We start from the raw sequence: 56,526 nt of genomic DNA, 5'->3' as shown, positions 1-56,526 counted from the left end.
GGGCCCCAATGGAGGCAGAGATGGACCGAAGTCCTCAGTCCGAGCAGCCGGTGAGCGACGAAGACCTTGACACTGACCTCGAGTTCGAGGAGATCGACCTTGCCGGAGCGGAGAAGGCGGCCAACCAGTTCCTCACCGCGCTCGGCATGCGAACCGACACCGAAGCACTGAGTGACACGCCGGGGCGTATGACCCGTGCGTACGCGGAGCTGTTCAGCCCGAGGCCGTTCCACCTGACGACTTTTCCGAACGACGAGGGATACGACCAACTGGTACTCGCCCGGTCCATCACACTGCGCTCCGTGTGCGAGCACCACGTGCTGCCCTTAGTTGGGTACGCCCATGTGGGCTACCTGCCAGGCGCCCGCATCTTGGGTATTTCCAAACTGGCCCGAGTGGTCGAGCACTTCGCCTGCCGGCCCCAGGTACAGGAGCGACTCACCATGCAGATCGCTCAATGGTTGCAGGAACAGTTGCAGCCGAAGGGCGTCGGTGTGGTCATCGAGGCCGAGCACACCTGTATGACGCTGCGCGGCGTGCAGTCGGCCGGGAGCAGCACCGTCACCTCCGCCCTGCTCGGGGAGATCCGTGACAACGGTCGCACGCGCAGCGAGTTCCTGTCCTTCGCCAGCATCTCGAGGTGAGCCATGAAGCAAGACCTGTCCGCCCCCGCCGTCGCGACGCACGTCGAAACCCCTGCCGCGGACCCGGTCGTGGCACCGCCGTGGTCGCCGGACAACCGGCTCCGTATCCAGCGTGCGATGAACGCAGTCCTGCGGGAGGCGGCGGACGTCGTACTCCGTCGTACCAGCGGGGGGCAGTGGTGGCCGCCCGCCGAGACGGAAGCCGGCGACGTGTCCGGCCTGATCCTCACCGCGCGACATCTGGTACTCGCTCCGTTGGAGGAAGTCCTGAAAGACGCCAGGGCCACGCTCGACGATGTCGAGCGACAGGTCAGGGAGTACCGTGGCCTCAGCCGACCGGATGAACGCGGTGAGCCGTGATCGGGTGGTCGGACGAACTCCAAGGTCAACGCACCGCACCGGCACCGGCCGGTTGAGCGGGACCGCTGCGCCCAGGCGCCCGGTTGCTTCCGCTGCTGAAGGTCGCGGTCACTCTTTGAGGTGTTCTTCTCCACTGCGTCCTTGACACGGAGATCCCGCCACCGAGACAGGCGTTCCGGCACACCGCCGCTCATCAGCGAGGTGATGCCGTAGTTGAGGGCACGGTCCGATGAGGTCCACCCGAGATTGCGCAAAGCTCCGAGCCGGCTGAGGAAGCCGCTGGCCGACTCGGCGATTTTCAGCGTCCCGACTGCATACACCGGTCCCAGACCGGTGCTCTGCTCCGCGTCCATGCTGCCAGGACCGGGTTCGGCACGCTTACGCCGACCGACCTGACGGCGCGCGCCCGGGACGCCGGGGCCCCCGCGACGCTCCTGGTCATGGGTCGCCCATGCGCCGAACGGGAGTCGCGTCGGACACCGTGGACGGTTCTACGCGCGTCGGAATCGGCGTCGGCATATCGGAAGACACCAGTCGCAACCAACGTAGTTGGAGCAATGGCCACAACCATTGAACAGGGGGCGCAATACGCCCTGCGTCAGGAGAGAATTCCGGCCGTACTGTCCAAAAAGAATCAAGAGGAACATCGTGCGACCAAGACTCTTCGGCGCGACCGCCTCCGTGGCCGCACTCGGACTGCTGGGCTCCCTCGTCACCGCCTGCGGCTTGTCCGGGAGCGGCGGCGGCAAGACGACGCTGCGCCTGGTGGCCGCCGAGTACGGCACCAGCCCCGCGACAAGCTCCCAGGCGTACTGGGACAAACTGACCGTCGCGTTCACCGCCGCCCACCCCGGCAAGAAGGTCGAGGTGACGCTCTACCCGTGGGCGAGCGTCGACCGCGAGGTCACCCGCATGGTCAAGGAGGGCAACGCCCCGGACGTGGCCCTGATGGGCGCGTACTCCGACTTCGCCGCGCAGGGCCGCCTCTACGCCGCAAACGAGCTCCTGTCGATCAGGACGGCGGCGAACTTCCTGCCGCCGCTCGTGGAGGCGGGTACGGTGGACAACACCCTGTACGGCTTGCCCTTCGTGGCCAGCAGCCGGCTGCTCTTCTACAACGAGGAGCTGTTCGACAAGGCCGCAGCGGAGCCGCCGAAGACGTGGTCGGACCTGAAGAATGCGGCCGAGGCGCTGGAGGAGGTGGGCGTGCTCTACCCGTACGCCCTGCCGCTCGGTCCCGAGGAGGCGCACGCAGAAGCCCTGATCTGGGAACTGAGCAACGGTGGCGGGTACGCAGACAGCAGCGGCGGGTACAGCATCGCGTCCGAGCAGAACACGCAGACGTTCCGCTGGATCAAGAACAATCTGGTCGCGCCCGGCCTGACCGGCCCGGTTTCGCCGGCCGAGCTCGACCGGCAGGACGCCTTCGACGCCTTCCTGCGCGGCGAGGTCGGCATGGTCAACGGCTACCCCTCGCTCCTCCACGAGGCGAGGGCGAAGGGCATGAAGGTCGGCACCCTCAGCATGCCGGTGTCGGACACGCTGGACGACGGGAAGGTCCCGCCGTCGGCGGGCGTCGCCGACTGGATGATGGCTTTCAAGCATGAAGACAACCGCGAACTGGTCGGCTCGTTCCTGGAGTTCGTCTACGAGGACAAGAACCTCAGCGAGTTCGCCGGGCGCTACCACCTGTTGCCCTCGACGGTGTCCGCGACCGAGGCATCCAAGGACGCGGCGGCGGACCCCAGCGGCGAGCAGTTCCTGAACGCACTGCACGGTGCCGAGCTCTACCCGGTCAACGAACCGTCCTGGCTACAGGTCAGCAACACCATCAAGCGGAACATCGGCAAGGCCGTCGCGCCGTCCGCCGACCCGGAGGTGGTGCTGAAGGACATTGCCCGACAGGCCCGGGACATAGCGGAGCAGAGGTAGGTGGTCCTCGGGATCCGTGTGCGGGTGCACAGCGGTCCGGCCACTTCTCGGTGCTTCAGCACATGGCGTAAGCGGTCGCCCGTACGGGACAGGGCTCAGCCACGATGGTCAGGCGATGTGCCGCTGCGGCAGCGGACGTACGACGATGCAATCGCCGTCCGCGTTGAAGTGGGTGTGCGCGCCTGCCGCGTGTTGGTCGGCGATGTGCTGGCCGATGCGCCCGGCGTTGTGATTGGAGACGGAGATGATGGAGACGGTCTCCACCGGTCGGCCGGCGCAGTCACGGCAACCGGTCACAATCTTCGTCCGGGGCGGAGCAGTTGTCATGATGCCTCCTCTGAACGGTGGAACGCCTGGAGCGTCGTGGGGGTCCGGGGAAATCTCCACCACGCCCCGGGAGTTCTCGTGCCCGGGACGGGCACGTACATGCTTCGTCAGCGAGCGACACGGCACTGGTCCATCCCGTCGGCCACCCGAACGAATCCGGACCGCGAAGTGCTTGGCTTTGCGTTCGTAGCGTCGGTGCAGATGTTCCGCCACCGGGTCGGGGCGATCACCGACCGGGCCGGCAGGCGGCGTGATCAGGCGATCTCGTCCAGCAGGTGGGGGCCGTTGTTGCGGACGTTGTTCACGGCCATGGAGACGGGCCGGGCGTTGAGCCGGCCGCCTGCGGGCTGTGTGAGCAGGGCACGGAGATCGTCGGTGTTTTGGTGGTGCGGGTCGAGCCAGGTGTCGTAGTGGTCCGGGGTGAGGGCGAGCGGCATGCGGGGGTGTACCCGGCCGGCCGCGTCGGTGGCCTCGGTCGTGATGATCGTGCAGGTGGTCAGCCAGGCGGCCGGGTCGTCGCCGTTCTCGACGGCAGGATCGCGCCAGTACTCGTACAGACCCGCCAGGGCCATCACCTGCCCGTCGGTGGGGTGGATGAAGTACGGCTGCTTGCGCGTCTTGCCCGTTCTTTCGTCCTTGAGCGGCTCCCATTCGTAGAACCCGTCGGCCGGCAGCAGGCAGCGCCGCTTGACGAAGGCACGGCGGTAGGCGGGCTTCTCGTGCACCGTCTCCAACCTGGCGTTGATCATCCGGGCCCCGGCCTTCGGGTCCTTCGCCCACGAAGGGACGAGTCCCCACGGCAGCGACCGCAGCTCCCGCCGCACCTCGTCGTCTCCCTCGCGTCCGGCGCGCTCGAGGATGGCGTAGACGTCGTCGGTGGGGGCCACGTTCCAGCTGGGCGCCAGCTTCTCGTCGGGAAGCCAGTCAGTGACACTGAAAAGCCGGGTCAGGTCCTGGGGACTGCGGGTTGAGGCGTAGCGACCGCACATACCGCCACTCTGCCACGCCACCGGACCGTGTCGGGTGAAAGGCGGCGGGCTGACCTCGTCGCGCCCTCGTGGCCTCGGGAGGGTGTGGCCTGCTCCTGCGGGCCTCAGTCCGCCCGTTTCCGCCATTCGACGGGGCTCTGAATCAGGTAGGAGTTCCTCTGGATGGGCGATCACTTCACCGACGTACCGACTGTCCACTTTCCGGTTCAGCTGGCCCGAGGCAATACTGCTGGACGCTCGCTTTGTGCTTGCCCGTTGTCGTGCCGGCTGTGACCGGACTGCCGCCCCGTCCTGTTCACTTGGCTGGTGCGAGCGACAGGACCTGGGACCCCGAAGACGAGCACGTTGTCGCCGAGCGTATGGACAAGGCCCACGCCGACAATCCCCGCCTCGCGGCGTGGCTGGCCGAGCAGCAAGGCCGCTTCGACGATTGGAACAGCCGCCATGGCGGTGGATGGGACTTCAGTGAACACTCCCTCGACCGCATAGAAGCCCTCGTCCGCGAACGCGTGGCATCCGTGGACGACCTGTTCACGGACGAGCACACGCCGATGATGCAGGTCGCTTGCTGGTACGTCGGCGAGGTCCACAACCGCACCCGCGGCACCCAGTGGCGTACAGACCCTGATCCCGCTGACAGCCACCCCTGGTCCAAACGCCCCTACGTCATCGTGCCCTTCACACACCTGCACGAGTACCAGGACCCCGAGGGCATCGACTACGACGCCCGCCCCCAACACCATCCCCTCAGCAGCTTCCTCGCCCTCCTGCGCGAGGAACCCACCGACGGGCTGGGCTCACTGCGGCGCGAACTGGCCGCATACGAGCCCGGCGGCAGAATCGTCGCCCAGCCCCAGCCCCAGCCCCAGGACGATTAACGCCGTGCTTCCTCGGGGCAGGGGCGCGCCCTCGTCGTGGCGGCGTCGCAGGCGGTGCTGACGTAGCGGAATCCTGGCGCGGTGGCTGGAGTCGACCTGGACGTGCGGCCCGCACCCATCTCTTACGCGTGCGCTGAACGGAATCCGCGCCCGGCCGGTTCACAATTTGGCAGGCGATTACCCGCTCTGCTGCATACAGCGGCCCATACCGGTGACGCGTACGAGAAGTATCCGGCGACGCGAATGGAGGCACGACGATGGACTGGCGTCACGAGGCCGCCTGTCGGCGGGAGGATCCGGATCTGTTCTTCCCCATCGGCACGGGTGGCCCTGCGCTGCTTCAGATCGAGCAGGCGAAGGCCGTATGCCGCCGTTGCCCGGTTCTGGACGAGTGCCTGGAATGGGCCCTTGAAGGGGCCAGGACATGGGCGTATGCGGCGGCCTGACCGAAGATGAGCGGCGTGCTGTCAAGCGCCGGGCGGCCAAGGCGGCCCGAGCCCGGATGGAAGCCTGATCATCGGCGTTCCGTGTTGCGCTGGAGGCACTCCCGTCCCTGATCAGGCTCAACCAGGCGGGCGCAGAGCCACGGGCCGCAGACAGCCTGCCCGACTGCCCTCGTGCCCCTGATCCCCGGGCACAGCCGGACCCACCCTTCTCCGGAGATGCCGATGCCGCCGCCGGGGAGGTGACACCGGCCGGCGGCATCGGGGGCCGCGGGGTGCGCGTCAGGCGGTGTGGAGGGTGAGGCCGTAGCGTCCGAGGATCTCGTTGACGGGTTGGAACCACGTCTCGCCACCTGCGGAGCAGTTGCCCCATCCGCCGGAGGTGACGCCTTGGGCCTGGTCTCCGCTGATGAAAGAGCCACCGGAGTCACCGCCCTCGGCGCACACGCTGGTCTTCGTCATCTGGTGGACGGCGCCCTGGCTGTAGTTGACGGTCTCGTTCTTCGCCAGGACGGTGCCGCAGTGCCACCGCGTCGTGGAGCCGGAGCGGCAGATGGAGGCGCCGATGGGTGCCTCCGCGGAGCCCCGCACCAGCCGGTCCGGCACGGTGCCCCAGCCGAGCACCACCGGGACTGTCCACCAACCGCTGTGGATGCTGACGTACGCGTAGTCGTCACCGGGGAAGGAGGAACCCTGGAACGTCCCCATGGCGCTCCCGTCCCAGCCGCGCACGGCTGCTCCGGCACGGCCGCAGTGTCCAGCGGTGACGAACCCGCCGTGTACGGAGAAGCCGATGGAGCAGCGGACGTTTCCGGTGTAGTAGGGGTCGCCGCCGACGGTGCCCGCCGCGTACGTGAGCGGGGCCCGTTCCGTCTCGGAGACGACGATCGGCCCGGCGCGGCGGGCGCGGTCCACGAAGGCCCGTACGTCCTGGCTGTGTCGGTCCGCGCGCACCACCGTGACCACCACGCGGTTCGCCCGCGGATCGACATGCCAACCCGCCACCCCGGCGGGCGCGCTCAGGGCGTCGATACGGCTCTTGACGCGGTCGAGGAGCGCCGCGCTGTGAGGACGAGTCGGGTGTCGGCGCCCAGCGCCCGTACCTCAGCGGCCTGCTTCTCGTCCGTTACGGCGACGACGAGCCGGCCTCTGGCCGGCTCGAACCAGGAACCGCCGTAGGCGGACCCGGCCACGCGCTTGGCCCGGCGCTCGGTCTTCACGGCCGTACGCTCCGCCGCGAGGCGCTGCTCGGTCTGATGCCGCGTCAGTCCTAGGTCTTCGCGCATGGCGTCGAGGAGCTCGGTGGACGCTGACGGGCGTGCTTCAGTGGGCTCAACTGCTGCCGCCCCGCCGCCAGTTGCGTTCAGTGCGGCGGTGAGCAGTAACGCCGCCACGGCGGCACGCAGGATGGGAAGGCGTCTCATGGTTCCTCCGGAGAAGAGGCGGTGGCTGGTGGTCGCGGGTTCGGCGACATGCTTGAGAGCGCTCTCAGGTGCGAGTCCGGTCAGCGTAGCCGCCCAGCGTTGTCAGGTCCATACCATGTGGCGGGCGCGTGGTGGCCGGCGCGTCCCGCCGCATGCGGGTGGTTGGGACATGCGGGCGGACAGGCGCAGCCGTACGGCCGCACGCGGCTGAGGGGGTTTCACCTGCCTGTTGTCTCGACCGCGCGTCATTCGTCTGACGAGGCCCCGCGTGCCCCCGTTCGCGGGGCCTTCTCTGCTGTGACTAGCGGTCCTGCGAGAGTTCCAGGAGCTCTGCGAAGATCCCGCCCGCGTGGACGAGGGCGTCGTAGCAGCCCTGTTCGGTGATGCGTCCCTGCTCCATGACCACGATGTGGTCGGCGACCTTGGTGTTCTCCAGCCTGTGGGTGACCACGATCGTGATGCGGTCGCCGGAGATCGCCTTGATCTCCTCGAAGATCTGGTGTTCGCCGCGAGGGTCCATCTGTGAGGTCGGCTCGTCCAGGATCAGCAGTGGCGGTCGGCGGTAGAGAGCCCTGGAGCACGCCAGTCTCTGCCACTGCCCGCCGGAAAGCTCCGCGCCTCCGAAGATCTCGCGGGCGAGGAGGGTGTCCAGGCCGGCCGGGAGTTCGTCGATCGCCTCCCGCATGCCGACCGAGTCGACCGCTTCCCACACGGGCCCGTCGTCGTCGGTGCGGGGCTGGCCGAGGGTGATGTTCTCGCGTACTCGCAGCGGCCACTGCGCGAAGATCTGCGGGACCAGGCCGGTGGAGCTCCAGACGGTGGCCGGGTCGACGTCGGCGAGGTCGGCGCCGTTCCAAGTGACGTGACCTTTGTCGGCCAGGTAGATGCCGGTGAGCAAACGGGTCAGGGTCGACTTGCCGGAGCCGTTCACTCCGACGATCGCGAGGATCTGCCCGCGCCTCAGTGTCAGGGAGACACCGTCGACGGCCGGCTGGTCCTTGCCCGGGTACCGGTAGACGACCTCATCGAGGCGGATCTCCTCCACGGGCGCGGTGATCGTAAGGCTGCCGCGTTTGGGCGCTCGTTCGGCGGCGTCATCGAGAAACGTCTGCATGTCGGTGAGGTAGAGGCTGGTGTGGAAGACGGCGGCGCCGTTGATGACGACTTGCGACAGTGCGGCCAGCGTCGTCTGTACGGCGACGACGGCGGTGGCGGCGATGGCGAGCGCGACCCGGCCCGTCACGGCCAGCCAGGCAAGTACCGCCCAGGTGGCAACCAGGAACACCCCGCCCACCAGGGAGGAGAGCAGCGCGATGCGCAGGGTCCGTGGGGCAGCGGCGAGGGTGCGGCGGTCGCACCGTTCGGACAGGGATCGGTACCAGAACAGGAGGTAGTCCGTCATGCCGTTGGCGCGGACCTCGTCACCGTACTTGGGGGAGGTCGACCACCAGCGCATCATGCCGCGGACATTGCGGTCGGAGATGTTGGCGTAGTGGATCTCGTAGTCGACGCGCGCAGTGAGGATGGCCCCGATTCCGGCCGGGAGGACGGCGAGGAGCAGCAGGGGCAGCATGAGGATGTTGAGTACGGACAGGACGCTGCCGGCGGTGATCATGCGGATCAGGGCCGACATGAAGCGCTGGGCGTCCGTGACCATCACATGGGTGCGGATCACGCCCATTTCCGCGGCTTCCTGACGGTCCGCGAACCCGTCCACCGCGTACGCCGACGCCTCGACCCGGCAGACCGCCTCGACAAGTGCGGCGTCCGTCTCGGTGGTGAGTTTCGGAGTGATCCGCCGCTCGGCGTAGGTGGCCACGGCCGCTGCACCGCGGGCGAAGGCGGCGGCAACGGCCACGGCCACGAGCGCCGGGAGTGCTTCGTGCAGCCGTTCGCCCACGGCGCCGGTGCCGAGAATCGGTTGCATCGCCCGGGCGGTCGCGGCCAGCAGGACCGCCGCGGCCACGCCCGTCACTACCTGGCAGGCAACCAGGAGCTGGACCGCCTGGCGGTCGGTCTCCCAGGACATGCGGGCGATCCGCCGTAGTACCGAGGGGATCTGAGCGGCCAGCGTCCGCAAGGACACCCGTCTGAGTGGGTTTACCGAGTACGGCCCGCTGTACGTGATCTCGGCGGGCGGCGGCGGTGGAGGCGCAGTGGCGTTCTGCTTGCTGTCGGCGTCGGCTGAAGTCAACTGGGCCCCCTGGGCAGTCGGTTGGACGCTGTCGCGAACTCAACGACAGGGGCGCGATATCGAACACAAGTGTTTCGGACGCGATGGAATCCGCATGGGTACGGGAGATGTGGAGCGTGGGCGATGCACGGACCCATGCCGCGCACGGGTGACGTCTACGGGACGGATGGCCGAAACGCCGAGACCCCGACTGCCGGCTGCTCCGTCCTCAACCAGAGGTGAGAGGTCCGCTGCGGCGCGCGCGTGTCGCGGTAAGTGAGGGCTGGAAGCGGCGAAATTCTGCACCGCCGCAGATATCTCGCGTCGAAGAGCTCACCGAGGAGCCCGTGGACACTCTGGCTCACTCAGTAGGGTTGCCTGTAACCGGACTGCCGACGCTAGGACGGGCGGCGAGCGAAGAGGACCGCCCCTGGAACGCTCTCGTCGAGGTCGAGCAGCATCTGGGCCTCGACAGTGAATCCGGCATCGCGTAGCCAGAGCGCCACCTGGTCGGGCCGGCGGCGGTGAACGTGGACGTTCATCGGGTGACCGCCGTAGCCCTGCGTCTTCAGCCTCGACTCATCGCCGACGTGAAAGCCGAGAAGCAGTGGTCCGCCGGGACGCAACACGCGCCGGAAGTGGCGGAAGACGGTGGGGACCGCTTCGTCGGGCACGTGAATCAACGACCAAAAGGCGAGCAGGCCGACGACTGAGGCGTCGGCGAGGTCGAGGTCCGTCATCGAGCCCACCTCGAACCGCAGGCGGGGGTGGTCACGCCTGGCCACGTCGATCATCTTGGACGAAAGGTCGATGCCGAAAGCGTCCACACCCAGTTCATGCAGGTGGGCAGTGACGTGTCCAGGTCCGCAGCCCACGTCCGCCACCGGTCCACCGCCGGCGGAGTGCACCAAGTCGGCGAACACTGCCAGAGCCGCCCGAAGATACGGTTCCCCGGCCAGAGCCTCGCGTATGTGGTCGGCATAGCTGACCGCGACTGTGTCGTAAGAGATCCGGGTGTCTGCCAGCCAGCGGTCCGCGTTCATGGCTCGACACAGTAGTGCAGCGGTCAGGATGACGAATCAGACCCGCCGAGCACAACGGCGAGTCAGGAAGGGGCACTTCAGCGCAGCCCGAAGCGCTCGGCCCAGGCGGTCACATCGGAGGTCGTCGCATTTCCGCCGCAGACCACCAGGCCGAGCCTGGCACCCTCACCAACGCGCTCCAGCACCCGGCGTGCCGCGGGCAGCAGACATCCGGCGGCGGGCTCGGCCCAGACCTTCGCGTGGTCGGCCAGTTCGAGGGTGCCCTGCACGGCCTCGGCGTCGGTCACTGCGAGGACATCCGTGACCAGCGCCGAGACATGCTCGTAGGTGAGCTGTGAGGCGCTGGGGGCGCTCAATGTCGAGACGATCGAGGAGAGTTCGACCGGCACCGGCCCGCCGAAGGCCAGGGCCGCCGACATGGCTCGCGCGCCTTCGGTCTCCACGCCCCAGATCCGTACACCGGGACGGCGTGCGTGCAGCGCGGTGGCGACCCCGGAGATGAGCGCCCCGCCGCCGATGCTGACGAGTACGTCGGTGAGCTCCCCGGCATCCTCCGCCAACTCCAGGCCGACTGTGCCCTGGGCAGCGATGACGACGGGGTCGTCGAAGGGATGCACCAGGGTGAGCCCCTTGGTCCGGAGTTCCTCCACGAGGGCAAACGCGCCGTCCATGGTGTCGGCGAGGATGACGCTCGCTCCGGCGGCCTCGGCGATGTCCACGGCGCGGCCGGGGGCGGACCGTGGCATGACGACGGTCGCCTTGATGTCCAGCGCGCCGGCCATGACCGCGGTCCCGATGCCGTGGTTGCCGCCGCTTACCGCTACGACCCCGGCGGCGCGTTCAGCCTCGCTGAGCGTGAGCAGCTTCGCTGTCGCGCCGCGCGCCTTGAAGGAGCCGGTGCGCTGGAGAAGTTCCAGTTTTGCGGTGACATGCGCGCCCAGGAGCGCGGACAGTCCGGGGCTCGGCACGGTTGGGGTCCGTATGACATGCCCGGTGATCCGCTCGGCCGCCGCTTCCACGTCCGCGACAGTGATCAGCACATTCGCCTCCGTCATGATCCGAGCCGCGGTGACCGGGATTCGTACCATCCACGGCAGAAGGGCGGCGGACACGTGGGTGCCGCGCCCGCGCACGGTGATCAACCGCGGGGCAGTCCGGCCATCCTACGCCGCCCGTGTCCTGACCGGCGCGGACGTGCGGCCCCGCCCGTCCCGGTCGGTCACACCGGTCAACGCGCCGCTATGGCCACCACCACCCACCCGCCCCGGTGGGCGGTCGAGTGCGGCATCAACCACCTCAAGGTGCGACACGAAGTCGCACACGTTAAGTGGGAAAGCCACGAAGGAAGGAGACATGTGCTGACCCCGGATTAGTGTCCGTAATCCGTTCCCGCTCTCACATGCGTTGCCGGTAACGGCGGGGGGTGAAGCTGAGCGTTCAAGCCCAAGGGTTCCCTGGCCATCGGGGAACGACAGGCGAGGGAAAGGCTGGACGGGTGAAGTGCGCCGTGAGGCGCTCTGTTGTATCCCCGATTCAATCGGGAAGAACTTGGAAGTGTTCCTGGGTCCAATGACTAACCTGGAATCGAAAGACGAAGGGGACAGCAGCATGTCAGGAAAGCAGCGACCGCGTGAAGACGTCGAAGCGGGGCGCTGTGGGACCCGTGCGATATGGCAAAAGCTAGACTGCTTGAAACCTAATCTCCGATCGGTGAATGTCCGCGCCCACCGGAAAGACGTCTGTAACCGGTGCCGCCCCATGCTTCAGCATTGTTCGCCTGCTGATGCAACTTCCGTGGAGCGGGTGATGCCCAGTGAGGGTAGTCAAGGAGATGAGTGGGTTGCCTAAGTCGTGCTCGGACGTACAACAGAGACGTACCGCGGGATCACCTAAAGGGCGCGAGCCCCACGGTGACGGAGCGCCAATAGTAGTCGCAGGAGTAACGACCTGCCGGGGAGTCCGGGAAAGCCGGACACAGGGCAAAGTGGCGCAGGTGACAAGATCTTCCGGACGTGCGAGGTATGCGTAATGCAGAACGCCGAAACCGTCTTAGAGGTCATTCGTGAACGCGGCAAGAACGGTTTGCCGCTGGAGCGACTGTATCGACAACTATTCAATGCGGAACTCTATCTGCTGGCCTATCGGAAGTTGTACTCAAACGCGGGTGCGATGACCTTGGGAGCCACGGAAGAGACCGTGGACGGAATGTCCTTGGAAAAGGTCGAGAGCATCATCAATTCCGTTCGATCTGAACGGTATAGATGGACTCCGGTCCGGCGGACCTATATTCCCAAGAAAAATGGGAAACGAAGGCCGCTGGGACTGCCGACCTGGTCGGATAAGTTGCTGGCCGAAGTGGTTCGTATGCTGCTGAATGCGTACTATGACGTCCAATTCTCCGATCGTTCCCATGGATTCCGTCCCGGCCGGGGATGCCATACCGCACTGCGAGAAATTGCGGATACCTGGCAAGGTGTGAGCTGGTTCATCGAGGGCGATATCACCCAATGCTTTGACCAACTTGATCATCAAGTCATGGTTGAAACATTGGGCCAGAAGATCCACGATGGCCGGTTCCTCCGGCTGGTGGGCAACATGCTTACCGCCGGATATCTGGAGGACTGGAGGTGGAACGCCACGCTGAGCGGTGCGCCGCAAGGCGGGGTGGCAAGCCCGATGCTCTCCAACATCTACCTCGACCGACTCGATCAGTTCGTCGAAACTCAGCTACTGCCGCAATACAACCGAGGTCGGCTGCGGAGGACCAACCCTGAGTATAAGAGGGTTGAGAATGCACTCTTGCGGGCGCGGAAGCGCGGGGACCGAAAGTCAGTCCGTGCACTGTCACAGGTACGCCGCGCTTTACCCAGTCAGGACCCTGGTGATCCTGACTACCGCAGGCTGCGTTACGTCCGGTACGCAGACGATATTCTCCTCGGGTTCAGCGGTCCCAAGTCCGAGGCTGCGGAGATCAAACAGTCTCTTGGTGAGTTTCTGCATGCGGAACTAAAACTGGAACTCTCCAAGGAAAAGACACTGATCACCCACGCTCGAACAGAGAAGGCCCGGTTCCTCGGTTACGAGATCGTGGTCCAGCACAGCAATGACCGAATTACTCGCGGTCGGAGATCGGTCAACGGTGTGATCGGACTGCGCGTCCCCGAGGAAGCGATCACGCGCAGATGCGCCTTGTACATGCGTCGGGGTGAACCCGCGCATCGGCCCCAGATGCTGAACGATCAGGACTTCACGATCATCAGCAAGTACCAAGCCGAGTATCGAGGCGTGGTCCAGTACTACCTTCTGGCCTCCAACGTCTACCGTCTCGGCAGGCTGAGGTGGGTCATAGAAACCTCAATGCTGAAGACCCTGGCTTCCAAGCACCGTGCCACGGTTTCCGCAACGGCCCGCAAATACAAGGCCGTTATGCAAACCGACGAAGGGCCGAGAGTGTGCTTTCGCACAGTGGTTGAACGCGGTGAGGGGAAGGAGCCGCTGGTCGCGTGGTTCGGGGGAATCCCGTTGAAGCGGAAAGTAGAGGCAAAGCCCATTGACCGGGCCCCCGTCTTGGCAACGACGCAAGGAAACGAGTTGATCCACAGGCTCCTTGCCGGGAGCTGTGAACTGTGCGGATGTGCCAGGAGATTGGAGGTCCACCACATCCGCAAGCTTGCAGACTTGAACAAGCCAGGACGTAGAGAAAAGCCCGCGTGGGTACAACTCATGGCGAAACGTCGACGGAAAACCCTGGTGGTCTGTCGTCCCTGCCATGAGAGCACTCATGCCGGGCGGCTGGCAGTTGTTCCCCCGAAATAGTCACTGGAGAGCGGTATGCGATGAAAGTCGCACGTACCGTTCGGCGGGGGGCCGTAGGAAAAGGACCTGCCCAGCAGGCACCTCGCCGGCGGCCTACCCGACCCGCGTGAACCCCCGTTGATGTCTCGTAAGGTTGAAGCCGCCTGATGGTTCGCAATCGGCAGCTACAGAACCCGGCGTTGGAATACGCCAGGCGACTCTCGGAGATTTGAGACCGGGAGGAGGACACCGCCGGTTCCGGGATAGAGGGGGCACCCACCCAGGGCTGATTCATAGTCCGGGCGGCTTCAAGAACCAGCAGGTCACAGGCATGTGACGAACCTTCACCACGGCAGCCAGGCATGCAACGAAGCTCCGATGATCAAGGGGACCTACCAAGTCGCCCGACCACCGGAGCTCCGATGTGCCGCCAGTCTGCCACCGTCTGCCTGATCAAGCCGCCCTCGCGTCAGCAGCGTGAGCTGTCGGACAGGGCTGCCCGGTTGAGTGCTCTGCCCGATCCGCGTCACCGGCGCGGACGGCGGCACACCCTGGCCTCGGTCCTGCTGACCGCCGCCTGCGCGGTCCTGGCCGGCGCCCGCTCCTATCTGGCCATCGGGCAGTGGGCCCGCCACGCACCCCAAGACACCCTCGCCCGCCTGGGGTTTCTAGCGCGCGGGCCGCTCGGCGTGCGCCGGCCGGCCTCGCCTTCCACCCTGCGCCGGGTGCTGGTCCTGGTGTGTCCCGGCGGGCTCGCCGACCTGCTCGGCCACTGCCCGGCCGGCACGCAGGCAGTCGCGGTGGACGGCAAGAGCGCCCGTAGCTCGCGCACCGATGCCGCGCCCGCCGCCCACCTGCTGGCCGCCGTCACAGCCGCCGGTCGTGTCGTCAGCCAGTTGCGGGTGCCGGACAAAACCAACGAGATCTCCGCGTTCACCGCCCTGCTGGCCCCGTTCGACCTGGCCGGCACCGTGGTGACAGCCGATGCCCTGCACACCCAGCGCGAGCACGCGAAGTGGCTGGTAGAGGTGAAGAAGGCGCACTACCTGCTGGTGGTCAAGGGCAACCAGCCGAAACTGCACGCGGCGATCAAAGCCCTGCCCTGGAAGGAAGTGACCGCCCGCCGCTACGACCGCGAGCGCGGGCACGGGCGGCGCGAGACCCGCTCGGTGCGCACGCTCACCGTCACCGGCCTCCACCTGGACTTCCCGCACGTGGTCCAGGCAGTGAAGATCCTCCGGCATCGCACCGAGATACGGACCGGCCGCGTCACCCGGCAGACCCTCTACGCGATCACGGATATGACGGCACGTGAGGCATCGCCGCAGCGGATCGGCCGTCTCGCCAGATCCCAGTGGGGCATCGAGGCGGTGCACCACGTGAGGGACACGACGTTCGCCGAGGACGCCTCCAAGATCCGCACCGGGCACGGGCCGGAGAACATGGCCACACTGCGCAACCTCGCGATCAACACCCTTCGGGACGCCGGCTGCCGCAGCATCGCCGCAGGACTGCGGGAGGTCTCCTACACACCGTTCACCCGCCCACTGGACCTGCTCGGACTGTCCTGACCTGCAACACGAAATGATCAATCTGACTTTGAATAAGCCCTGGGCACCCACCCCAGCCGCAACTTACGTGTGTGGAACGTGGAAACCCCGTTGGAGTCCGGGCCTCGGCCCGGTAAGCCGACCGCAAGGAAGGCCCAACTCTCCAGCGGGAACAGGATGGCCCAAGAAGCGAACGCCGGTGGATCGAAAGGTCAGAGGAAACCCTAAAATCCTTCAACCCAGGCCATAACTCGCCGGATACAGGTCTGGATGACCTGGCCCGAAAGGGTGCCCACGTGGGCCGGGTGAGCCTTTGAAGCATCCCGAGTAATGACGCCAGAACCTGCCGGACAAGTTAGACACGAAGGAGGAACATGCGAAAGACAGTCCCTACTGCCGGCCGCACCTCCAAAGTGAACGGACCGCAGGGCGAACCTCTGGACTGGCACTGCATCCACTGGGCCAGCGCTGAGGGAAACGTACGGCGCCTGAGACAACGTATCTTCAAAGCGACACAGGAAGGGGACCTCAAGAAGGTCCGCAATCTGCAAAAGCTTATGCTGCGGAGTCGCAGTAACACGCTCGTGAGCGTGAAGCGGGTGACGCAGCAGAGCAAGGGTCGCAAGACGGCAGGCATCGACAGGGAACGAGCACTCACCCCCCAGGCGCGAGCTCGCATGGCGGTCGACATCGACCAGCAAACCCAGCCCTGGAGAGCCAGGCCCGTCAAGCGGGTCTACATCCCGAAGAGTAATGGAAAGCAACGCCCGCTCGGCATTCCAGTCATGCGCGACCGAGTAATTCAGGCACGCGTGAAGAATGTGCTGGAACCTGAGTGGGAAGCCCGGTTCGAATCACGCTCCTACGGGTTCCGACCTGGCCGCGGATGCCACGACGCCATCCAGGCGATCTTCAGCACCGCGAAAGGCAAGGCGGCCAAGCGTCAGTGGGTACTCGGCGCCGACCTGGCCGCGGCGTTCGACCGCATCGACCACGACCACCTGCTCGGCGGCGTCGGCGGCTTCCCCGCCAGGGAACTCGTCCGGCAGTGGCTGAAGGCGGGCGTGGTCGACAACGGACGCTTCACTCGCACCGACGAGGGAACGCCTCAAGGCGGAGTGATCAGCCCCCTGTTGCTCAACATTGCACTTCACGGAATGGAGGAAGCCGCAGGCGTTCGGTTCGCAACCCGCAAAGGAACAGTGATGTGGGCCGCGAAGGGGACGCCGATCCTGGTGCGTTACGCCGACGACTTTGCCGTGTTCTGCACGAGCAGGGAGGAAGCTGAGACGGTCAAGTCGAGACTTGGCGACTGGCTTGAACCCCGAGGGCTTCGATTCAACGAAGAGAAGACAAGGATCCTTCACCTTTCCGAAGGGTTCGATTTTCTGGGTTTCAATGTCCGACGCCATGGCGACAGCCTGATCATTACGCCAAGCAGGGATGCGGTGAAGAGAATCCGGAATCGACTGCGGTCCGAGATGCAGGCTCTTCTCGGGCAGAGCATCACAGTCGTACTCCGCAGACTCTCCCCGATCGTCAGGGGCTGGTCTGCGTACTACCGGACGGTGGTGTCCAGCAAAACCTTCTCAGCGCTGGACAGCTACGTGTGGACCCTCACCTACAAGTGGGCCAAGCGTACCCACCCGAAGAAGTCGAGGTACTGGATCGTTAATAAGTACTTCGGCCGACTCAATCGGTCCAAGAACAATAACTGGGTCTTCGGTGACCGCACCACAGGTGCACATCTTCCCAAGTTCGCCTGGACCAACATCAGAAGGCATCAGCTAGTCAAGGGAAAGTCGTCGCCTGACGATCCCGCGCTCGGTGACTACTGGAGTCAGCGTCGTAGGACGCGCACACCTCCGCCAATGGACAAGAACAGCCTTACTCTGGCAGCCCGTCAGAAGGGACTTTGTCCGCTCTGCGGTCAGGCGCTCATCGTTGGAGCGGAATATGAGCCGGAAAGTCCACGCGAGTGGATCGACTGGTTCGACGCGATGAAGAAGCGGTTACATAAACCCCACTTCGCCTACCGAAGAGACGGCGGATCTGATGAAGTCAAGAATCTTCGACTCGTTCACTCCGAATGCCATCAGCAGCTTCATGCGCGAGATGGAAGCAACAAATAGCAGATTCTGTGAAGCGTTTGGGCTTGCTTGAGCCGTGGTGCCTGGAAACAGGCATGCCCGGTTCTGAGGGGGCCGGGTCATGGCAACATGACCCGGCTACCCGACCGCCACCGGGCCGTGGCCACGAGATTCGACGCACTCCCGGTCCGCTACGAGGCCACCGTCCTTGTCTCAGCCATCAACGAGTGGCTGGCCAGCACTTTCGCCAAGGGTGCGGAAAAATCCATCAGCGGTGGCCCAGCACGTTGACCACCCGTCCGCTGGGGTCGCGGACGAAGAACCGCCGCACACCCCACTCCTCATCCTGCAAGGGGTACACGATCTCCGCACCGCTGTCCCGCACGGCCGCATGAGCCGCATCCACGTCGTCCACCTCGACACTCATGTGGGGGGTGACAGGTGCGGTCTCTGCGACATCTGCGACCCGAACCCGCCTCCCCGCGATGCCCCCGATCCCCCTATCCCTCCCGAGGAGCCGACGGTTGACCGGCTCGGGTCGCGGCGGGGACGCAGGCCCCTCCGGAGCAGGCAGGTTCGTACGGACCGGGGGCGAGGCCGGACACCTGCCGGTCAGGCCGGGACGCCCGGGGGACGAGCGCCGGCCGTGCCCCGCATGAGGATCGCGTACAGCGCCGACGAGACGACGATGCCCGCCGGGAGAGCGAGGTCCAGACCGCCCAGGGCCTGTGCGAATGGCCCCGGTGTACGCCGTGTTGACGCACAAGGCCCCCACGGTGACGCCACCGCCGAGGGCCAGCGCCCCCGCCGTGTTGACGCCGGCGCGGTACCAGAAGGGGCCGGCGGGGGTCTCGTCCATCAGTGTGGGGCCGTCGTAACGGTTGCGGCGCAGCAGGATGTCGGTGGCGTAGACGGCCATGGCGGGACCGAGCAGGACGACCGTGAGCTGGAGGACGTTGCTGACGGTGTCGAGGAAGTCGGAGACGAGGAGCCCGTACAGAGTGAGGGAGACGGCGGCGATTCCGTCGGCGATCACGCTGAGGGAGCGGCGGATGCGGATGCCGATGGCCTGGAGGGCGAGTCCCGCGCTGTAGGCGGTCAGGGCGTTGATGGCGATCGTGCCGAGGACCAGGGCGAGCAGGAAGACCGGTTCGAACCAGCCGGGCAGGATCTTCTGGAGCCCCGACTGCGGGTCCGTCATGTCCACCGCGGTCGCGGCGAGCGCCCCCAGCGAGCAGACGACGACGCTGGGCAGGAAGCCGCCCAGGGCGGTCCACCCCAGGATCGCCTTCGCGGACGTCGTACGGGGCAGGTAGCGGGAGAAGTCCGCGCTGGTGGTGTACGACAGCGGGCCGGAGCCGATCAGGGTGACCCCGGCGACGAGGACCGTCCACAGTGCCGTGCCGGTGAGCGGTCGGTCCGGTGCGTACGAGAAGTCGGTGTGCCGGAACACGCTGACCGCGACGACGGCGAAGACGGCGGTGAGGGTCAGGGTGATCGGGAGGTACAGCTTCATGATCGTGCCGTGGCCGTAGACGCCGATGGCCAGGGTGAGCGCGGCGACGACCAGTACGACGACGATCTTGACGCCGGTACTCGGGGTGACGCCGGCCATCTCGACCAGGGCGAAGGCGGCGGTCGCGGCGGCGGCCAGGTTCAGGGCGAAGTAACAGACGGAGATCGTCCAGCCGATGACCGCGTTGTTCACCCGGTTTCCCCGGATGCCGTACATCGCCCGTGTGATCACTTCGCTCGCCGCGCCGGCGGCCGGGCCGGATATGGAGAGCAGTCCGGTGAGCAGCCAGAGCGAGTTGCCCGCCACGATCACCGCGAGGGACTGCCACAGGGTCAGGCCCATGAGGATCAGTGCGCCGCCGATCACGAGGCTCAGGTAGTTGACGTTCGCCGCCGCCCAGACGGAAAACAACTGCTGCGGGTTGCCGTGGCGTTGCCCGTCGGGGATGTGGTCGATGCCGTGTGCCTCGACGCGGCCGGTTCCGTCGGAGGGGGGTCGCGTCGCGCCTTGCCGGCCGGCGCAGGTGTCGTTGTGCGGGTCGGGGATCGTGGACGCCATGCGGCTCCTCCGGATGCTGGTTACCCACCTGCTTGCTTGTTGGTCGCATACTCAATAGCATCGAATACATGCCGTCAAGCGTCCCGAACAAACGAATCCGCAAGTCTCCAGCCGCCCGACGTGCGGAAATCGTTGCCGCCGCTGCCGCGGTGGCCCTGACCGAGGGGCTGGAGTGCGTCACCCTCCGACGCATCGCCGAGCAGCTCGACGTCCGGCCGGGGCTGATCAGCCACTACTTCCCGGCGGTGGAGGATCTGGTGGCCGAGGCCTACGGAGACGCCGCCGCCTCCGAACTCGAGCGACTCCTCCCGGCGGACCGGGCCGGCGCCACTCCCACCGGGTGCCTGGCGCGGTTCTTCGCCCGGGCGAACGGAGAGACGTACGACGACATCAGCCGGCTCTGGCTCAACGCCCGCCACCTCAGCCGTTACCGTCCCACGCTGCGTGACCGGGTCGCCGTCCAGGAGGCCGCCTGGCGCGACCGGCTGGAAACGCTCATCCGTGAGGGTGTCGAGCAGGGCGAGTTCCGCACCGACGACTCCATGATGACCGCCGTGCACATTCTGGTCGTCCTCGACGGCCTCGGAATGCTCGTCAACAGCGGCGACACCGGCGACGACCCGCCGGCGATCCGGCGCCTGCCCGCCACCACCGCGGAACGCGAACTCGGCCTGCCCGAGGGCACGTTGTCCGAGGGTGCGTGGACCGACACCGCCCACGACTGACCGACACCGCCCACGACGGACCGACCCGTCTCCAAGGAGTTCCGAGCCCCTTGCGTACCTCCCTCACCCTGCTGTCCGCCCGCCTGCTCGATCCGGTCACCGGCGAGTTCCTGCCGCAGACGGCGCTCGCCGCGGCCGGCGGACGCATCACCGCCCTCGGCGACGGCCCGGAGATCCGCGCGCTCGCGGACGCCTCGACCACGGTGATCGACCTCGACGGCGCGGTGGTGACCCCCGGACTGATCGACGGGCACCTGCATCCCGTCTCGGGCGCCGAACTGACTCACGGCCTCGACCTGTCGGGCTGTACCGACGTGGAGCAGGTGCGGGAGGCCCTCGCCCGCGGCGTGCGGGGTCTCGCCCCCGGTGCATGGCTGCACGGCTTCGGCCTCGACCCCAATGTCTTCGCCGGCCGACCGGTCGAGACGGCACCCTTCGACGCCGTGCTGGACGGCGTGCCCGCCCTGCTGCTGCTCTTCGACGCGCACTCCATGCTCGCCAGCCGGCGCGCGCTGGAGCTCGCCGGCGTCAACGGGCCGCAGACCTTCGGCCAGGCCACCGCCGAGGTGGTGTGCGACGCGGCCGGCCGGCCCACCGGCCTCCTCCTGGAGGACGCCGCCTGCGAGCTCGTGGAGCGTGTCGCCCCCCGGCCCACCCGTCAGGAGCGCCGCGAACTGCTCGCCGCCGCCCTGCGCGCCATGGCCGCCGCGGGACTCACCGGCGGCCACGCCATGGACGCGAACGGCGACAGCCTGGCGTTCTACGCCGAGCTCGACGAGGCCGGCGAACTGCCGCTGCGACTGCGGGTCGCGCCGTGGTGCCAGCCCGGGACCGACGCCGAGGGCGTGCGCGCTCTCATCGGACAGCAGGGCGCGGGCGGCCGGCTGTGGCGGACCGACGGCGTGAAGATATTCATGGACGGCACCATCGACAACGGCACCGCCTGGCTGGAACACCCGGACTGCCACGGTGAGTCCCGGCACGCCTTCTGGCCGGACCCCGAGGAGTACACCCGTATCGTCGGTGACCTCCACCGGGCGGGCGTGCCCATCGCCACGCACGCCATCGGTGACGCGGCCGTACGCCACGTCCTCGACGCCGTCGAAAAGGCCCGGGCCGGCGGCGGGCGGGAGGTGCGGCACCGCGTCGAGCACATCGAGACCGTCCCCGACGACACGCTGCGCCGGTTCGCCGAGCTGGGCGTCATCGCCTCCATGCAGCCGACCCACTGCTGCGACTTCACCCGGGCCGACCACACCGACAACTGGTCGCGGCGCCTCGGCGAGGAGCGCGCCTCGCGGGCCTGGCGCTGCCGCGACCTCCTCGACTCCGGCGCCGTCGTCGTCCTCGGCTCCGACTGGCCCATCGCCCCCTACCCGCCGCTGGGCGTCATGGCGGGAGCCCGCCACCGCCGGCCGTCCCGCGACCTCACCCGGCCGCCGCACGGCCCGGAGCAGGCGCTCACGGCCCTGGAGGCACTGCGGGGCATGACCGTGAACGCCGCGTACGCGGCGGGCGAGGAGCACGAAGCCGGCCGCATCACGGTCGGCCGCCGCGCGGACCTGACGGTTTTCGCGGCGAACCCGCTCACCACCGCGGCCACCGATCTGCCGAACCTCCCGGTGCTGCTCACGCTTCTCGACGGCGAACCGACCCACCGCGACGCGAGGCTCTGACCGGCCGAGGGGGCGGTGAAGAGCATCACGGGTACGGCAGGAGCGGCAACGACAGCGACGGCGACGGCCGCCTCACCCTCCGCCGGCCTGCACGGTCTCCGGCCTCCGCGAGCGGTGGCGCGGGGGCGCCGGGGCCTCGTCGAAGGCCGCATCCGGGGACTTGTGCGTGGTGGGTCCCATCCGCCACGGAACCGGCAACGAATCATGGGTATGAAGGTCGATATGCCGGTTGCTTCGCTCCTCGGTTGCGGCAGCCGTCGCCGGTGGTCGCCGACAGTGGCGGCCGTACGCGCCGAGGTCAGCAGGCAGCTGGCAGTTCGGCACCTCGAAGGGGTCGGAGAGGACGCCCTGCTCGTCGTGACGGAACTGCTGTCCAACGCCGTGCGTCATGGCGAGCCGCCGTGGCGCGCCGGCATCCGGTTCGTCGGCGGCCGGGACGGGCGGTGTCTCGTCCGTCTGGAGGTGGAGGACGCCGGACCGGCCATCGATGTGGAGCGGGTACGCGCGCACTGGCGTCACCCGTCGTTCACTTTGGACGGCGGAGGGCGCGGCCTGTACCTCGTCGACGCACTGGCCCGCTCCTGGGGAGACAAGCCGTCCCGCGGAGGTCACACGGTGTGGGCGGAACTGGACATCCCCCCGTACGCACCGCGCCAGGCTTCGGAGCGATGCTGACCGGGTCGTGCCGGCGGAAGGCGCTGAGCGGTCTGTGCAGTCCCCGGGGCAGCCCCCAGCCGGGGCGGGGGAGGCCGCGAATGCGCCCGGAGCGCCCCACTCCGCTGGAACGCTTCGGGCCGTAGTGGGTTCCTGCGTCAGTGGTACGCGTGGACGACGGCGTGGCCCCTGCCGCGGCCGATCATCCACTTGTTCACCGGGGTCGTGATCAGGAAGGCGACGGCGAACCCGCCCAGCAGCGCGGTCCAGAACAGCGCGTCGGAGAGGTGCGCGTCCATGGCCCCGGGGGTCAGGGCGATGATGGCGTTGTCGACGAACTCCATCACCGCGATCGAGACGGTGTCCGCGGCCAGCGCCACCTTCACCGCAGACTTGAAGTCCAGCCCGGCCCGCCGGACGGCGAAGAGGGTGAAGGAGTAACCGAAGACGAACGCGAGCGCGATCGCCAGGGCCATCGTCGGCACGTTCCCCCAGAGCAGAGCGGTGCCGATGACCATGCCGAGGATCTCGCCGATCGCACATCCGGTCAGGCAGTGCAGCGTCGCCTTGGCCGCCGTGCTCCAGGACGCCCCGCCGCGCCCATGGCCGCCGTGCTCGTGCCAGCCGTGCAGCTCATGCGCTGTGTGGTCGTGCCTGGGGCCGGTGTGGTGAGCGGTGTGGTCCATGGCCTGTCATCCCCAATCGTTCATCGGAGACTTCGATCCCTGCACACCCTGATTCTATACCCCTAGGGGGTAGAGCTCCCAGTGTCTCCCTGCGTCCTGACTGCAAGGCGACATGGCGCGGGACTGGTCATGGCACCGCCAACCGGGCCGTGGATGCCGTTGACCGCCGGCTTCGTCTCTGGCTCTCCCGGTAGGGCATGAACCAGTGGGTGTTGAAGTAGTGGGCCATCGTGAACCGGTGGTGCGGGTCGAGGAGGATGCGACAGACGAACTCCGCGGCCGGGCAGTCGAAGGGCACGACCCGGCCGTCGAAGGTCTGGACCGCGACGGGCCAGCCGTCGGGGTCGCCGTCGTCCGTGCGCCAGCAGTACAGGTCCTCGTGCTCGGTGCCGGCCCAGATGAGCAGGCCGTCCTCCCTGAGGTGGGTCCACGGCTCCTGGTTCAGGGTGAGGTAGGCGTCGAAGGCGCCTTCCCCGAACGTCTCCACCATGCGTTTGTAGTCGGTGGGAAGGCGCGTGCCCAGGCGTGCCTCGGTCTGCGCCCAGTCGACGTCCGGCCGTCGCGGGGGCGGGGTCCAGCCGGTGATGCTGAGGAGCCGCTCGACCCAGTCCCCGTCCTGGCCGGACATCCCCACGGGTTCCCCCGCCTGCGGCGCCTGCGTGCGCCGCGGCGCGGTCGCCAGCACCGGACGGACGTCGCCTTCCGCGTCCCGCGCGGTCCCGGCACCGATCCACTGATCCCCGTAGGCCCATGCCCGTATCGTCACACCCCCGCCTTCGAGGAGGGCGAGGAGCGCCGCGCCGCAGGACTCGTCCACGGTCGGGTCCGCGAAACCGTCCAGGGCAAGGGTGCGCGGGGCCCCGTGACGGTCGGTCAGCGACTCGACGAGCGTAAGCGGATCGACGTCCATCGACAGGTAGACAGACCCGCCCGGGGCGGCGAGCCGGGCCAGCAGGTCGTTGAGCGTCGATTGCGTGAGTTCCACGGCGGACAGTGAAGCGCACCGCACTGACAGCGGCCTGCCACGAATTTCGGACCTTGAGCTGCCCCACAGCTGTCACTGGCGGCAGACCACCACACGGTTTCGGGCCTGGCGCGCGGCTGCTCAGGCCACGGCGGGGCGTACCGACCCGAAGTCGACGGCCCGGTCCGCCTCCCGGAGGACCGCCTCGGCCACCCGGCGTACCTCGGTCGGCACGTCTCCTCGTTCCATGACGAGGCGCGCGTAGATCGGAGCATCACTTGGCGCCGAACGGGCGCCGTCCTGCTGCTGGTGCACTGCCGTGCCCTTCCCCCAGGTGACGAAACGGTCAGCTCGGTACGCGGAGGCATGGGCCATGGCGAGGGCCGGTCAACCGCGCACCTGAGGGCCTAACAATGCCCGCGCGACGGCTTGCGCGTAAGGACTGATCACGCCTTCGTCGTCTCCCCGTACGACGTCTTCCAGCCACTCCGCCGACGGGCCCCGCACATTGATGTCGACCCGGCGGTCGCGGTCCTCGGGGGTAACAGGTCGCGGCCTGACCCGTCGTCACGGTCAGCGGACCTAACGGCTGCAGTCCGCGTGTGCCGAGGTCGGTCTCACCTCGGCCGGCCGCGCTGGTGCCCCTTTCCCGTTTGCTTGCCCCACCAGGTATCTTGCATGGCATGGAACCAGGTGATTCGGCCAGGCAGGTTCGATCAGCCACTCAGCTGCGCAAGGGCGTCCTGGAGTACTGCGTACTCGCCCTCATGCGGGACCGACCCCGCTACGGCGTGGAACTCCTCCATGCCCTGGAGGAATCCGGGGCCCTGGCCACCAGCCAGGGCACGGTCTACCCACTGCTCTCCCGGCTCCGGCGCGACGACCTGGTCACCACCACCTGGCAGGAATCCGCCTCCGGGCCGCCCCGTCGCTATTACGCGCTCACCGACAGCGGCAGGGCCGCTCTCGAGGAGTTCACCCGCGTCTGGCCCGGCTTCCGCAACGCCGTCGACGGCTTCCTGACCACCCCGCCCCCCTCCACCGGAGACTTCGAATGAAGATTTCTGCCGACCCCATACGCGAGTACCTCGACGCCGTCGAACGCGAGGCAGCCGTGCTCCCCGCCGACCGCCGCCAGGAACTCCTCGCCGACCTCACCGAACACATCGAGGTGGCGCGCGCCGAACGCCCCGACGCCGCGATCGGCGAGATCCTCGCGGAGCTGGGGGACCCCCGCACGATCGCGGCAACGGCGCTGGCCGAGGCGGGGAACGGAGCTGGCGGGGCGCCGGCCCCGGGCGGTGCGACTGTCCGGCGCGGCAAGGTGCACCCCCTGGTCCCGCTCCTGATGCTCACTCTTCCCTTCCTCTGCGCGGCGATCCTTCCCCACGTCCCCGCCGCGCAGTTCTGTAGCACCTTGTTCCGCGTCATCGGCGCGGTGCTGCTCTGCACTTCCGTGCACTGGACCTCTGTCCAGAAGACCACTGGCGTTCTGCTCGCCGCCGTCCTGCCGACCGTCGCCATCAGCATCTGGATCTCGTCCGGCGTCGATTCGTCGGGCGACACCCCGGCCCACTTTGCCAACCTGGCCACATTGGCCCTGCTGGCGGGCACGACAGCATGGCTCTGGCGGGTCCGCCGCGCCTGAGCGTCTCCTGGACACGCGCGACCAGGAGCACGACGCGGATGCGGAGGTGTGGCGGCACCCCGGACCATGTCACGCGCCGAGCTGGGTGAAGCCTCCGACGATGGCTCCGTAGCCGATGTGGGCGAGGACGGTGACCACTGGTGTGGTCGGTCCGTAGTTCAGCATCAGGAAGCCGGGGGGTTCCAACAGGGCCGCTTCGGGTGCGCTGGTGAGCGGGCTGCCCATCCGGGGGTGGACGAGTGGCAGGAGAACGCCGACGAGCGCGGTGCCGGCAAACAGGCCGTGCAGGAGACCGAACAGAGCGCCCAGCCACCAGCCGGCCATGCCGATCGCGAGGAACACGGCGTAGTACATGAAGGCGAAGATCTCGCCGTTGAGGAAGTGCATCAGGTAGCCGACGGCCTTGGCGCGCGTGCGGTTGGCGGTCACCGTCGTACCGAGGAGGAAGGGCAGGTCCATGCGCGTCAGGCGCATCTCGCCGGCGGCGCGCAACGCGGTGGTCAGCACGAGCGTTCCGACGAACGCTCCGGCGGCCGTCCCCCAGGCACTCACCCGCCCGCCTCCTTGTAGGCGCCGTTGATGGCACAGGCGGCGCTGATCACTGCCAGATGGCTCAGCCCCTGAGGCAGATTTCCCAGGAAGTCGCCGGTGGCCGGGTCGATCTCCTCGCTGTAAAGGCCGACGTCGTTGGCCAGATGCACCAGGTCGTCCATCAACGCCGCTGCCTGGGCGAGTTGTCCCGTGCGGGCAAGGGATTCAGCGAGCCAGAAGGAGCAGGTCAGGAAAGCGCCCTCGGCTCCGCTCAGGCCGTCTTCACCCGAGTATCGGTCGACGAACGGCCCGTGCCGCAGCTCTTGCCCCAGAGCCGTGATGGTGGCCCGCATCCGCTGAACGTCGCCGTCGTAGCCGTACAGGTGGCCGAGGAGGACGGCGGCGTCCAAATCCTCGCTACCGGCGGCACGCGCGTAACAGTTACGGCGTGGTGAGACGCATCGGGTCTCGATGAACGTGGCGATCTCTCGGCGGGTGGACTGCCAGCGGGCCAGGTGCCGGTCGGGAATCAAGCTGCGCTCGGCGAGATGTGCCGCGCGGTCGAGCGCCACCCAGCACATCATTTTCGACTGGGTGAAGTGGCGGGGTGCGCTGCGTACTTCCCAGATGCCCGAGTCGGGCTCCCGCCACGTGGCGCAGACCAGATCGGCCAGTTCCGCCAGGCGGCGGCCGATGTCCGCGTCCAGCCGTCCGGTGGCCCGCGCGTACAGCCAGGCCGTCTGCATCAGCTCGCCGTACGTGTCGAGCTGGAGCTGGCCGGCGGCCGCGTTGCCGATGCGGACCGGCGACGAGCCGCAGTAGCCCTCCCAGGGGAGGTCCTTTTCCGTGGTGGCCGCGCGGCCGTCCAGCCGGTAAAGGACCTGTAGGCGGGGGTGGGTGAGCTGGGATGCGTGCATCAGCCACCAGAAGTACGCATGCGCTTCCGTAGGGCAGCCGAGCTGGAGGAAGGCGGCCAGGGTGAAGGCGGAGTCGCGGACCCAGGAGAAGCGGTAGTCCCAGTTGCGCTCGCCGCCGACGTGTTCGGGCAGCGAGGTCGTCACCGCGGCCGCGACCGCGCCCGACGGGGCGAAGACCAGCAGCTTCAGGATCAGCAGGCTCCGCATCACCGCCTGGCTCCACCTGCCGGTGTAGATCCGGTCGTCCGCCCAGTGACGCCAGGCCGCGCACGTACGCTCCCGTCGCGCGTCGCATTCGGCGCGGGCCGGTAGGACCAGCGGCTCCTGGTGAGCGAACGGCATGGCGATCAGGGCGCTCCCGCCCGCCGTCACGAGGAAGCTGCCGCTGATCGCATCCACGCCGCATTGGGGTTCGCCGGCGCCCCAGGAGCAGATGGCGAGCGCGTCGCTGCCGGTTGTCGCCATCGGGACTCCGGCCCGTCGGAGCAGCCGCGTGGTGCGGGTGCCGTAGCCGAAGCGAGGCCGCACACTCCACCGCATCGGCACGGCTCCGGACACACCGTCGACGCGCCGTTGCAGTTCGCGCATCGGAGCGAGTGCGACCTCGTCGTGCAGGGTCAGCGCGTCGGTGACCCGCGCGGTGCCCTGGGAGGTGACGAACGTGGTCTCCAGGACGTTCGTACCGGGCAGGTAGCGGCGGTCACTGCGGTAGGCCACCGCCGGCTCCAGGCTGAACCGGCCGCCGCGGTCGGCATCGAGCACGGCACCGAACACCGCAGGCGAGTCCATGTCCGGCAGCCCGAGCCAGTCCACCGACCCGTCGCGGGCAACCAGTGCCGCGGTCCGGCCGTCGCCGATCACCGCGTACTCCCGCAGCGGAACATAGCCACCAGTGCGCGCCACCACCGGGCGCCGGCGACCGGTTTCGTGAACAGCTCTCACTGCTTCACCATCTCACCAGGCGCGCACTACCGCCCTTGCACGCGGCTGATCATGCGTTTCAGGCATCCGAGTAGGTGCGCACGGCGGGTGGTGCCGTGAGAGTCCACCCGCCTGGAGAAGTCAGTGCGCTCCGCGCCTGGTCACAGCCGCCGCCTGGTGTGGTATCGCTGCCCGAGCCGGGCGAGGGCGACGGCGCCGAGGAGCAGCCCGAAGTCGCGCAGGGCGACGTCGTAGTGGCCCGGGATCGTCAGCAGGTTGACGATGATGCCGGCCAGCCAGCCGGCCACCAGCCAGCCCCCGAAGCGGGGAGCCAGCGCCACGGCGAGGCCGGCCACGATCTCGATCACACCCACCGCGTACATGGCTGCCTGCGCGCTGCCGGGAACGAGGTCGTCGATCCACGGCGCGAGGTAGGTGGGCCAGTCCACGAGCAGGTTGGTGAACTTGTCCAGCCCGAACAGGATCGGCGCCACCGTGAAGCCGGTACGCAGGATCACGAACGCCTGGTAGCCGGGGTCGGTGAGCACCGCCCGCCGCGGGGTGGCGGAGGTGGTGCTTGTGGTTACGGAGGACATGGCCCCCTCCTTCTATCGACAAGGTTCATTAACAATAGAAACCCCGCTCAGTTCTTTAGTCAATGGCCGTGGCTTTTACACTGGTGTTCGTGGACACCTCGAAGGAAGTACGCGACCCCGACGTCTCGGCCATCGCCGCTCTCGATGAGCCGACCCGCAGGAGGCTGTACGACCTCGTGGTGCGCCAGCCGGCGCCCGTCAGCCGCGACGAGGCGGCCGCCGCCCTCGGGCTGGCCCGCCAGACCGCCGCGTTCCATCTGGACCGGCTCGCCGACGAATCGCTCCTCGACGTCGTCTACGAGCGCCGCAGCGGACGCTCCGGACCGGGCGCGGGAAGGCCGGCTAAGCTGTACCGCCGCTCGGCGAAGCAGGTCGCCGTCACCCTGCCGGACCGCCGATACGAACTGGCCGGACGACTGCTCGCCCAAGCCGTGGAGGAATCCGACGCGACCGGCGAGCCGGTGCGCGAGGTGCTGCACCGCAAGGCCGAAGAACTCGGCATGCAACTGGGCGAGCAGAATCAGACGGACGTCTACGACCTGCTGGAGCGGTACGGCTTCGAACCGCGACGCGAGGGCGACGCCATCGTGCTCGCCAACTGCCCCTTCCACGCACTGGCCCAGGCGCACACCCAGACGGTGTGCGGCATGAACCTCCACCTGATGCGCGGTGTTCTCGACGGCGTCGGCGAGGCAGGACTGGAAGCGTGCCTGGCGCCCCGCCCCGGACAATGCTGCGTCCGACTACAGCCGGCCGCCTGATCGGACCGGAGCCCCCGCTCGATCACGGGTCACCCGCCTGAACCGCGATGCCAGGCCGCTCTGGCCAAAGGGTCAGTGGGGCGGACGCATTACCAAACGGGTCGCCCCGTATGGTTATCTTGTGATGCCACCCAGCGCCCCGCGTGGGCGCCCTAGAGACAGTCGTGCCCATCGGGCGATCCTGGCCGCCGCAACCGAGTTGGTGACCGATGTCGGCTACGCTGCCGCCTCGATCGGGGCGGTGGCGGCTCGTGCCGGTGTCGGCAAGGACACCGTCTACCGCCGTTGGTCGGGCAAGGCCGAGTTGGTGTACGAGGCGGTCTTCACCGAGGCCGAGGCGTGCCCGGTGCCGGATACCGGCAGCCTGACCGGTGACCTGACGGCGCTGCTGGAGGCCCTCATCCAGGAATTCTCCGCTCCGGCCGCCGCCGCGGCCCTGCCGGGCCTACTGGCCGACTTCGCCGCCAATCCGGAGTTGCAGGCCCGCATCCGGTCCGAATTCCTGGCCCCGGCCAAGGACGGTCTGGTGACGGTGTTCGAGCGAGCGGTCCAGCGCGGGGAAACCGACCCCAACGTGCAGGTCGACTTGGTTCTGGACACGCTGGCTGGGGCCGTCTTCTTCCATATCGGCCTAGTGGGCGTGCAGCCCAGCCAACAACTGGCCGCTCAACTGGCGGCCATCGTGGGCCGCGGAATCGAGACCCGATGAACGCCTGGTTCCTCGCTGCCGGCACAACCGCCGCCGTGGTTGCCGCCATCCATGCCATCGCGGGCGGTCGGGAGGTGGTCCGGCCTCTCCTGGCTGCCGATCTCGCGGACGAACCTCGCCGCGTCTTGCATGCGGTCTGGCACATGGTCACCGCCGATCTGATCCTGGCCGCTGCCGCCCTGATGTGGCTGGCCTGGGACAACCGTCCTGGTGGTGGCACCATCGCCTGGCTCCTGGTCGCCCACTTTGTCGCCTATTCAGGCGTGTTCCTGGTGGTGTCACTGGCGGCGAGCTGGTCGAAGCCGCTCGTGCGCCTGCCGCAATGGATGCTGCTGTTGCCAGTGGCGGTGCTGGCCGGAATCGGCGCTGCCTGAAGGAGTAACCCATCTGAGTACTCGAAAGGTTGCCGATAAACCGCGCTCAACAAGCCCGGCCGTGACGCCCTGTTCCGCGTCCGTACGGAGCTCGGCAAGCTACCGGCCGCGGGCGAGCGCTGGTTCGGCCTCATCCTCGTAGCGGAGGCCGGAGGCCGGAGGCGATTCGGGCGGCGGCCGAGGAATCGGAGGGATGGCGTTTCTCCCCTGCTCAGGCGATGACGAAGGGGAGGAGCGCGATGGTGGCACGAGTGGGGTGGGTGGAAGACCTCAGACCTCGCCCCTAGCCGGTGATCGCCGCGCGACCGGGACTTACTGCGGCAGCCCGCTGCCCTTGCTCGGGCGTCGATCGTAAGGCTGACGCCGCCGCGTGTCGCACGGATACGATGCAAGCCTCGCGCGGCTACTGGTGAGTGAGCGAAGGGACGTTGGTCCATGGGAAAGTCAGCACGGGTGCTGGGCTCGGAGTTTGGCCGAACAGCTCGCGAAATGAATGAACTCCTCAAGGACCACGGCTACCTGTACGGAAGCCCCGGCGCTTATGGGCTCACCGAGAAGGGGCAGCAGTACGCGGAGGAGCAGTACCACTCGCGCGGCACGGGCGGTTACGCGCAGTACAACAGAAGCTGGGAGACTCGTACCTGGAGCGACGAGACGGCAGCGGCGCTCAAGGCTGACATGGAAGCCAACCCCGAAGGCTTCGGCGCGGGAAACTCTCCCACCGAAGAAGACGACGATCTCGGGTACGAACCTTTCATGGACGGCAGTGGCAGTGGCGGCGGCGATGACGACGACCCTCAGCCCAGTTGGAAAGGGTTGGCAATCGGCGGAGCCATAGTTGGTGCTCTTCTTGTCGCTCCTCATGTCAAGCCCTTCTGGAACAACAAGGTGAAACCTGCTGCGAAGAGGCTGCGGGACGGGTTGGCGAAACAGGAGTCGGTCGAGTCCACCGACTCCTGACGCTGACGCTACCGAGAGAATGGCGTCATGAATCCGACAACCCGCTGGACTGCACTGGCCTGCCTCGGAAGTGCCGCGTTCCTGGCCGGCTGCACCACGGCCGGCGCTCCGAGCCCAGGTCGCTCATCTGTCGCACCTGGTCCCACGATCACCTCTACCGTCGCGCCCGATGCCGCAGTCCAGGTGGCCGAGCGCTACCGCCAGTCCGGCGGTGAGAAGGATGTGTACGGGATACAGCGGAGCTCCGGTCCGGACGGCGTGCCCCTGCTGATTGTGTGGACGCACGATCCGGACGAAGACGCCGAGATCTTCGATGACCTCAAGGGGTCGATCACGGGGTATTTGGAGCGGGAAGGGCTTTCGCTGAGGCGGGGCTATTTGATGGACGTCTTTGGCCCGGACGGCACGCTTCAGCACCGCCTCGACGCCCGCCAGTAGGTCTGAAGCAGCGTTTGAGCGTGTCGCGGCGCCCGACGGCGACCCGGTCGGGCCGGCTCGGGACTCGCCTGGGCAGTGCGGCCCTTGATCCGGTCGATCCGTTCCGGGAGCGCCGCGGCGATCGAGCGTCTGCGGAGGTGCCCGCAGATCTTGCGCGCCGAGTAGCCCTTGTCAGCGACGACGCGGTCGGGCCGGGTCCGGGCCTTCCCGATCCGGGCCCGGCCTTCCCGATCGGTCCGGATGATGCGGAAATTGCCCATGACGGCTGCGTTCAGGCGGAGTCGGGCAGCCCGGTCGGCAGTGCGTCGCGTTGCTGCTCGACGGCGGCGTCGACTGCGGGCTCGACGACGGGCTCGCCGGAGGAGGGGAGCAGTTGCGGAATGCCGTCGATGATCGGGTAGCGGCGGTGCAGACGCGGGTTGTAGAGAGCGTCCCCGGTCTCGTCGAGGATCAGCGGGCCCTTGTCGAGCGGGCAGGCGAGGATCTTCAGCAGCGGGCTGTCGGGCTTCATGGCAGGGTTCCTTCGGATGTGGGGGAGGCCGCGTCGTGTCGCGGCAGGGTGAGCAGGACCGTAAGGGCCAACGCGGTGCCGCCGATGCGCAGTAACAGCCGCAGCGGGTCCTCGGGCAGCGGCTCGCTGAACGCGATCGTGCCGCTGACAATGGTGAACACGCAGGTCACCGTCGAGCACACCGGGACGATCAGTGATGCCCGGCAGCGCTGTAGGGCGGTCTGCGAGAGCACCAGTCCGCTGCTCCCCGTCACCAGCAGAAGGTACGGGTAGGGGGAGGCGAGCAGGGCCGGTACGGAGCCGGGGAGGTCCGAGGTGTCCAGGTGCCCGGAGACGCCCTTGATGGCGAGCGAGCTGACCCCGTACAGCAGACCGACCGCCACCGCGTAAGCCACTCCGGTGGTCGGCTGCCGGTGACGCCGGCGGGCTCGCCGTTCCGCGGCTGCGTACAGGAGCAGTCCGGCCGCGAGTGTCGGCAGGCACAGTGCCAGCAGGATGCCCGCGGGCGCGCTGTGGCTGATCTCCTCACTGCTCCCGTACAGCGAGGACACCACCATGACCAGGGCCAGCCCGATGACGGCCACCGCGCGCCGCTCACGGCCGGACGGGCGCTCACCGAGCACCACCGACGAGAGCACCAGCAGGAGGACCAGCCCGGACAGGAACAGACCCTGGGCCGCGGCGATCGGCAGTGTGCGGTAGACGGCCAGTTGGGCGGCGAACCCCAGGGCGAGCGCCGTGGCCCCGCAGATCCACAGAGGTCTGCCGGCCAGCAGGAGCAGGGCCCGGCCCGGCTGTGCGGCACTCAGCGGCGGCATGCCCGCCAGAGCACGCTTCTCCAGCACGAAGCCGGTGCTGTACAGCACGTTCGCCAGCAGTGCGGCGGCCACTCCCCACACCACGCGCTACACCTTCCTCGCGTGCACCAGGAGGATGGAGGAGAGGGACGGCAGCCGGCAGGCCAGGCGGTCCAGCGGACGGAGCGGGCGCGGCACTCCGTGGAACGGCGCACCGGCGACCGTCACCACCTCGAACCCGCACGCCGCCACGAACTCGCGCAGCGCGCGTGCCGTGTACAGGCGCAGATGGCCGACCACCTGGCTGCCCGGCCTGCCGTGGATGTGACGCAGACTCACTTCGGAGAACACCGGCTGGACTCCGGCGAGCAGCAGCCCGCGGTTGTACCAGGCGGCGAGGTTGGGCGTGGAGAGCATCAGATGTCCTCCGGGGCGCAGCACCCGGTGGAGTTCGTCGAGGGCGCTGTCGGGGTCGACGAGGTGCTCGACGACCTCGCTGAAGAGCACGGCGTCGGCGCTGCCGGAGGCGAACGGCAGCCCACCGCCGGTCAACTCGCCGCGGACGACATGGCTCAGGCGCGGCGCCGCCCGGCGCAGCGCGCCCTGCGACCAGTCGACTCCCACGATGCGGTGCCCGTTCAGTACGCGGGCGGCGGTCGCGGCCGCCGAGCCGTCGCCGCAGCCCACGTCGAGCACGGTCGCCGGTGGGTGGCCGGGCCCGGCGGGCCCGAGTGCGTCGGCCAACATCCGGGCCTGGCGCAGAGTACGGGCATCCCCGGAGGCGACGGGGACGCTGGGGTCTTCGTAGAAGTCCCGGAGTCCGGGAACGGGCCTGACCGGCGAAGGTACCGCCGCCTCGGGCGATCTCGCGGCGGCGGAGCGGTGGGGTGAGCGGGTCATGACGGCCTCGCATGGTTCTGCCGGGCGGAGCGGGCTCCACTTGGTGTCGGGTCCGGACACAGGGCGTCGCGGTTGTGCGGCCCGCCGGGTCGGCGGGCCTTCCTCCGGTCTCCGGGTGCCTCCGCGTTCGCAGTGGTGAGATCCGGAGTGCTGGCATCCGCCTCCGGTACGTCGGCTTCGGGTGCGCCGGCCTCCAGTGCGTCCGCCTCCGGTACGCCGGCCTCCAGTACGTCGGCTTCCGGTCCAGCACCCCAGGTGTTCGATCCGGACCGCGTGACCTGTGACGTTGCCGAGAAAGCCTGCTCGAACAGGCTGGTCAAGTACGCGCCCGAGGCGTCACCGAGCAGTGCCCGCGACCAGCGCAGCGTCACGTGCAGTCGCCCGCCGGTGGAAGCCGCCGCCACGCTCAGCCCGCGCGGCATCCGCGCGGGTGCGGAGAACCACACGGCGGTCGCCCGGCCGGCATCACCGAAGTCCAGCGCGTACGGAACGCGCCCCAGATTGGTCACCAGCACCGTCGATGTCCAGGGCGCCGCCGCCCGCCGCGCACCACGGGTGAGCGTGCCCCGGAGCCCGACCGGCAGAAGCGGCGCGGTCAACAGGCCCGTGCCGGGCCCCAGCGGCGCGCCGTGGGCAGACTTGAGCGCGCGGGTGCGCCGAGCGGTGGTACGCAGCAAACGGGTCACGGCCGCCAGGTCCGGCCGCTCACCGAGCAGCAGGTCCGGGTCGCGCGGGTCCTCGGAGGTCATGACCACCTCGACGAGCCGGGTTCCGTTGCCCATCGGCATCTCTCTGCCACGGGGACGGTCGTCGACGGGCATGGTGATCCGCACCGGACCGGCGGGCCGGCCCCGCGAGACGTTCCAGCGGCCCACCATCAGTGTCGCGGCAACCAGCAGTTGGTCGTTGACGGTCCACGGCGCGAGCCCGCCGCTCCGGCCCACACGCGGCGGAACAGGCAGTTCCGCCTGGAGCATGCCGTTGCCGGCGGCGCGGGCCCGCACCGGCCCGGGGCGGGAGTCCGGCGCTATGCGCACGGGCCGCGCGCACCCTGCGCGGCCCGTGCCGCCGGTCCCGGCCGGCCCCCAGGGGGCCGGCCGGACCGGCCCGGGGACGGGGAGAGCGGCCGAGCCGCCGTACTGTTCCGCGGTCGTGGCGAGCACCCGCAGCCCGGACCCTGCGTCGAGGGCCGTGTGATGCATCGTCAGCAGCAGCACGGTCCGGGTCGTGCCCGCCAAGCCCGTCCCCGCCAAGCCCGTCGCCGGCTTGCCCGCCTCCGGCGGCTCACCGGCGGCCGTTCCCCCGTCCACCTCGATGACTTCCAGGCGCATCGGCGGCGACAGGGCCAGTGACGGGCATTCCGTCAGGGCCCGCGCGCGGGCGCGGCCCAGCGCGTCGGGCCCCGGCCGCGCGAAACGTACCGGGTCGCTGTCCGGTTCGCCGGTCAGCTCCCACGCGAAGGACTGCCGGTGCCGGCGGCCGGGCACTTCACGTATCAGCACCCGGGGGTGCGTCAGCAGCGCCCGCCGGAACGCGGTCCGCAACCGTGCCGGGTCCAGCCGTCCGGGCAGATGGACCTCGATGTGTACGGTCTCCGGCTCGTCGTCACTGACGCAGTGCCGCGACACCTCGTCGGTGGTCGGAAACGGAATCCGGACCCCGCCGGAAGGGGTGGAGGTCCCCCTCCCGGCGGCAGTCCACGACGAGGTCATGACGGGCCACCGCCTCCTGGATGCCGAGAGAGCGGCTCGGTCCGGTCCCCGGCGCTCGTGCTTCCGTGCCGGGCCGTGACCACCGGTCCGGCTGCGGGCGCGCCGTCGTCGTCGCCGTCGCTTTCCGGCGCGTCGCCGCCGCCGTCGCTCTCCCGACCGGCCGCCGCGGACGCCGGGCTTACCGCCGTCACCAGGGCGGCCGACAGAGCCACCAGTGCCAGTACCTGGGCGAGGGCGCTGAACGCGCCTCGTCCGTCGGCGGCCGGCTCCCCGGCGCCGGCGGCCGCGGCGATGCCCGCTGCGGCCATCGCCACCGCGGCGGTCGGCACCAGGACGGCTGGCCGGAACCGGGCCGCCACGGCGAGTACGGGCACCACCAGGGCCAGCGGACCCGCCGCCACCGCGACGACGGCGGTCAGCACCAGCGTCCCGAGCAGCATTCCGGGTGCCGCCGGTTCGGGCAGTTCCTCGTCGGCCGCAACGGCGTCGCGCCTGCGGCCCACGAAGGCGAGTGCGGCCAGCGCGGCGAGCGCGATCACACCGCCGATCAGGGCGGCCCGGTACGGCTTGGAGGGCTCGAACTCCAGGTTCACCGCGCCGGATGCCCCGGCCGGGACCACCCAGGCCTGCTGCCAGCCGTCGAGCCGGACCGACTCCAGCTCCGTGCCGTTCAGGGTGGCCTTCCAGCCGTCGTTGGCGTTTTCGTACGTCCGCAGGTACGTGGCCTCGCCGGAGCCGGCCGACACCGACACGGTCCGCCTGTCGTCGGTCCACCGGGTGACGGTGGCCTCGCGTCCCGCCGCTCCCGCGATCTTCTGCGGGGTGCCCCGGGTCAGCGTGACGTCGGTAATCGCCAGCGGACCCGCGTCACCCGCCTCTACCTCGTGCTTGCCGGCCGGAAGGTTCAGGGTGCCGTCCTTTTCCTCTCCTGCGCAGAGCGCGACGGTGACGGGACGCCGTTCGGTGAGGTCCCGGACGGATCCGGCGGCCTTCGTCTTGTGCAGGACACCGCCGACGGCAAGGTCCGGACCCTTTCCGCATGGCAGCGAGAAACGCGCGGACGACTTCGGAGGCGCTACCCGCAGGTCGGCCAGCGCGGGAACGTGGACCTCACTGAGCCCGACCGGCAGCTGCAACTGCGCGTCCGCCACTGGGTTGTGGACGGTGAGCGGAGCGACCCTGCTGACGGTGATGTCGAGCCGGTTCGTCTCGATCTCCGGGAAGCGCACCCGCCCGTTCTCGTCCACATCAGCCGTCGCGGCGCCGTCCGGCGAGCTGATCAGCACCTGCTCGGGCCGCGTGGACACGCCGCCCGCCGGCGCCAGGATGATCTCGTCGACCTTCTCCTTCTTGGGCCAGCTCAAGTGGACGACCGGCCGGTCTCCCGCGATCCAGGCGGTCGTCAGATCACCGTCGACCAGGTTGCGGGCGCTGAGTGACATGCCGTTGCGGCTGGTGGAGTCGGCGGAGGCCGTCAGCCGGTTCTTCGATCCCGGAGCCGAACGGTCCAGCAGTTCGTCCAACGGGCCGCCGGGCACGGCGACGGCTCGCGCCGACACCTTGTACTCGTCCGCTTCCTGGGTGCTGAACTGGCGGTGCAGTCCCACCTCGGCCGATACGGGCGACAAGCCGCCCGCGTCGGTGCCGCGGTGCAGGGAGTACACGGTCGCCGCCGCGTCGGTGCGCTTCGCGTCGGCGGGCAGCGCCAGCATGCGTGTCACCTGCACGTCCGGGATCGACACCTCGGAGAAGCCGGCCCCGGTCAGGCCCGGCCGCGCCTGCTGCGCGGCAAGGACGGTGATCTTCATCCAGGAGGCCTCGCCGGCGGGCGCCTTGACGGTCTGCGGCTGGCCGTTGGTCTGGAGCGGGCTTTCGGCCGAACCGCGGTCGGTCTCGATCCGCACCCGCGTGGGCGCGGCGCGCAGGCTGTCGCCCGGCAGTGGCGTCAGCTGGATGGAGGCCGGGACGTCGGTCGGCCCGGAGAAGTCCACCTTGAGCCACTGACCGGCCGGCTTGCCCGGGCTGCCCTCGGCCCACGCGGTGTCCGGGTTGCCGTCGAAGGCGTTCACCGGGTCGTACTGCGGCAGGTGGAACAGCCAGTTGCCACTGCTGGAGGCCGTCACGGACGTCGCGCCGCGCAGGTCGGCCGTCGTCTGGTGATCGGTTCCCTGCGACGGCAGGATCTGCCTGGGCTTCTCGCCCGGGTCCTGGAGGCTGCCGGAGTGATTGCGCTCGTCCGCGGTGTACGTGTATGAGGTGTTGTTGTTGACCAGACCGAACCGGGTGTCGGCTCGGCGCAGCCCGTCCGCGACGGCCTTCACCGGTGCGGTGACGCCCTTGGGAAGACCGTCCCCGGCCAGCACGGCCGGCCGGTCGGCCATCGAGGGATCGGCCGACAGCTGGAGCAGCGACTCGGGTCCGCCACTGACCACGGCCGTGTCGGCCGCGGCCGACACACCGACCCTGCCGGGACGCCTGTCGCGGTCCTGGGGCTGATAGATCTCCACGGACTGGAGCCGCGGATACAGCCCCTGCACCTGGAGCGGGGTGTCGGCGGCGATGCGCCCGCCGGTCACGAGCGGGCCGAACCCGGCGGCCTTCCGGTAGCCGGACGATTCCAAGGTCCGTTTCACCGTCTGCGGCGGGACATAACCGATCTGGTCGGGGTCGAGGTCATTGCGTACGACCACTTCGTGCATGCCGGCTCGTGCCAGGTACGCCTGAAGGCCAGGGACCTCGGTGCCGGACAGCAGCGCCTGCTCCACGGCGTCAGTCGCACGGCGTGAGCCGGGTGTACCGAAGGGGACGAAGTCACGCTGTCCCCAGGGCGTTTCGGCCAGCACGTCAAATGGCTGGTCGATGGGGGAACCCCAGGTGTAGATGCCGTGTGCCGTCGCCGGTACGACCATGGCCCGGCTGTTGGGGGCGTTGTCCTTGAGCCAGCCGGCAGCCTTCTCCCAGTGGGTGGGCAGCTTGGTGAAGGCGCCGGGTTGCAGGATCGAGCCGTTGAGGTACGGCAGGGCCAGGCCGGGCAGCACCAGCACCGCCGCCACCGCGGGCGCCCAGCGGCGGCCGGGAAGCGCGCGAGGACTTCTGCTCACGGAGAGCACAGCCGTCAGGTGGGCCAGTCCGAGGGCGAGTGCGAGGGCCAGCCCCGGCTGGAACTTGTAGATGTTGCGGAAGGGCTTCAGCGACCCGTTCAACCAGTCCTGCACGACACCGTGGAACGGACCGCCGAAGGCGCCGCCGTACCCGGCCAACGTGATCAGGACGACGGTCAGGACGGTCAGCAGCAGCCAGCGGCGCTCCGGCAGGTCCCGGCGGGCCAGGCCCGCCAGCCCGAGGGCCGCGGCGAACGCCGAACCAAGGACGGTGATGACGGAGGCCGCGACGGTCCAGCCGGCGGGGAGCCACGCCTCACCGAAGTTGAGATACGCCACCCAGTTGCCGGCGCCGCGCAGCAGCTCGGTCGCGGACATAGTGGCGGTGGTCGTGTCGGCCTGCTCGACGTACGGCATGAAGTTCTCGCCGTGGACGGCGAACAGGAGCAGCGGCACCACCCACCACACGGTGGCCAGCACGACGCCCGGTATCCACCAGCCCAGCAGGGCGCGCCGACGCCGGCCGGCCGGGCGGCTGAGCAGGTACAGACCCACGGGCAGCAGCGAGGCCAGCGTCGAGGCGGCGTTCACACCACCCATGAAGGGGATCAGCATGGCCGAACGTGCGGCGGCCGTACGCGGGCTCAGCGCCGCGGAGGTCAGCGGCAGCAGCACCCAGGGCAGCAGGGCACCGGGCAGTGCGGCGGCGGAGGTCGAGCCGATGACGATGGTGAAGGTGGGCCACAGCGCGTATACCACCGCACCGAGCAACCGGGTCGCGGGCGTGCCGACGCGCAGACGTTCGGCGAGCCTGAGCGCACCCCAGAAGGCGGCTGTCACGATGATCGACAGCCAGAGCCGCTCGGCCAGCCACACCGGCACCTGGAGCAGGTCCGTGAACGCGTAGTAGGGGAGGGCGGGGAAGGCGTAGCCGATGTACTGGTTGGCTATGCCGCCGAGGCCCATGTTGCCGTTCCACAGCGAACCGAGGTCGCCGAGGAAGCGCCAGGGGTCGAGGGCGACGCCGAGCTTGGTCTCGAACGTCATCTTCCCCGGTGACACCGCTAGGAAGCACACCAGCACAACGGCCCAGAAGCCGAACAGCAGGCGTCGTCCCCGCGGCGCCCCGGACGCCTCGGACGGCGTCGGGCCGGGCTGAGGCGCCCGGGTGGGCGCCTGGACCGTAGTGGTCATGACCGTTCCTCGCTTCGCTTGCTCATGGGCTTCGCCTGAGAATCAGCAGCAGATTCCAGGTGGCGATCTCGCGGAGTCCCGGCACCCGGGTGATCGTGCTCGCGAAGAACGGCCAGTAACGGGACCGCGCCGTGACGACCTGCACGTCGTCACGGCCGCGGACGTGCCGCAGGGTGGGACCGATGTGGACGGGAAACAGGTTCTCGCCGAGCGTGTGCTTGGCCTCGCGGCCGGTGCGCCGCTCGTAGCGATCGCGGGCCCGGTCGGCTCCGAGGTAGTGCCACGGCGCTGTCTCGTGGCCTCCCCAGGGGGAGAGCCAGTTGGTGAACGACAGGTAGATCAGCCCGCCGGGGCGGGTGACCCGCACCATCTCGCTGATGAAGGTCTGCGGGTCCGCCACGTGCTCCAGCACATTGGACGAGAAGCACACGTCCGCCGCGCCGTCGGCGAGCGGCAGCAGATAGCCGTCGGCGAGCACCGCGTCCTCGGTCACCGTGCCGCGGGCGCTCAGCTCCCGCGGGTCGGGCTCGAAGAGGTAACTCCGCGCGCCGCGGCGGCGGAACTCCTCGGTGAAGTGGCCGCTGCCGCCGCCGATGTCGACGACGATCTTGCCGGGCAGGTCGATGTGACGTGCCACCTGCGCGACCGAGTCACGGGCCAGCAGGGTGTAGCAGCGTTCGGGGTCGATCTGCTCGCGCATGAACGCCCGGAAGAGGGTGGCCGATCGCCGCAGCGACGGATCCTTGTACGCGCTTTCGGTGACCTCAAGAATGGCCGTTCACCTCCCGCGTCCCGGGGCGGAGGCGAGGGCCGCGGCCTCGGCGGCGACAGCCTGGAACTGACGGACCGTGGATCTCCAGCGGAAGCGCTTGGCGCGACGCGCGGCGGCACGTCCCATGGCTGCGCGCCGGTGGGCACTGAGGGACAGCGTGCACCACGCGGCGGCGAAGGAACTCTCGCCACGGGCCAGTACCCCGGTCTCCCCGTCCTCGATGGAGTCGCACAGGCCCGGTATGTCGAAGCCGACCGCGGGCGTGGCCCGGGCAGCGGCTTCGGTGACGACCAGCCCCCAGCCCTCGACGAGGGAGGGGTGCAGCAGCAGCCACGCTTCGCACATCAGCCGGTGCTTCTCGGCCTCCGACACCCGGCCGGCGAACGTCACACCGGGGCCGGCCATGGCTTCCAGCCGCTCCCGTTCGGGGCCGTCACCGACGATGACGAGTCGGCCGCCGGTGACCGGACGGACCCGCTCCCACAGCCGCAGGAGCAGATCGATGCGCTTGTACTCCACCAGACGGCCGACTGCCAGGAACAGCGGTTCCTTCGCTTCGGGCAGCAGCGGGCCGGGTTCTTCGACGCCGTTGTTGACGATCCGGATGCGGTCGGCGGCCACGCCGATGCCGCGCAGCTCGGAGGCGGTCGACTCGGAGACGGCCACCATCAGGTTGTCGCGGTGAGTGCCTGCCAGCGCCCAGTGCTCCAGCCTGCGGCCGAGCCGGGCCGCCGGGCCCGGATAACGCATCTGCCAAAGGTCGGTGTGCACATGGTTGACCAGGCACAACGTCGGTCCGCGGTGCCACAGCGGGGCCAGGTACGGCATGCCGTTGCACACCTCGACCAGCAGGTCGCAGTCGCCGACCTCGCGGGCGAAGGTCTTCCTGGCGCGCAGGAAGTGTCCTGCGTCGCCGCCTGCGGAGACCACTCGGTAGTCGCGTTCTGTGGCAGGGCCGCCACATACGAGCGTGACCTCGTGGCCGTCGGCGGTCAGACCGCCGGCTATCCGGTCGATGAGCAGTTCCGAGCCGCCGGCGGCCTGGTTGCCCAGGTCGCGTCGGGCGAGGAAGGTGATCCGGCGCGGCGAAGGTTCCGCGACGGGTGCGATGTGAGGGGCGACGGCGAGCGAGTCGGTGACTCGGCCGCCGGGGCGTGCTTGAGCGGGGGAGTCCTCCTGGCCGGAGGCCAGAGCGGACGCGTGCTGGGGCATAGAGGTGCTCCGACTCGGCGACTGCGGGGACAGACGGGTGAGGGATTGCCGGGCTTCCGGGGGTGAAGCGCTGGGCTGGTTCGGAGTGCTGGTACTGCCGTACTGCCGGTATCGCGGCGACGGTGCCGGCCGGGTGCGTTCGATGGTGAGCACCGGGCCGGTGGCGGGCTCCTGGGAGTGGGAGTCGGCTCAGACCGGACTCGATGTTGCTACTGCGGGGTAACCCAAGTGTTCGTTCGAGTGATTCGTTCCACTACGCACGCGGGTGACAAGTTTGGTCCGATCGGCGACCCGTTTTTGTCACTCTTCTGAGTGTTCCGCTGCCTGTCGTCGGCCACGGATCACCATCACTACGCCGGCGGCGGCAAGCAGGCCGCCTGCGATCCCGCCCACGACGGGCGCGGTCTCGCCGAGCAGCTTCAGCCGACTGCCGTCGTCGGCGGCCAGCGTCACCTGCTCGCGCCGGGTCGCCTCGGTGAACTCCAGCCGCTTGCTGGACAGCAGGGTGACCGCGTCCTTCTTCGAACCCGGGGCCCGGAGCGTCTTGGTCGGCGCGATCACCGCGTTCATGATCCGGCCCGTGCGCTGGTCCACCGTCAGTTCGATCCCCGCGTTGGAGTACCACTCCTCGGCGAGCACCTGACTCTGCGGGCGGTCCACCAGCGCGCCGGGCACCTGACGGGTGCCGGTGGCAGTGGGCGCGACGGTGCCGGCGAAGAGGTAGCCCTGGTGGCCGCGGATCGTGGTGGTGCCCTTGAACTTCAGCGGCACGGCGGCCCCCAGGGTGCTGTCCCACCAGGTGTATCCGCGCTTCTCGACGTCGAACGGGAACTTCAGGTAGGCCTCGCCCTCGAACCTGGGCTTCTCCTCGCAGCAGCGCACCGGCAGGTTCGTCCGGCGGTCGGTGACCCAGCGTTCCGTGGTCCATTGCAGGGATCTGCGCGGGTCGGCCAGCGGCAGCGTCTTCGGGGTGTCGATCTGTGTGGAAACGTCCCAGATCGCTTTTCCGCTGCGCTCACTGCCGGCGACGTCGCCCAGTACGCGGCGGGTGATCGTTATGGTCTGTCCGTCGACCGTGGAGACGGACCCGGTGTCGAAATAGCTGCCCTTGCCGCTGAAGACCGTCGTGGAGTTCACGTCGGTCGGTGTGCGCTTGGCGCGCGGCTCCACGTACCAGGCGAGCAGCTGAGTAAGTACCAGCAGAAACACACCGGAACCCAGAAGAATCAGGGACAAACGCGACGTTGGATGGCGCATACGGGTACTCCAATGCGGGCGGAATGTGCGGAGCATTCGTGACTGTGCGGGTCGGGGTCGCACGCACGGTTTCCAGCCTGTCCGGGCCAAGGAGTGGCGTACCCGGGAGTAACAGCGCTGTGACCGGCGAAATTAGGCGGCGCTTGACCACCTGTCAATGCGACTCGCATACTGACCGCGCCGGACCGGGCCGGCGCGCTGGGTGACCACCTCATCGACAGAGAGGCCGATCATCCTCATGCCCAGACTGCTCGCCGTCTTCCTGACCTGCGTTGCCTCCGCCGTCCTGGCCACAGGCGCCGCCTTCGGAATCGTCGCCGCTCTCGACGCCACACCCGAGCAGCAGAATGTGCCGCTCGTCACCTTCTCCAACCCGCCCGCCGGCGGGACGTCCAGCACGCCGAGCCCGAGCGCGGGCTAGGTTGAAAAGATCCAGGCCGGCTGGTCGAGCGGCATGCGACGGACACCCAGGAGTCGTGCTGTGGAAGCGTCGTCAGCGTGGCACGACGTGCCACGAGAACGGATTCAGCGTTTCGCCGACCGCGCCCTGAAACAGGTCCCGGAACTCGCACGGGACATCCTCGCCGCGATCCGGCGGGAGTATCCGGGGCTGGCGTTCATCGTCGACGAGTCAGGGGAGCCGAAGGCCCTGATCGCGATCCGGCACGCGCTGGAGCTCTTCGTGGAGCAGATGACCACGGGGTCGGACCGGCCCCGTGCCCTTCCCGAGATGTTCCAGGACTTCGGGCGCGGCGAAGTCACGCAGGGGCGCAGCCTGGACTCCTTGCAGGGAATCTACCGGCTGGGCGTGCGCCTTTCCTGGCGGCGTATGGCGGAGATCGGCCAGCAGGTCGACATCCCGCCCGCTGCCATGTACGAACTCGCCGAGTCCGCGTTCGAGTACCTCGACGTCATGGTGGCCCAGTCGGTACGCGGCTACGCCGAAGCCGTCGCCCGCCAGGCCGGGGAGAGGCTGCGCCTGCAACGACAACTCGTCGAGCTCCTGCTCGCCGAGCACCGCACGGATCCCTCCGCCCTCCTCGCCGACCGCGCGGCCGGTGTCGGCTGGAAGCTGCCCGAAAGGGTGGCGGTGGCCGTGCTGCTCCGCCCCGCCCAAGAGGCCGTCGCCCCCGCCGTGGGCGACGAGGTGCTGCTCGACATGGAGGGTGACCGGCCGCGCATGGTGGTGCCGGAGCCGGACGCGCCCGGGCGCGCGGAGTTGCTGCACCGGGCGACGGCCAATTGGTCCGGCGCGATCGGCCCGTCGGTGCCCCTGACGGAGGCCGCCACGTCGCTGCGCTGGGCCGAGGCCGCCGTCGGGATGATCGAGCAGGGCCTGCTGCCGCAAGGCCGGCTCCTGCACTGCGGCGAGCACGTCGAAGCCCTGGTGCTCCTGCCCTCAGGTGAGTTGATCGACGATCTGGCGCGACGGCGGCTGGCCCATCTGGGCGAGACCGGCGGCCCCGCGCACGCCCACCGTCTCGCCGAGACCCTGCTGGCCTGGCTGGAAACGCGGGGCGGCGCGCCGGAGGTGGCCGACCGGCTCGGAGTCCACCCGCAGACCGTGCGCTACCGGCTGAGACAGCTCCGTGAGCTGTGGGGCGAAGACCTGGACGACCCGGACCGCCGCTTCGAAATGGAGCTGGTGCTCCGCACCCGGCGGCTGCGCGGTGATCTCGTCCCTCCGCCCGACTGACCGAATCGCACTGACGGGCTGTCAGGACCGGCCCGCCGAAGGACTTCGCGCCTCGTTCCGTGGTGGGGGATGGGCGCTCAGGCACCGGGCGTGGGAGAGCCCGGGTGCGACTGCGTACCCTGACCGCTCAGTACGAGTTCCTTCGCCCTGCGGAACTCCTCCTCAGTGATGGCGCCCCGGTCACGGATCTCGGCCAGCCGGGCGAGTTCATCGACATTGCTGGGCCGTCCGCCGGCCGCGGTCTGCCTGATGTAGTCCTTGAACTCCTCCTGCTGCGCACGCGCCTGTGCCACCTCCCGGCGGCCCATGTTCCTGCCTCGCGCGATCACGTAGACGAACACTCCCAGGAAGGGCAGGAGGATGCAGAACACCAGCCAGCCCGTCTTGGCCCAGCCGTTCATCGAGTCGTCACGGAAGATGTCGGTGATGATCCGGAACAGCAGGATGAACCACATGATCCACAGGAAGAACAGGAACATGGTCCAAAAGGCGCCCAGCAGCGGGTAGTCGTATGCCAGATAGGTCTGCTCGCTCATGTCCGTCCTCCGTCCCGGGCTTCGCCCGGCAGCTGTTCTGCGCCGACTTCAGAGTGCGCACAGCGGTCACCGGGCGGCCTCACCCGGTGCGGGTGAGTTGCCGGGCGCCCCTGGCGCGACAGGGCAGGCGCCCCGCCGGGGGACGAGGCGCTCTCCCACACAGGGAACGCGGCGAGGGGTCCCTAGGCCATGGCTAGCCGGGCACCCGCTCCGCCGGCCGGTCGGCCGGCTCCCCGGCGGCCGCGAGGATCGCCAGGACGATCAGTACGGCCACGCCGACGCCGAGGACGAGCGCGATCGCCCCGACCGTGGGGTGGTTCCACAGCAGCAGCGCCAGCGCCCCGGCCGCGATGACGCCGCCGGTGGTCCACGCCCGGTACTCCGCCAGCCGGTGTCCGGTGGACCCGGTGCTCATTCCGGCCCGGTGCAGCGCCCGGCCGGCGGCTGTCGTGCCCCGCCCCGCCGTGGTACGGACGGCACGCGCGAGACGCCCGCGACCGTACAGGTACGCGATCAGTGCCGTGACCAACGAGAGGACCAGCAGGGTGCGCGTGCTGTCGCGCAGGAACCGGACGAACGTGTCGAAGATCGTCGCGGCCGCGTCGGTGGGCAGCGCCGTTGACGGGACCGAGTCCAGGTACACCCGTCTGACCACGGCCAGCGCCACGAGCAGCACCACCATCATCAGGGCGACGCCCGCCGCGGTGACGATCAGCATCATGCGGTGGGCCGGAGCGGTCCACACGGCGAGCGCGGCGAGTACGACGGTCAGGACGGGCAGCCAGGTGCCGAGGATGTCCAGCAGCCGCATCGCGTCCTGCGCCTTGCCCAGTTCCTCGGTCTCGAACAACGTGATCGTCCGGTCGGTGTCCGGAATGGCGGCCGCCTTGTCGAACCCCGCGCCGACGAGCCGCTCCCGTACCTCGTCTACGACCTCGCCCACGTCCAGTTTGACGGCGCCGTCCTCGGCGCGCAGCGCGCTGTCGCCGTCACCGGTGAGCATGTTCACCACCGCGGCGTGCGACCGCCTGTTGGCGCCCTCCCACACCTGCTGGAACACGTCACTCGTGATCACACGACTGACGGTACGGTCCACGACGGACCTCACAGCGCTGCGCAGCGGACCTTCGAGGGCTTCGGCCCCCTCCACGACGCGGGGCGGCGCGCCGGCGTCCTGAAGGGCCCTGGTGAGCGAGTCCGTCACCGCAGCGACGTCCACGTTGTCCACCACGCGGTCCGTCAGCCGGTTGATCACGGCCTCCTGCACGGCCGGCTCGGACGCCAGCGGCGCGACGGTCTCCACGTACCGGTCGGTGTCGGAGACCGTCTCCTGGACCCAGGCCGCGACAACGGCGACCGGCGCGAGCAGCAGCGCCAGCAGGACGAGAACCGAGGCACCGGCCCGGCGTACGCCCCGGTGGCGCACCGCCGCGTCGCGGCGCAGTCGCTCGTACTCGGCCCGTTCCTCGGCGGTCATGACGTGCTCCGGGTTCGCGGTTCCGCCGGTGTCCGGCGAATCCGGGGTCGCGGCCGGGTTCATGGGTGGTCCCTCCGTGTGTGCGCCGGAAACGTCGGATACGGGTCAGGCCGCCGCGGCGGGGGCGTGTGGCCCCGTGGCCTGTGCCTTGCGGAGCGCGGCCCGCCACGCGAGGGCCACCCACGCCTCGCTCAGACCGAGCAGCACGAGCCACAGGCCGAGCAGCCGGGTCAGGGCGCGGGCCGACTCGGCCGGCAGCGCGAGCACCACGATGCCCGCGACGATGCCGAGCACCGCGACGCCGACGACGACGCCCCGGTGCGGCAGGTCCTGAGTCGCGAGGGCCGTATAGAGGGTGAGGATGCCGGACACGAGCCACAGGACCCCGACGATCAGGGAGAGGGCGGCGATGGTCTGAAGCGGGTTCCGCAGGCACAGCACTCCGGCCAGGACGTACAGCACGGCCAGGAGCAGCCCCGGCAGCCGTTCGTGTGCCCTGCGCGCGAAGACGGCCACGAACCGGAACGCTCCGTCCACCAGCAGGTACAGGCCGATGAGGACGGCCAGGACGTGCAGGGTGGCTTCCGGCCAGACCAGGAGGAGGACGCCCGGCACCAGCGTCGCGACGGCCGACCCCATGATCCAGGTCCATGAACGGCCGAGCCGGGCGAGCACGTACGCGATATCGCCCGTCGGCCCTGGTGCGACGGAATCGCCCGCCGGTTCTGGTGCGGCGCCGTCGGGCTCGTGTTGCTGCCCGGCGCGCGATGCCGGACCGGACGCCGAACCGTGTGGCATGGTCATGGCTCCTCCTCGCGTGAGCGATCGGTCGCTTGCGGACCGCCGACGGGGCGAGTGGGTGGTGTGCGGTGGTGCGAGCACCTGGCCGTTCCAGGGTGACGCCATCCACCGGGTGCCGGGTCACCCACCACGGGTGATCCGCTGACCTCGGCGTGGCGGTGAGGTGGGCCGTCGCCGCGCCCGGCCCTTCGGTGCGCCGGCCGCACGGAAGAGGAGACACCGCACGAGCGACCCCAGCCCGTGCCCCGGCCGGGCCCGGTCCCGTCACTCCGGCAGCTGCCGCATCTCCATGACGCGCAGTCCCAGCGACTGGCAGCGTGCCAGGAGTCCGTACAGGTGTGCCTCGTCCACGACAGGGCCGAACAGGACGGTCTGGCCGGACATCACCACGTGGCCCAGCTCCGGGAAGGCTTTGGCCAGTGTTTCCGACAGATGTCCCTCGACGCGGATCTCGTAGCGCACGAGCTGTCCTCCTATGGACATGCCTGGGACGGGTGGAGACGCCCTGTCTCTGTGATGGTCCGCCCGGAGGCTTCGCTGGGCATCACCCGGTGCAGGTGACCCGTCGTCCGGCGGCGCAAGCCGTGGGGCTGAGGCTTCTCAATGTGTGAGCACGATCTTGAAGAAGATGATCAGCAGGCCGAGCAGGAGATTGACCGAGGCGGTGACGGCCATCAGCCGCCGGGAGGCGCCGGCGCGGCGGGCCGCCGCCACAGACCAGCCCACCTGGCCGGCCACGGCGATGGAAAGCGCCAGCCAGAGCGCGCCGCGCACGTCCAGGCCCAGCAGTGGGCTGACGGCCACCGCGGCGGCCGGCGGGACGGCAGCTTTGACGATCGGCCACTCTTCGCGGCACACGCGCAGCACGCCCCGGCGGTCCGGCGCCTGCCGTGCCAGGCGCGCCCCGAACAGCTGGGCGTGCACGTGCGCGACCCAGAAGACGAGGCCGGTGAGCAACAGCAGCAGCACCAGCTCGGTGCGGGGGAACTGGCCCAGGGAGCCAGCGCCGATGACCACGGAGGCGGCGAGCATGGACCCGTAGACGCCGCCCGTGTAGTCCGCTTGGGAGCGGAGCTCGGCGCGTCGCTGGGCGCGGCCCTTCCGGCGCGGCGTGGTCGGTCCGCTCGTGGTACTGGACACCTGTGACTCCCTTCGGCTCAGCGCGTCACCCCGCCCGGAGCGTCGGCGTCAGGCTCCGCGAACGGCCTCCCGAGGCGGTCGGCAGGTGTCGTGCGGGCGACCGCCGGTGCTTCACGGTGGCCACCTCGCCGAGCCGGCCCGGCAGCGGCCGATGCGCGCCCTTCCGCCGCATTTCATTGCAACCGGCGTACGCGCCCCTCGCCTCACCCGCCACGGGGGAAGAGCCACGTCCCTTGAGGTCCCGCCGCAGGTACGGGGCCCATTCGTCGAGGCCCGCTCACAACAACCCCAGGTCGCGGCTTCGGCGCACCGCCACGCCCCGCCGGCTTCCGGTAGACCAGCGGGACGCTGCCCAAGTCGCCTACAGGTATGGGCTCTTGGAGCTACGGTGGGTGATCACGGCGGGACGAGGAGGGGCTGATGACAGAAGCTGCGAGTGAGCGCAGGGTCCTGCTGGCGGACGTACCCCACCTTACAGCGGAGGAACTGGTCAGGTGCTTCGACGACGACCTCCGCAACCTGGTCACGGTCTCTATCGCCGATGCCACCCGGCGCCTGACGCGCCCCGTACGCCGACTGCTGCGCGGGCCGGAATGGCACCTGGACTGGCAGGACGCGCTGCTGTGGGACGAGGGGGAGTTGCAGGTATCGGCTGAGCGCATGCGCCTGACCGGCGACGGCCGAGCGGAAGGGGCGGAGACCAAGCTCCGCCGGGTACGCGCGAATCTGCACGAAGCACGACGCGTCAGCGCCCAGTACCGCCGCGAGGCATTCGAACGCTCACCCGAGAACACCTCAACGCACTCAACGCGCAGCACACCGCGCTGTCGTGGCTGTCCAAGGCATTCCCCGCCGACTACAGCCGCCTGGTGGAACAGGCCAAGCGGGAGCGGGGCATCGTCGAACCGCCGCCGCAACCACCCGCCCAAGACGTCTTCGATTCCATCGAAGAAGCCTGCGACACCGGCTAGCTGAAGGTCACCATGACCCCGCCCGTCGCCCACCTGCTGCAACAAGGCCATGTCTCCTTCCGCGACACCGTCGCAGACGACGCCCGGGAACACAACGAGCGCAACGTCCTGCTACGCCACCCGATGGCCGTACGCCGGTGGAAAACAGACCTGACCGAGCTGACCAAAAACTGGGACCCCTGAACACCGATCTCAGCCAGCTGCCCCGCGACGACGCCATGCAGATCATCAACGCCCGACGGTTTTACCTTGATCTTGCGGAGTGCTTCACCCTTCAGGGTGGGGGGTGAAGCGCATTGTTGACCCGGCGGTGCGGAGCGCCGGGGTTCTCTGGGCCTTTGGGGTGTCGGTGAGATGGGCCGCTTCTGGTTGTCGATGTACTGCTTGACCAGGGTCAGTGGCGCCCCGGCGCGTGAGCCGGCGAAGTGGGAGCCGGGCCAGAAGTGTGGGCCCACAGGTACCGGCGGACGTGGTTGTCGTACTCCTGACGGAGCCTGCGGGAGCTGGCCCCCTTGAGCGAGTTGACCAGCTTGGAGAGCTGGACCTTGGGCGGGTAGCGCACCAGGAGGAGACGACGTGACGCCCGGTGCGTATATCGGGGTTGGGGTTTCATCGTGGTGACATAGACCGAAGGGTAATGTGATCTTCGTGCAGCTTCGGTATTCGTTCCGCGTGTACCCGAGTGCCAGTCAGCGTCTGGCGTTGGGGCGGGCGTTCGGGTGTGCTCGGGTTGTCTTCAACGACGCGCTTCGTGTTCGTGAGGCCGCTCGTTGCGCGGGGCTGCCGTTTGTTGCGTCCGGTGAGCTGTCCAGGCAGCTGACCGCTGCGAAGAAGACTCCCGAGCGGGCTTGGCTCGCCGAGGTGTCGTCGGTTGTGTTGCAGCAGTCCCTTCGGGACCTGGACACCGCGTACCGGAACTTCTTCGACGGTCTCAAGGGCAAGCGCCCGCGCATGGGTGCACCTGGTTTCAAGTCTCGCAAGGACACCCGCCAGGCCATCCGCTCTCGAATGCGACCGCGTCGTGCGCCACCTCATGCAGACCGTCGCCACCCGCAAAGACCACGCACCGGAAACCCACGCACGTCCCGAAGCGATCGAGCAGGCCGGCCGACTGCTGGCTGTGCAGCACCCCCGCGCCTACGCCCACATCCGCAATGCCCTGCACCCTTACGAAGCCGGCCCCGGCCAGTTGGACCCCGCTCTGCTGCCGGCAAATGCACGGGGGGTGCTCAAGAGCCGGCTGATCAAAGAAGCTCAGGCCCTCCTGCCCGAGAAACGGTCGGTGTGATCGGTGCCGTCGAGGGTGAAGTAGCGCCGTCGTCCCCGTCGTTCTCGATCTTCCGAACCAGAATTCGTTTCCATGGCGGCCCTCGCATGTCAGTGGAAGGCGTTCGATGCGTGCACCCTCCGGGGTCGCGCCGGTGAGGATGCCCTGCGTGCGCAGATTGCCGAAGCCGACATGGGTGGGGGTCAGCAGTCGCCCTTGACAGATCCGGCCACCTCGGGGAAGGCGTGGTGGCTGTCGGTGCTGGCGTGGAGACCGTTCCCAAGGCCCGCCGCCCGGGCGGTGGCGATCTCCGCGTCGTCATGCAGAAGCCGCTGTGGGCTGGCCGGAGCGAGCAGCACCGGCAGGACTACGGCCCCTGGCGAGACGGCGCGGCACTTAAGCGAACTGATCGAAACCCATCTTTATCACCATTCCCGTGACCACAAGCACCAATACAACCCGCACGAAGCCGGAGCCCTTTTTCATCGCGGTGCGTGAGCCGATCATCGCGCCCGTTATATTCCCAACAGCCATTCCGAGGCCGATGGCCCACAGAACGTTCCCCTGCCATGCGAAAACCGCCAGGGCGCCCAGATTGGACGAGGCGTTGATGACTTTCGCCATGGCAGCGCTCTCCAGGAACTGTGTGGCAAGGAGGGTGGTGAAGGAAATGATGAGGAAGGTGCCGACTCCGGGGCCGAATACGCCGTCGTAGAAACCGATCCCGACGCCCGCCAGAAGAATGGCCGTAATGCGGCGACGCCGGGTTACGACGGTGTCCGTCTGCTGCACGCCGAAGCTCGGCCTGAAGGCTACGAAGAGTGCCACCGAGACCAGCAGAGCCATGATGACGGGCCTGAAGTAACTCGTGGGCACGCTTGCCGCGGACAAAGCCCCCAGCGCGCCGAACGGGACCGCGAGTGCCGCGGCCGGCACGAGGACCGAGCGATCCAGGCGTGTACGCCTCTGGTACATGTACGCGGCGGTCGCGGTGCCCATGACGGCGGCGATCTTGTTGGTGCCGAGCGCTGTCGCGGGCGGGTACTGCGGGAAGGACAGCAGCAGCACCGGGATGAGGAGCACCCCGCCCCCGCCCACGACGGCATCCACCCACCCGGCTGCCGTCGCGGCCAGGAGCAGCCCGATTACCTCGTACAGATCCATCTTCCTCATTCATGTCAAATGGGTCACCCGCGTGCCGCGACGTCAGGGCGCAAGGGCATAGCTGTGGGCGGGGGGGGCGGGCGGCTCCGCGGATGTCCGTCATCGCGGGCAGCACACGTGTTGCCGCCTCACCCGCTGGGCCACAGCGGGGTGGAACGCAAGGAATTGAACCGGCGTAGCCACCGGTCGCGCCTGTCGTAGCGAAGCTGGAACGCGCCGCGCCCCGTGCACCACCGCTTGGTTGTCCAGGGCGACGAGGTCACCCCGGCGCGACTACCAGGTCGCGGCAGACGCTCTCCAATGAACGGCCGGCCTGCGGCCCGAGGTCAGCGGCAGCGCGTCGCGCACGGACGACAGGCGAGGCGCAGCAACTGCCTCGTGGGCCTGACGCAGGCAGAGCGGCGCGAGGAAGCCCCTACGCAGGGGATGGGGCACGTTCTACGGGTGGTAGTCGAACGCGACCGACCGCTGGATCGTCCACCCTCAGGCCGCAGAAGATGGATTATTCATTTCCCCCGCCCTCTGTCCCGAAGCCGAGCAGCAACTTCCGTATTCCTTCGGAGAGGTTGAGTGAAAGTCCTGAAATGGCAATAGGAGGTGAGTTGGAGGGGCGGCCGGGAGTGCTGGCAACTTTCGCGTCTTGATCGCACCGGGTTCGGTTAAGTAAAAGCTCGTCGCACCTTCAGTGGCGATGGCCACAATCCCTCCTCCTGGCTTCGCGTTTGCACTTATCGAAGACGTCGATGAAACCTAACCCGCGCAAATTCGCTCCGTCAACAAAAGGTTTCGGACGACGGTCGGGCTTGTTGAAGAGGGCGGCAACTAGTGGAAAGGTGGCTAATCAACCAAAGAGGGGCTATCTATGACATACAGTGAATAACCACTGAGTTGTAAGGTGTGATCACCGCAGTTGCACCTGACCTGACCCATGGCCTGAGCTGCCCTGATGATCTATACGTAGAGAAGGCGCGTGGGCGCAGAGGGCAGCATCGTCGCTCTGACGATCGTCGACGGCCCCCCAGGAAGAGGTCGGTGCTGCAAGCCGCCTGTGCGCGCTTTTCGGCCATCCTTCATCCGGTGCGACAGCCCTCGAAGGACGTGTCCCTCCTCACACCATCTGAGGAGGTTTCCGCATGTACCCCTCGCCGGCCGCTCACAGGTACGGCGCACAGTCGCGCGTGCCGCACAGTCCGGCTCTTCGTAAGCGGGGAATCGTAAATGGCGTCAGGGGCTGTCCACGCTGACCGGCCCTGACCTCACGGACGCGCAAAGCGAGCAGCTTCTCGCCCTGGCCGCGGGGCCCAAGTCGGCCGCACTGTCCCGAAGTATGAGGCCGTTCGAGGTGGTGCGGCATTCGTTGAGTCTCTGGGGGACAGGGCAGATGGACAGCGGCACTCCCGCATGGTCCCCGCAACGAAACCGAGGGCCACCGTGCAGCACGGTGGCCCTCGGGTTCGCGTCGGATCAGATGGATACGCGTTGCTTCATGCGGAGTGCCAGCAGCAGTCCGCAGACGACGAGCAGCAAGCCGCCGGCCGCCGCGCCCAGACCCACGGTGCGGAGTCCCTGGTCGATCGGCGGGTGGCTGATCTTGCTGGTTCCGCTCGGCGAGGCGAAGTGCTTCTTGTCGCCTTCGTAGGGCCTTGGTGCGGTGTCGATGCTGGGTGGGTTGGCTGCCGCGCGGACCGCGGCGGCCGCGTTGATCTGTCCCGCGCCGACGAGCGGGTTGTGACCGCCTGCGGGCGCCTGGGCGGTACGCATGAGGATGGCGCGAGTCTGGGCCGGCGTCAGGTCCGGGTTCTTAGCGAGCATCAGCGCGGTGACGCCGGAGGCGAGCGCGGCGGCCGGTGAGGTGCCGTCGACGTTGAAGTAGCCGCCGGTGTTCTTGGCGCTGGCGATCTGCACACCGGGGGCGGCGATGGTGTTGTGCGTACGCGCGGTGCTGAACTCGGCCCGAGTGCCGCCGGGCTGGGTCGCGGCGACGGCGATCACGGTCGGGTACCCGGCGGGGAAGTTGCCCTCATTGCCCTCGTCGCCGCTGTTACCGGCCGCCGCGAGGATGGTCACCCCCTTTTGCACGGCGCGGGACGCGGCGCCTACCTCGCTGCTGTCCAGATCGGAGAACAACCCGCCGCCGAGCGACAGGGAGATGACGTCAGCGCCATTTTCGACCGCGAAGTCGATGCCCTTCGCGAGGGGGCTGACGCCGTCCTTCAGGCGTATGAGCTTCTCGTCCTTGCTGTCGTTGATGACCCGGGCCGTGATGATCCGGGCCTTGGGGGCGGCCTTGAGGACGTCGGAGACCATGGCGGTGCCGTGAACGCCGTAGTCCTTGTCACCGGGGCGCAGGCCGTCACTGTTGTAGAAATCGGGCCCCACCTTCGCCACCCGCCCCTTGAGAGCCGGGTGATCGGCGTTGATGCCGCTGTCCAGTACCGCCACCGTCACACCCTCGCCCTGGGTGGTCCGGTGGGCGGCCGGAAGACCGAGCGAGGCCGACTCCCAACCCGTGGGCGCGTTTTCGGCCGCGACGGCCGACGGCGCGCCCCATGAGAACGCTCCGCCCAGCAGGGCGGCGAGAGCGGTGGCGGTGACGGCGGTGGTGCGCACGAATGGGACGCTGCTCATCGCAGCCCTCCGTCTTGCAGAGTGAACATGTGGGAGAGGAAGAGCTCGACGAGGTCCTTGGCGTCGGCGTGCCAGGCATCCCGGTCCGTATCGTTGTTCATCGCGAGCTCGCCGAACTCGCCCGGCAGCTGGCCGGAGACGTAGCCGTCCACCGAGCCGATGCTGGCTCCGACGGCGTACGGCAGGTTCTCGCCGGGAACAGCCATCAGATAGGCGCCGTTGCGGCTCTTCCACTTGGCGGCGGCCGTTCCTGGAACCGCGTACGGGGCGACCGCACCGTCCGTGTGGCGACTGTCTTCGAATGCCTTGTCGACCTTGTTCTTCGGCCCTGCCTCGGCCGGCCCGTCGGGGAGTACGACGACGGCGACGGTCGTCACCATGTTCGCGGTGGGGTCGACGTACGTGGCTCGCAGGATCGCCTTGCAGCCGTTGTCCTGTGCGGCCTTGAGCGTGTTCCGGGTCAGGCCCTTGTCGCAGTCGGTCTCCGGGGAGATTCCCACACGGTGCCACAGCGCCTTGTCGCGGTCGTACAGTCCGCTGTCGTTGTAACCGCCGCGGCCGATCGTGAGCGGGAAGAACTTGTCGACCTGCTCGTCCCGCCACATCACACTGCCGTACTCGGAGTTCGGCAGTTCTTGGCCGGCATTGCTGTAGACGTGCGCAGTGAGCGCGCCTCCGCCAAGAAGCAGCACAGCCCCGCAGACGCTGAGGATGGCGCCGAAGACCTTCCGTCCGCGACCGCTGCGGGGAGCGCTACCCGGGGGCGTCCAGGGCGGCTGGCTCGGGGGAGGGCTGCCCGGCGGCGGATATGGGGCGGCGGGTGGCTGCTGGGCGTACGGGTTCGGGCTGCTCGGATGCGGCTGCGGTGGGTATGACATCTGCTTCTTTCCCAGAGGACAACAACCGGTGGGAGTGGGCACCCCTCCCCCCCGTGGATCACATAAGCCGACTGCCTGTTCGAGTGTCAAACAAGCCATATGGCCTTTGTGTGCTTGTGTGCCGGTGGTTCGCGATCGCTGCACAGAATCCGATCGGCCGGCACACGGGGGAGCCCCGATGAGTGGCGGCGTACCCGGCCGCGCGGCGTGCGGGACTGATGCGGGCCAAC

General features: G+C 68.7%; 50 protein-coding genes and 5 pseudogenes. 24 read left to right on the top strand and 31 right to left on the bottom strand.

Annotated elements, in window-relative coordinates:
• Positions 1 to 20: 20 nt before the first annotated feature.
• The 3 genes from folE (at position 21) to AS594_RS02480 (ending at position 2,936) form a co-directional block, all read left to right on the top strand.
• Positions 21 to 644, top strand: coding sequence for a GTP cyclohydrolase I FolE (gene folE / locus AS594_RS02490; protein WP_079148497.1), 624 nt, complete (start codon positions 21 to 23; stop codon positions 642 to 644).
• A gap of 3 nt (positions 645 to 647) precedes the next feature.
• Positions 648 to 1,004 carry a hypothetical protein gene (locus AS594_RS02485; protein WP_069925444.1) on the top strand — a complete coding sequence of 119 codons (357 nt, stop codon included), beginning with the start codon at positions 648 to 650 and terminating at the stop codon, positions 1,002 to 1,004.
• A gap of 648 nt (positions 1,005 to 1,652) precedes the next feature.
• A complete protein-coding gene (locus tag AS594_RS02480) occupies positions 1,653 to 2,936 on the top strand; it encodes an extracellular solute-binding protein (RefSeq protein ID WP_069925443.1) in 1,284 nt (427 codons plus the stop codon).
• A 108-nt stretch (positions 2,937 to 3,044) separates the two neighbouring features.
• Here the strand turns inward: AS594_RS02480 and AS594_RS43825 are convergent, their stop codons facing one another.
• A complete protein-coding gene (locus AS594_RS43825; protein ID WP_141746876.1) occupies positions 3,045 to 3,263 on the bottom strand; it encodes a hypothetical protein in 219 nt (72 codons plus the stop codon).
• Between the two features lie 254 nt (positions 3,264 to 3,517).
• Entirely contained in the window at positions 3,518 to 4,252 is a 735-nt protein-coding gene (locus AS594_RS02475; RefSeq protein ID WP_069925442.1) for an SOS response-associated peptidase, read from the bottom strand.
• 299 nt (positions 4,253 to 4,551) lie between these two features.
• On the opposite strand from AS594_RS02475, the gene AS594_RS02470 reads away from it, so the two are divergent.
• Together AS594_RS02470 and AS594_RS02465 are read left to right on the top strand one after the other, a co-directional pair.
• Positions 4,552 to 5,130, top strand: coding sequence for a hypothetical protein (locus tag AS594_RS02470; protein WP_240508910.1), 579 nt, complete (start codon positions 4,552 to 4,554; stop codon positions 5,128 to 5,130).
• A 257-nt stretch (positions 5,131 to 5,387) separates the two neighbouring features.
• Positions 5,388 to 5,644 (top strand): annotated as a pseudogene (locus AS594_RS02465) (WhiB family transcriptional regulator).
• Between the two features lie 211 nt (positions 5,645 to 5,855).
• Here the strand turns inward: AS594_RS02465 and AS594_RS02460 are convergent.
• The 4 genes and pseudogenes from AS594_RS02460 to AS594_RS02445 form a co-directional block, all read right to left on the bottom strand.
• A pseudogene (locus AS594_RS02460) lies at positions 5,856 to 6,997 on the bottom strand (S1 family peptidase).
• Between the two features lie 301 nt (positions 6,998 to 7,298).
• Entirely contained in the window at positions 7,299 to 9,191 is a 1,893-nt protein-coding gene (locus AS594_RS02455) for an ATP-binding cassette domain-containing protein (RefSeq protein WP_069925439.1), read from the bottom strand.
• Between the two features lie 377 nt (positions 9,192 to 9,568).
• Positions 9,569 to 10,213 carry a class I SAM-dependent methyltransferase gene (locus AS594_RS02450; protein WP_069933526.1) on the bottom strand — a complete coding sequence of 215 codons (645 nt, stop codon included), beginning with the start codon at positions 10,211 to 10,213 and terminating at the stop codon, positions 9,569 to 9,571.
• 77 nt (positions 10,214 to 10,290) lie between these two features.
• Positions 10,291 to 11,268: a threonine/serine dehydratase family protein gene (locus AS594_RS02445; RefSeq protein ID WP_240508909.1), complete on the bottom strand. Its 978-nt coding sequence runs from the start codon at positions 11,266 to 11,268 to the stop codon at positions 10,291 to 10,293.
• Between the two features lie 973 nt (positions 11,269 to 12,241).
• Between AS594_RS02445 and AS594_RS40750 the strand changes: the two genes are divergently transcribed.
• From AS594_RS40750 to ltrA, 3 genes are all read left to right on the top strand, one after another.
• On the top strand, positions 12,242 to 14,029 hold the full coding sequence (locus AS594_RS40750; RefSeq protein WP_079148684.1) for a reverse transcriptase/maturase family protein: 1,788 nt from the start codon (positions 12,242 to 12,244) through the stop codon (positions 14,027 to 14,029).
• A gap of 401 nt (positions 14,030 to 14,430) precedes the next feature.
• On the top strand, positions 14,431 to 15,579 hold the full coding sequence (locus AS594_RS02440) for an ISAs1 family transposase (protein WP_240508908.1): 1,149 nt from the start codon (positions 14,431 to 14,433) through the stop codon (positions 15,577 to 15,579).
• 353 nt (positions 15,580 to 15,932) lie between these two features.
• The gene (ltrA, locus tag AS594_RS40745; protein ID WP_107357997.1) at positions 15,933 to 17,690 is read left to right on the top strand and encodes a group II intron reverse transcriptase/maturase; all 1,758 of its coding nucleotides are present in this window, start codon (positions 15,933 to 15,935) and stop codon (positions 17,688 to 17,690) included.
• A gap of 226 nt (positions 17,691 to 17,916) precedes the next feature.
• On the opposite strand, the gene AS594_RS45910 is transcribed toward ltrA, so the two are convergent.
• Positions 17,917 to 18,222 (bottom strand): VOC family protein, encoded by a 306-nt coding sequence (locus tag AS594_RS45910; protein ID WP_338120208.1) that lies wholly within the window; start codon positions 18,220 to 18,222, stop codon positions 17,917 to 17,919.
• Between the two features lie 38 nt (positions 18,223 to 18,260).
• A pseudogene (locus tag AS594_RS45365) lies at positions 18,261 to 19,722 on the bottom strand (purine-cytosine permease family protein).
• 68 nt (positions 19,723 to 19,790) lie between these two features.
• Between AS594_RS45365 and AS594_RS02430 the strand changes: the two are divergent.
• The 3 genes from AS594_RS02430 (at position 19,791) to AS594_RS02420 (ending at position 22,798) form a co-directional block, all read left to right on the top strand.
• Positions 19,791 to 20,447, top strand: coding sequence for a TetR/AcrR family transcriptional regulator (locus tag AS594_RS02430; protein ID WP_069933527.1), 657 nt, complete (start codon positions 19,791 to 19,793; stop codon positions 20,445 to 20,447).
• A 50-nt stretch (positions 20,448 to 20,497) separates the two neighbouring features.
• Complete coding sequence (locus AS594_RS02425) at positions 20,498 to 22,123, top strand: amidohydrolase (RefSeq protein ID WP_069933528.1); 1,626 nt, start codon at positions 20,498 to 20,500, stop codon at positions 22,121 to 22,123.
• A gap of 222 nt (positions 22,124 to 22,345) precedes the next feature.
• The gene (locus tag AS594_RS02420) at positions 22,346 to 22,798 is read left to right on the top strand and encodes an ATP-binding protein (RefSeq protein WP_069925437.1); all 453 of its coding nucleotides are present in this window, start codon (positions 22,346 to 22,348) and stop codon (positions 22,796 to 22,798) included.
• A 137-nt stretch (positions 22,799 to 22,935) separates the two neighbouring features.
• On the opposite strand, the gene AS594_RS02415 is transcribed toward AS594_RS02420, so the two are convergent.
• The 3 genes from AS594_RS02415 to AS594_RS02405 form a co-directional block, all read right to left on the bottom strand.
• Entirely contained in the window at positions 22,936 to 23,463 is a 528-nt protein-coding gene (locus AS594_RS02415) for a DUF4396 domain-containing protein (protein ID WP_069933529.1), read from the bottom strand.
• A gap of 127 nt (positions 23,464 to 23,590) precedes the next feature.
• Entirely contained in the window at positions 23,591 to 24,448 is an 858-nt protein-coding gene (locus tag AS594_RS02410; RefSeq protein ID WP_069933530.1) for a hypothetical protein, read from the bottom strand.
• 120 nt (positions 24,449 to 24,568) lie between these two features.
• The gene (locus tag AS594_RS02405; protein WP_069933531.1) at positions 24,569 to 24,802 is read right to left on the bottom strand and encodes a hypothetical protein; all 234 of its coding nucleotides are present in this window, start codon (positions 24,800 to 24,802) and stop codon (positions 24,569 to 24,571) included.
• A 308-nt stretch (positions 24,803 to 25,110) separates the two neighbouring features.
• On the opposite strand from AS594_RS02405, the gene AS594_RS02400 reads away from it, so the two are divergent.
• Entirely contained in the window at positions 25,111 to 25,485 is a 375-nt protein-coding gene (locus AS594_RS02400; protein ID WP_069933532.1) for a PadR family transcriptional regulator, read from the top strand.
• A complete protein-coding gene (locus AS594_RS02395) occupies positions 25,482 to 26,075 on the top strand; it encodes an HAAS signaling domain-containing protein (RefSeq protein WP_069925432.1) in 594 nt (197 codons plus the stop codon). The genes AS594_RS02400 and AS594_RS02395 overlap by 4 nt, the downstream gene beginning before the upstream one ends.
• A gap of 69 nt (positions 26,076 to 26,144) precedes the next feature.
• Here AS594_RS02395 and AS594_RS02390 read toward each other — a convergent pair whose 3' ends face one another.
• The 3 genes from AS594_RS02390 to AS594_RS02380 all read right to left on the bottom strand — a co-directional run bounded on the left by AS594_RS02390 (position 26,145) and on the right by AS594_RS02380 (position 29,040).
• Positions 26,145 to 26,627 carry a hypothetical protein gene (locus AS594_RS02390; RefSeq protein WP_069925431.1) on the bottom strand — a complete coding sequence of 161 codons (483 nt, stop codon included), beginning with the start codon at positions 26,625 to 26,627 and terminating at the stop codon, positions 26,145 to 26,147.
• Positions 26,624 to 28,465: a glycoside hydrolase family 15 protein gene (locus AS594_RS02385; RefSeq protein WP_079148336.1), complete on the bottom strand. Its 1,842-nt coding sequence runs from the start codon at positions 28,463 to 28,465 to the stop codon at positions 26,624 to 26,626. Before AS594_RS02385 ends, AS594_RS02390 begins: the two co-directional genes overlap by 4 nt.
• 140 nt (positions 28,466 to 28,605) lie before the next feature.
• A complete protein-coding gene (locus AS594_RS02380) occupies positions 28,606 to 29,040 on the bottom strand; it encodes a hypothetical protein (protein ID WP_069925429.1) in 435 nt (144 codons plus the stop codon).
• Positions 29,041 to 29,123: 83 nt separating this feature from the next.
• Here AS594_RS02380 and AS594_RS02375 point away from each other — a divergent pair, with 83 nt between their 5' ends.
• From AS594_RS02375 to AS594_RS02355, 5 genes are all read left to right on the top strand, one after another.
• Positions 29,124 to 29,801, top strand: coding sequence for a helix-turn-helix transcriptional regulator (locus AS594_RS02375; protein ID WP_069934008.1), 678 nt, complete (start codon positions 29,124 to 29,126; stop codon positions 29,799 to 29,801).
• A 124-nt stretch (positions 29,802 to 29,925) separates the two neighbouring features.
• A complete protein-coding gene (locus tag AS594_RS02370) occupies positions 29,926 to 30,510 on the top strand; it encodes a TetR/AcrR family transcriptional regulator (protein ID WP_276207464.1) in 585 nt (194 codons plus the stop codon).
• Positions 30,507 to 30,884: a hypothetical protein gene (locus AS594_RS02365; protein WP_069933534.1), complete on the top strand. Its 378-nt coding sequence runs from the start codon at positions 30,507 to 30,509 to the stop codon at positions 30,882 to 30,884. Before AS594_RS02370 ends, AS594_RS02365 begins: the two co-directional genes overlap by 4 nt.
• A 435-nt stretch (positions 30,885 to 31,319) precedes the next feature.
• Positions 31,320 to 31,844 (top strand): hypothetical protein, encoded by a 525-nt coding sequence (locus AS594_RS02360; RefSeq protein ID WP_141747142.1) that lies wholly within the window; start codon positions 31,320 to 31,322, stop codon positions 31,842 to 31,844.
• Between the two features lie 27 nt (positions 31,845 to 31,871).
• Positions 31,872 to 32,282 (top strand): hypothetical protein, encoded by a 411-nt coding sequence (locus AS594_RS02355; RefSeq protein ID WP_069933536.1) that lies wholly within the window; start codon positions 31,872 to 31,874, stop codon positions 32,280 to 32,282.
• A 271-nt stretch (positions 32,283 to 32,553) separates the two neighbouring features.
• Here the strand turns inward: AS594_RS02355 and AS594_RS02345 are convergent, their stop codons facing one another.
• The 8 genes from AS594_RS02345 to pgfA all read right to left on the bottom strand — a co-directional run bounded on the left by AS594_RS02345 (position 32,554) and on the right by pgfA (position 43,738).
• Positions 32,554 to 32,793: a Trm112 family protein gene (locus AS594_RS02345; protein ID WP_069933538.1), complete on the bottom strand. Its 240-nt coding sequence runs from the start codon at positions 32,791 to 32,793 to the stop codon at positions 32,554 to 32,556.
• Entirely contained in the window at positions 32,790 to 33,695 is a 906-nt protein-coding gene (locus tag AS594_RS02340; RefSeq protein WP_069933539.1) for a DMT family transporter, read from the bottom strand. Before AS594_RS02340 ends, AS594_RS02345 begins: the two co-directional genes overlap by 4 nt.
• A gap of 3 nt (positions 33,696 to 33,698) precedes the next feature.
• On the bottom strand, positions 33,699 to 34,490 hold the full coding sequence (locus AS594_RS02335) for a class I SAM-dependent methyltransferase (protein ID WP_069933540.1): 792 nt from the start codon (positions 34,488 to 34,490) through the stop codon (positions 33,699 to 33,701).
• On the bottom strand, positions 34,487 to 36,202 hold the full coding sequence (locus AS594_RS02330; protein WP_069933541.1) for a condensation protein: 1,716 nt from the start codon (positions 36,200 to 36,202) through the stop codon (positions 34,487 to 34,489). Before AS594_RS02330 ends, AS594_RS02335 begins: the two co-directional genes overlap by 4 nt.
• Positions 36,199 to 40,497 carry an alpha-(1->3)-arabinofuranosyltransferase domain-containing protein gene (locus tag AS594_RS02325; protein ID WP_069933542.1) on the bottom strand — a complete coding sequence of 1,433 codons (4,299 nt, stop codon included), beginning with the start codon at positions 40,495 to 40,497 and terminating at the stop codon, positions 36,199 to 36,201. Before AS594_RS02325 ends, AS594_RS02330 begins: the two co-directional genes overlap by 4 nt.
• A 22-nt stretch (positions 40,498 to 40,519) precedes the next feature.
• Positions 40,520 to 41,197 carry a class I SAM-dependent methyltransferase gene (locus AS594_RS02320; protein WP_069933543.1) on the bottom strand — a complete coding sequence of 226 codons (678 nt, stop codon included), beginning with the start codon at positions 41,195 to 41,197 and terminating at the stop codon, positions 40,520 to 40,522.
• Positions 41,198 to 41,275: 78 nt separating this feature from the next.
• Entirely contained in the window at positions 41,276 to 42,481 is a 1,206-nt protein-coding gene (locus tag AS594_RS02315) for a glycosyltransferase family 4 protein (RefSeq protein WP_069934932.1), read from the bottom strand.
• A 300-nt stretch (positions 42,482 to 42,781) separates the two neighbouring features.
• Positions 42,782 to 43,738: a cell envelope lipid trafficking protein PgfA gene (gene pgfA / locus AS594_RS02310; RefSeq protein WP_069933545.1), complete on the bottom strand. Its 957-nt coding sequence runs from the start codon at positions 43,736 to 43,738 to the stop codon at positions 42,782 to 42,784.
• Positions 43,739 to 43,976: 238 nt separating this feature from the next.
• Here pgfA and AS594_RS02305 point away from each other — a divergent pair, with 238 nt between their 5' ends.
• Positions 43,977 to 44,159 carry a hypothetical protein gene (locus AS594_RS02305; protein ID WP_069925417.1) on the top strand — a complete coding sequence of 61 codons (183 nt, stop codon included), beginning with the start codon at positions 43,977 to 43,979 and terminating at the stop codon, positions 44,157 to 44,159.
• 33 nt (positions 44,160 to 44,192) lie between these two features.
• On the top strand, positions 44,193 to 45,434 hold the full coding sequence (locus AS594_RS02300; RefSeq protein ID WP_069925416.1) for a PucR family transcriptional regulator: 1,242 nt from the start codon (positions 44,193 to 44,195) through the stop codon (positions 45,432 to 45,434).
• 77 nt (positions 45,435 to 45,511) lie between these two features.
• Here the strand turns inward: AS594_RS02300 and AS594_RS02295 are convergent, their stop codons facing one another.
• From AS594_RS02295 to AS594_RS02275, 5 genes are all read right to left on the bottom strand, one after another.
• The gene (locus AS594_RS02295) at positions 45,512 to 45,970 is read right to left on the bottom strand and encodes an SHOCT domain-containing protein (RefSeq protein ID WP_069933546.1); all 459 of its coding nucleotides are present in this window, start codon (positions 45,968 to 45,970) and stop codon (positions 45,512 to 45,514) included.
• Positions 45,971 to 46,163: 193 nt separating this feature from the next.
• Complete coding sequence (locus tag AS594_RS02290; RefSeq protein WP_069933547.1) at positions 46,164 to 47,510, bottom strand: hypothetical protein; 1,347 nt, start codon at positions 47,508 to 47,510, stop codon at positions 46,164 to 46,166.
• Between the two features lie 42 nt (positions 47,511 to 47,552).
• On the bottom strand, positions 47,553 to 48,251 hold the full coding sequence (locus tag AS594_RS02285) for an HdeD family acid-resistance protein (protein ID WP_069933548.1): 699 nt from the start codon (positions 48,249 to 48,251) through the stop codon (positions 47,553 to 47,555).
• Between the two features lie 261 nt (positions 48,252 to 48,512).
• Positions 48,513 to 48,710, bottom strand: coding sequence for a hypothetical protein (locus tag AS594_RS02280; RefSeq protein WP_069925412.1), 198 nt, complete (start codon positions 48,708 to 48,710; stop codon positions 48,513 to 48,515).
• A gap of 138 nt (positions 48,711 to 48,848) precedes the next feature.
• Positions 48,849 to 49,388, bottom strand: a complete 540-nt coding sequence (locus tag AS594_RS02275) for a hypothetical protein (protein ID WP_069933549.1) — start codon at positions 49,386 to 49,388, stop codon at positions 48,849 to 48,851.
• 420 nt (positions 49,389 to 49,808) lie between these two features.
• Between AS594_RS02275 and AS594_RS43820 the strand changes: the two genes are divergently transcribed.
• Both AS594_RS43820 and AS594_RS44440 read left to right on the top strand, forming a co-directional pair.
• Complete coding sequence (locus AS594_RS43820) at positions 49,809 to 50,363, top strand: hypothetical protein (RefSeq protein WP_141747141.1); 555 nt, start codon at positions 49,809 to 49,811, stop codon at positions 50,361 to 50,363.
• A gap of 8 nt (positions 50,364 to 50,371) precedes the next feature.
• Complete coding sequence (locus tag AS594_RS44440) at positions 50,372 to 50,542, top strand: hypothetical protein (protein WP_167367936.1); 171 nt, start codon at positions 50,372 to 50,374, stop codon at positions 50,540 to 50,542.
• Positions 50,543 to 50,712: 170 nt separating this feature from the next.
• Here AS594_RS44440 and tnpA read toward each other — a convergent pair.
• Positions 50,713 to 50,927, bottom strand: a pseudogene (gene tnpA, locus AS594_RS40740) (IS200/IS605 family transposase); the annotation flags it as partial.
• Positions 50,928 to 51,007: 80 nt separating this feature from the next.
• Here tnpA and AS594_RS40735 point away from each other — a divergent pair.
• Both AS594_RS40735 and AS594_RS44435 read left to right on the top strand, forming a co-directional pair.
• A pseudogene (locus AS594_RS40735) lies at positions 51,008 to 51,361 on the top strand (helix-turn-helix domain-containing protein); the annotation flags it as partial.
• Positions 51,362 to 51,380: 19 nt separating this feature from the next.
• On the top strand, positions 51,381 to 51,647 hold the full coding sequence (locus AS594_RS44435; protein ID WP_069933551.1) for a hypothetical protein: 267 nt from the start codon (positions 51,381 to 51,383) through the stop codon (positions 51,645 to 51,647).
• A 375-nt stretch (positions 51,648 to 52,022) separates the two neighbouring features.
• Here the strand turns inward: AS594_RS44435 and AS594_RS02260 are convergent, their stop codons facing one another.
• The 3 genes from AS594_RS02260 to AS594_RS02250 form a co-directional block, all read right to left on the bottom strand.
• Positions 52,023 to 52,790: a TSUP family transporter gene (locus AS594_RS02260; RefSeq protein WP_069933552.1), complete on the bottom strand. Its 768-nt coding sequence runs from the start codon at positions 52,788 to 52,790 to the stop codon at positions 52,023 to 52,025.
• Between the two features lie 1,464 nt (positions 52,791 to 54,254).
• Positions 54,255 to 55,418: a S8 family peptidase gene (locus AS594_RS02255; RefSeq protein ID WP_069933553.1), complete on the bottom strand. Its 1,164-nt coding sequence runs from the start codon at positions 55,416 to 55,418 to the stop codon at positions 54,255 to 54,257.
• Positions 55,415 to 56,110, bottom strand: a complete 696-nt coding sequence (locus AS594_RS02250) for a hypothetical protein (protein WP_079148337.1) — start codon at positions 56,108 to 56,110, stop codon at positions 55,415 to 55,417. Before AS594_RS02250 ends, AS594_RS02255 begins: the two co-directional genes overlap by 4 nt.
• Between the last annotated feature and the right edge of the window lie 416 nt (positions 56,111 to 56,526).

Source organism: Streptomyces agglomeratus (genome assembly GCF_001746415.1).
Classification (GTDB): Bacteria; Actinomycetota; Actinomycetes; order Streptomycetales; family Streptomycetaceae; genus Streptomyces; species Streptomyces agglomeratus.
This window is presented reverse-complemented; position numbering and strand designations above follow the sequence as displayed.

Excerpts from the sequence above, each read along its gene's own strand:
- folE (WP_079148497.1), top strand. The coding sequence starts at position 21 with ATGGACCGAAGTCCTCAGTCCGAGCAGCCGGTGAGCGACGAAGACCTT.
- AS594_RS02485 (WP_069925444.1), top strand. The coding sequence starts at position 648 with ATGAAGCAAGACCTGTCCGCCCCCGCCGTCGCGACGCACGTCGAAACC.
- AS594_RS43825 (WP_141746876.1), bottom strand. The coding sequence starts at position 3,263 with ATGACAACTGCTCCGCCCCGGACGAAGATTGTGACCGGTTGCCGTGAC.
- AS594_RS02475 (WP_069925442.1), bottom strand. The coding sequence starts at position 4,252 with ATGTGCGGTCGCTACGCCTCAACCCGCAGTCCCCAGGACCTGACCCGG.
- AS594_RS02450 (WP_069933526.1), bottom strand. The coding sequence starts at position 10,213 with ATGAACGCGGACCGCTGGCTGGCAGACACCCGGATCTCTTACGACACA.
- AS594_RS02445 (WP_240508909.1), bottom strand. The coding sequence starts at position 11,268 with ATGACGGAGGCGAATGTGCTGATCACTGTCGCGGACGTGGAAGCGGCG.
- AS594_RS40750 (WP_079148684.1), top strand. The coding sequence starts at position 12,242 with ATGCAGAACGCCGAAACCGTCTTAGAGGTCATTCGTGAACGCGGCAAG.
- AS594_RS02440 (WP_240508908.1), top strand. The coding sequence starts at position 14,431 with ATGTGCCGCCAGTCTGCCACCGTCTGCCTGATCAAGCCGCCCTCGCGT.
- ltrA (WP_107357997.1), top strand. The coding sequence starts at position 15,933 with ATGCGAAAGACAGTCCCTACTGCCGGCCGCACCTCCAAAGTGAACGGA.
- AS594_RS02430 (WP_069933527.1), top strand. The coding sequence starts at position 19,791 with ATGCCGTCAAGCGTCCCGAACAAACGAATCCGCAAGTCTCCAGCCGCC.
- AS594_RS02420 (WP_069925437.1), top strand. The coding sequence starts at position 22,346 with ATGCCGGTTGCTTCGCTCCTCGGTTGCGGCAGCCGTCGCCGGTGGTCG.
- AS594_RS02415 (WP_069933529.1), bottom strand. The coding sequence starts at position 23,463 with ATGGACCACACCGCTCACCACACCGGCCCCAGGCACGACCACACAGCG.
- AS594_RS02405 (WP_069933531.1), bottom strand. The coding sequence starts at position 24,802 with ATGGCCCATGCCTCCGCGTACCGAGCTGACCGTTTCGTCACCTGGGGG.
- AS594_RS02400 (WP_069933532.1), top strand. The coding sequence starts at position 25,111 with ATGGAACCAGGTGATTCGGCCAGGCAGGTTCGATCAGCCACTCAGCTG.
- AS594_RS02395 (WP_069925432.1), top strand. The coding sequence starts at position 25,482 with ATGAAGATTTCTGCCGACCCCATACGCGAGTACCTCGACGCCGTCGAA.
- AS594_RS02380 (WP_069925429.1), bottom strand. The coding sequence starts at position 29,040 with ATGTCCTCCGTAACCACAAGCACCACCTCCGCCACCCCGCGGCGGGCG.
- AS594_RS02370 (WP_276207464.1), top strand. The coding sequence starts at position 29,926 with ATGCCACCCAGCGCCCCGCGTGGGCGCCCTAGAGACAGTCGTGCCCAT.
- AS594_RS02365 (WP_069933534.1), top strand. The coding sequence starts at position 30,507 with ATGAACGCCTGGTTCCTCGCTGCCGGCACAACCGCCGCCGTGGTTGCC.
- AS594_RS02360 (WP_141747142.1), top strand. The coding sequence starts at position 31,320 with ATGGGAAAGTCAGCACGGGTGCTGGGCTCGGAGTTTGGCCGAACAGCT.
- AS594_RS02355 (WP_069933536.1), top strand. The coding sequence starts at position 31,872 with ATGAATCCGACAACCCGCTGGACTGCACTGGCCTGCCTCGGAAGTGCC.
- AS594_RS02345 (WP_069933538.1), bottom strand. The coding sequence starts at position 32,793 with ATGAAGCCCGACAGCCCGCTGCTGAAGATCCTCGCCTGCCCGCTCGAC.
- AS594_RS02335 (WP_069933540.1), bottom strand. The coding sequence starts at position 34,490 with ATGACCCGCTCACCCCACCGCTCCGCCGCCGCGAGATCGCCCGAGGCG.
- AS594_RS02330 (WP_069933541.1), bottom strand. The coding sequence starts at position 36,202 with ATGACCTCGTCGTGGACTGCCGCCGGGAGGGGGACCTCCACCCCTTCC.
- AS594_RS02325 (WP_069933542.1), bottom strand. The coding sequence starts at position 40,497 with ATGACCACTACGGTCCAGGCGCCCACCCGGGCGCCTCAGCCCGGCCCG.
- AS594_RS02320 (WP_069933543.1), bottom strand. The coding sequence starts at position 41,197 with ATGCGCGAGCAGATCGACCCCGAACGCTGCTACACCCTGCTGGCCCGT.
- AS594_RS02315 (WP_069934932.1), bottom strand. The coding sequence starts at position 42,481 with ATGCCCCAGCACGCGTCCGCTCTGGCCTCCGGCCAGGAGGACTCCCCC.
- pgfA (WP_069933545.1), bottom strand. The coding sequence starts at position 43,738 with ATGCGCCATCCAACGTCGCGTTTGTCCCTGATTCTTCTGGGTTCCGGT.
- AS594_RS02305 (WP_069925417.1), top strand. The coding sequence starts at position 43,977 with ATGCCCAGACTGCTCGCCGTCTTCCTGACCTGCGTTGCCTCCGCCGTC.
- AS594_RS02300 (WP_069925416.1), top strand. The coding sequence starts at position 44,193 with ATGCGACGGACACCCAGGAGTCGTGCTGTGGAAGCGTCGTCAGCGTGG.
- AS594_RS02295 (WP_069933546.1), bottom strand. The coding sequence starts at position 45,970 with ATGAGCGAGCAGACCTATCTGGCATACGACTACCCGCTGCTGGGCGCC.
- AS594_RS02290 (WP_069933547.1), bottom strand. The coding sequence starts at position 47,510 with ATGAACCCGGCCGCGACCCCGGATTCGCCGGACACCGGCGGAACCGCG.
- AS594_RS02285 (WP_069933548.1), bottom strand. The coding sequence starts at position 48,251 with ATGACCATGCCACACGGTTCGGCGTCCGGTCCGGCATCGCGCGCCGGG.
- AS594_RS43820 (WP_141747141.1), top strand. The coding sequence starts at position 49,809 with ATGACAGAAGCTGCGAGTGAGCGCAGGGTCCTGCTGGCGGACGTACCC.
- AS594_RS44440 (WP_167367936.1), top strand. The coding sequence starts at position 50,372 with ATGACCCCGCCCGTCGCCCACCTGCTGCAACAAGGCCATGTCTCCTTC.
- AS594_RS02260 (WP_069933552.1), bottom strand. The coding sequence starts at position 52,790 with ATGGATCTGTACGAGGTAATCGGGCTGCTCCTGGCCGCGACGGCAGCC.
- AS594_RS02255 (WP_069933553.1), bottom strand. The coding sequence starts at position 55,418 with ATGAGCAGCGTCCCATTCGTGCGCACCACCGCCGTCACCGCCACCGCT.